At 64.8% G+C, this 57,671-nt stretch carries 41 protein-coding genes and 1 pseudogene (2 of these 42 only partly in view); 17 read left to right on the forward strand and 25 right to left on the reverse strand.

Going from position 1 to position 57,671, the window contains the following annotated elements:
- Together ACDK93_RS18040 and ACDK93_RS18045 are read left to right on the forward strand one after the other, a co-directional pair.
- Window positions 1-388, forward strand: partial view of a protease pro-enzyme activation domain-containing protein gene (locus ACDK93_RS18040; RefSeq protein WP_458070400.1) — the 3' end only. It extends 2,024 nt beyond the left edge of the window; the window shows 388 of its 2,412 coding nt (coding positions 2,025-2,412); its start codon lies off the left edge, out of view; the stop codon is at window positions 386-388.
- A 168-nt stretch (window positions 389-556) separates the two neighbouring features.
- The gene (locus ACDK93_RS18045; RefSeq protein WP_458070401.1) at window positions 557-1,975 is read left to right on the forward strand and encodes a M20/M25/M40 family metallo-hydrolase; all 1,419 of its coding nucleotides are present in this window, start codon (window positions 557-559) and stop codon (window positions 1,973-1,975) included.
- 63 nt (window positions 1,976-2,038) lie between these two features.
- Here the strand turns inward: ACDK93_RS18045 and ACDK93_RS18050 are convergent, their stop codons facing one another.
- From ACDK93_RS18050 to gspE, 13 genes are all read right to left on the reverse strand, one after another.
- Window positions 2,039-2,407 (reverse strand): DUF1161 domain-containing protein, encoded by a 369-nt coding sequence (locus tag ACDK93_RS18050; RefSeq protein ID WP_458070402.1) that lies wholly within the window; start codon window positions 2,405-2,407, stop codon window positions 2,039-2,041.
- A 155-nt stretch (window positions 2,408-2,562) separates the two neighbouring features.
- Window positions 2,563-5,139, reverse strand: coding sequence for an ATP-dependent helicase HrpB (gene hrpB, locus ACDK93_RS18055; protein ID WP_458070403.1), 2,577 nt, complete (start codon window positions 5,137-5,139; stop codon window positions 2,563-2,565).
- Between the two features lie 90 nt (window positions 5,140-5,229).
- Window positions 5,230-7,965, reverse strand: a complete 2,736-nt coding sequence (gene gspD / locus ACDK93_RS18060; protein WP_458070404.1) for a type II secretion system secretin GspD — start codon at window positions 7,963-7,965, stop codon at window positions 5,230-5,232.
- 14 nt (window positions 7,966-7,979) lie between these two features.
- Window positions 7,980-8,696 carry a hypothetical protein gene (locus ACDK93_RS18065; protein ID WP_458070405.1) on the reverse strand — a complete coding sequence of 239 codons (717 nt, stop codon included), beginning with the start codon at window positions 8,694-8,696 and terminating at the stop codon, window positions 7,980-7,982.
- Complete coding sequence (gspM, locus tag ACDK93_RS18070; RefSeq protein ID WP_458070406.1) at window positions 8,693-9,373, reverse strand: type II secretion system protein GspM; 681 nt, start codon at window positions 9,371-9,373, stop codon at window positions 8,693-8,695. Before gspM ends, ACDK93_RS18065 begins: the two co-directional genes overlap by 4 nt.
- Entirely contained in the window at window positions 9,370-10,536 is a 1,167-nt protein-coding gene (locus tag ACDK93_RS18075) for a PilN domain-containing protein (RefSeq protein WP_458070407.1), read from the reverse strand. The genes gspM and ACDK93_RS18075 overlap by 4 nt, the downstream gene beginning before the upstream one ends.
- The gene (locus tag ACDK93_RS18080; protein WP_458070408.1) at window positions 10,533-11,420 is read right to left on the reverse strand and encodes a general secretion pathway protein GspK; all 888 of its coding nucleotides are present in this window, start codon (window positions 11,418-11,420) and stop codon (window positions 10,533-10,535) included. The genes ACDK93_RS18075 and ACDK93_RS18080 overlap by 4 nt, the downstream gene beginning before the upstream one ends.
- Window positions 11,417-12,073 carry a prepilin-type N-terminal cleavage/methylation domain-containing protein gene (locus ACDK93_RS18085; RefSeq protein ID WP_458072525.1) on the reverse strand — a complete coding sequence of 219 codons (657 nt, stop codon included), beginning with the start codon at window positions 12,071-12,073 and terminating at the stop codon, window positions 11,417-11,419. The genes ACDK93_RS18080 and ACDK93_RS18085 overlap by 4 nt, the downstream gene beginning before the upstream one ends.
- A gap of 11 nt (window positions 12,074-12,084) precedes the next feature.
- Window positions 12,085-12,543 (reverse strand): type IV pilus modification PilV family protein, encoded by a 459-nt coding sequence (locus tag ACDK93_RS18090; protein WP_458070409.1) that lies wholly within the window; start codon window positions 12,541-12,543, stop codon window positions 12,085-12,087.
- On the reverse strand, window positions 12,540-13,043 hold the full coding sequence (locus ACDK93_RS18095) for a type II secretion system protein (protein ID WP_458070410.1): 504 nt from the start codon (window positions 13,041-13,043) through the stop codon (window positions 12,540-12,542). Before ACDK93_RS18095 ends, ACDK93_RS18090 begins: the two co-directional genes overlap by 4 nt.
- A 62-nt stretch (window positions 13,044-13,105) precedes the next feature.
- Complete coding sequence (gene gspG, locus ACDK93_RS18100; RefSeq protein WP_458072526.1) at window positions 13,106-13,570, reverse strand: type II secretion system major pseudopilin GspG; 465 nt, start codon at window positions 13,568-13,570, stop codon at window positions 13,106-13,108.
- Window positions 13,571-13,691: 121 nt separating this feature from the next.
- Window positions 13,692-14,909, reverse strand: coding sequence for a type II secretion system inner membrane protein GspF (gspF, locus tag ACDK93_RS18105; RefSeq protein ID WP_458070411.1), 1,218 nt, complete (start codon window positions 14,907-14,909; stop codon window positions 13,692-13,694).
- Between the two features lie 191 nt (window positions 14,910-15,100).
- Window positions 15,101-16,834 (reverse strand): type II secretion system ATPase GspE, encoded by a 1,734-nt coding sequence (gene gspE / locus ACDK93_RS18110; RefSeq protein ID WP_458070412.1) that lies wholly within the window; start codon window positions 16,832-16,834, stop codon window positions 15,101-15,103.
- A 446-nt stretch (window positions 16,835-17,280) separates the two neighbouring features.
- On the opposite strand from gspE, the gene ACDK93_RS18115 reads away from it, so the two are divergent.
- The gene (locus ACDK93_RS18115) at window positions 17,281-19,398 is read left to right on the forward strand and encodes a TonB-dependent receptor (protein ID WP_458070413.1); all 2,118 of its coding nucleotides are present in this window, start codon (window positions 17,281-17,283) and stop codon (window positions 19,396-19,398) included.
- Window positions 19,399-19,461: 63 nt separating this feature from the next.
- Window positions 19,462-20,250, forward strand: a complete 789-nt coding sequence (locus tag ACDK93_RS18120) for a TatD family hydrolase (RefSeq protein WP_458070414.1) — start codon at window positions 19,462-19,464, stop codon at window positions 20,248-20,250.
- Between the two features lie 51 nt (window positions 20,251-20,301).
- Here ACDK93_RS18120 and ACDK93_RS18125 read toward each other — a convergent pair whose 3' ends face one another.
- On the reverse strand, window positions 20,302-20,838 hold the full coding sequence (locus tag ACDK93_RS18125) for a pseudouridine synthase (protein ID WP_458070415.1): 537 nt from the start codon (window positions 20,836-20,838) through the stop codon (window positions 20,302-20,304).
- 23 nt (window positions 20,839-20,861) lie between these two features.
- On the reverse strand, window positions 20,862-21,782 hold the full coding sequence (locus ACDK93_RS18130) for a class I SAM-dependent methyltransferase (RefSeq protein WP_458070416.1): 921 nt from the start codon (window positions 21,780-21,782) through the stop codon (window positions 20,862-20,864).
- Window positions 21,783-22,113: 331 nt separating this feature from the next.
- Between ACDK93_RS18130 and ACDK93_RS18135 the strand changes: the two are divergent.
- Window positions 22,114-23,057, forward strand: a pseudogene (locus ACDK93_RS18135) (aldo/keto reductase).
- Window positions 23,058-23,088: 31 nt separating this feature from the next.
- Here the strand turns inward: ACDK93_RS18135 and ACDK93_RS18140 are convergent.
- The 9 genes from ACDK93_RS18140 to ACDK93_RS18180 all read right to left on the reverse strand — a co-directional run bounded on the left by ACDK93_RS18140 (window position 23,089) and on the right by ACDK93_RS18180 (window position 39,293).
- Complete coding sequence (locus tag ACDK93_RS18140) at window positions 23,089-24,192, reverse strand: TraB/GumN family protein (RefSeq protein WP_458070417.1); 1,104 nt, start codon at window positions 24,190-24,192, stop codon at window positions 23,089-23,091.
- A 20-nt stretch (window positions 24,193-24,212) separates the two neighbouring features.
- Window positions 24,213-25,316 carry a TraB/GumN family protein gene (locus tag ACDK93_RS18145; protein ID WP_458070418.1) on the reverse strand — a complete coding sequence of 368 codons (1,104 nt, stop codon included), beginning with the start codon at window positions 25,314-25,316 and terminating at the stop codon, window positions 24,213-24,215.
- A 104-nt stretch (window positions 25,317-25,420) separates the two neighbouring features.
- Window positions 25,421-27,199 carry a bifunctional isocitrate dehydrogenase kinase/phosphatase gene (gene aceK, locus ACDK93_RS18150; protein ID WP_458070419.1) on the reverse strand — a complete coding sequence of 593 codons (1,779 nt, stop codon included), beginning with the start codon at window positions 27,197-27,199 and terminating at the stop codon, window positions 25,421-25,423.
- A 42-nt stretch (window positions 27,200-27,241) separates the two neighbouring features.
- Window positions 27,242-28,711, reverse strand: coding sequence for a diguanylate cyclase (locus ACDK93_RS18155; protein ID WP_458070420.1), 1,470 nt, complete (start codon window positions 28,709-28,711; stop codon window positions 27,242-27,244).
- A gap of 148 nt (window positions 28,712-28,859) precedes the next feature.
- Entirely contained in the window at window positions 28,860-30,119 is a 1,260-nt protein-coding gene (gene icd / locus ACDK93_RS18160; RefSeq protein WP_458070421.1) for an NADP-dependent isocitrate dehydrogenase, read from the reverse strand.
- Between the two features lie 320 nt (window positions 30,120-30,439).
- On the reverse strand, window positions 30,440-30,712 hold the full coding sequence (locus ACDK93_RS18165) for a hypothetical protein (protein WP_458070422.1): 273 nt from the start codon (window positions 30,710-30,712) through the stop codon (window positions 30,440-30,442).
- A gap of 442 nt (window positions 30,713-31,154) precedes the next feature.
- On the reverse strand, window positions 31,155-34,286 hold the full coding sequence (locus ACDK93_RS18170; RefSeq protein ID WP_458070423.1) for an efflux RND transporter permease subunit: 3,132 nt from the start codon (window positions 34,284-34,286) through the stop codon (window positions 31,155-31,157).
- Between the two features lie 274 nt (window positions 34,287-34,560).
- Window positions 34,561-37,809, reverse strand: coding sequence for an efflux RND transporter permease subunit (locus tag ACDK93_RS18175; protein WP_458070424.1), 3,249 nt, complete (start codon window positions 37,807-37,809; stop codon window positions 34,561-34,563).
- A 230-nt stretch (window positions 37,810-38,039) separates the two neighbouring features.
- Entirely contained in the window at window positions 38,040-39,293 is a 1,254-nt protein-coding gene (locus ACDK93_RS18180; RefSeq protein WP_458070425.1) for an efflux RND transporter periplasmic adaptor subunit, read from the reverse strand.
- Between the two features lie 511 nt (window positions 39,294-39,804).
- Here ACDK93_RS18180 and ACDK93_RS18185 point away from each other — a divergent pair.
- From ACDK93_RS18185 to ACDK93_RS18235, 11 genes are all read left to right on the forward strand, one after another.
- Entirely contained in the window at window positions 39,805-40,326 is a 522-nt protein-coding gene (locus ACDK93_RS18185; RefSeq protein WP_458070426.1) for a c-type cytochrome, read from the forward strand.
- A 162-nt stretch (window positions 40,327-40,488) separates the two neighbouring features.
- Window positions 40,489-42,486, forward strand: coding sequence for a bifunctional 2',3'-cyclic-nucleotide 2'-phosphodiesterase/3'-nucleotidase (locus ACDK93_RS18190; protein WP_458070427.1), 1,998 nt, complete (start codon window positions 40,489-40,491; stop codon window positions 42,484-42,486).
- A 129-nt stretch (window positions 42,487-42,615) separates the two neighbouring features.
- Window positions 42,616-43,587 carry a hypothetical protein gene (locus ACDK93_RS18195; RefSeq protein ID WP_458070428.1) on the forward strand — a complete coding sequence of 324 codons (972 nt, stop codon included), beginning with the start codon at window positions 42,616-42,618 and terminating at the stop codon, window positions 43,585-43,587.
- Between the two features lie 289 nt (window positions 43,588-43,876).
- Window positions 43,877-44,554 carry a response regulator transcription factor gene (locus ACDK93_RS18200; RefSeq protein WP_458070429.1) on the forward strand — a complete coding sequence of 226 codons (678 nt, stop codon included), beginning with the start codon at window positions 43,877-43,879 and terminating at the stop codon, window positions 44,552-44,554.
- Entirely contained in the window at window positions 44,541-45,896 is a 1,356-nt protein-coding gene (locus ACDK93_RS18205; protein WP_458070430.1) for a sensor histidine kinase, read from the forward strand. Before ACDK93_RS18200 ends, ACDK93_RS18205 begins: the two co-directional genes overlap by 14 nt.
- A gap of 139 nt (window positions 45,897-46,035) precedes the next feature.
- On the forward strand, window positions 46,036-48,888 hold the full coding sequence (locus ACDK93_RS18210) for a TonB-dependent receptor (RefSeq protein ID WP_458070431.1): 2,853 nt from the start codon (window positions 46,036-46,038) through the stop codon (window positions 48,886-48,888).
- A 96-nt stretch (window positions 48,889-48,984) separates the two neighbouring features.
- Window positions 48,985-50,004 carry a YncE family protein gene (locus tag ACDK93_RS18215; RefSeq protein ID WP_458070432.1) on the forward strand — a complete coding sequence of 340 codons (1,020 nt, stop codon included), beginning with the start codon at window positions 48,985-48,987 and terminating at the stop codon, window positions 50,002-50,004.
- 56 nt (window positions 50,005-50,060) lie between these two features.
- Complete coding sequence (locus tag ACDK93_RS18220) at window positions 50,061-51,362, forward strand: histidine-type phosphatase (RefSeq protein WP_458070433.1); 1,302 nt, start codon at window positions 50,061-50,063, stop codon at window positions 51,360-51,362.
- A 188-nt stretch (window positions 51,363-51,550) separates the two neighbouring features.
- On the forward strand, window positions 51,551-53,869 hold the full coding sequence (locus tag ACDK93_RS18225; RefSeq protein WP_458070434.1) for a TonB-dependent receptor: 2,319 nt from the start codon (window positions 51,551-51,553) through the stop codon (window positions 53,867-53,869).
- Window positions 53,870-53,985: 116 nt separating this feature from the next.
- Entirely contained in the window at window positions 53,986-54,651 is a 666-nt protein-coding gene (locus tag ACDK93_RS18230; protein ID WP_458070435.1) for a response regulator, read from the forward strand.
- Window positions 54,648-56,048 (forward strand): sensor histidine kinase, encoded by a 1,401-nt coding sequence (locus ACDK93_RS18235; RefSeq protein WP_458070436.1) that lies wholly within the window; start codon window positions 54,648-54,650, stop codon window positions 56,046-56,048. The genes ACDK93_RS18230 and ACDK93_RS18235 overlap by 4 nt, the downstream gene beginning before the upstream one ends.
- 44 nt (window positions 56,049-56,092) lie before the next feature.
- On the opposite strand, the gene ACDK93_RS18240 is transcribed toward ACDK93_RS18235, so the two are convergent.
- The gene (locus tag ACDK93_RS18240) at window positions 56,093-57,130 is read right to left on the reverse strand and encodes a YncE family protein (RefSeq protein WP_458070437.1); all 1,038 of its coding nucleotides are present in this window, start codon (window positions 57,128-57,130) and stop codon (window positions 56,093-56,095) included.
- A gap of 196 nt (window positions 57,131-57,326) precedes the next feature.
- On the opposite strand from ACDK93_RS18240, the gene ACDK93_RS18245 reads away from it, so the two are divergent.
- On the forward strand, window positions 57,327-57,671 hold the 5' portion of the coding sequence (locus tag ACDK93_RS18245; protein ID WP_458070438.1) for a TolC family protein. It continues 1,044 nt past the right edge of the window; only the first 345 of its 1,389 coding nucleotides appear in the window; the start codon lies at window positions 57,327-57,329; its stop codon lies off the right edge, out of view.

A 57,671-nucleotide genomic window follows, 5' to 3' on the forward strand; every position in this document is an offset into this window, starting at 1 on the left:
CTGCTCGGGCGAAGTCGCCCACGGCGGCAGCTATTTCGTCTGGCTCGATGGCTACGGCACCAAGCACACCGACACGGCCTCGCAGACGGTCACCATCCCCAGCGGCAAGACCTCGGCCACGCTGTCGTACTACCTGCACATCGATACCGCGGAAACCGGATCGACGGCCTACGACAAGCTCACCGTGCAGGTGTTGAACAGCTCGGGCACCGTGCTCAAGACGCTCGCCACCTACTCGAACGTCAATGCAGCCACCGGCTACGCCGTGCACACGGCCAGCCTCGCGGCCTATGTCGGCCAGACGGTGACGATCAAGTTCACCGGCACGGAAGACTCGTCAAACCAGACCTCCTTCGTACTGGATGATGTGACACTGACCGTGCAGTAAGCCGCGCTGCAGGATGACGGTACGCTTTGGCCGTCATCCAAAGCGCGTAAGACGAAGGGCCCGGTCGCAAGACCGGGCTTTTTTTGCGATCAGCGCGACATCAAGAGCGCACCGTGCAGCGTGCACGCGTTGTATGGTTATCGCCTTCCCCGCTGCTGGATATCCACCATGCTTCGAAGCGCGCAGGCCGTTTTCCTTTTTGCCCTGATCAGTGCAACCGCCGGCAGCGCCGCGGTGGCTGACACGATGGCAGCCACCGAGCAACCCGCGCTGCACGCCTTGGCCGCCGCACCTAGCGAAGCCGAACTGCGCGCCACCATCACCAAACTGGTTGGCTTCGGCACGCGCCACACGATGTCCGACACCACCTCGAAGACGCGCGGCATCGGCGCGGCGCGTCAATGGGTGAAGTCGCGTTTCGAGGCCATCTCGCGCGACTGCGGCGGCTGCATCGAGGTAGTCACACCGGCGCAGACCTTCACCGGCAAGCGCCTGCCCACACCGACCCAAGTGATGGACGTGGTGGCGATCAAGCGCGGCAAGGGCGATCCCAACCGCGTGATCGTGATGACCGGCCACCTCGATTCCCGCGTGACCGACGTGATGAACAGCAAGAGCGATGCGCCCGGCGCCAACGACGATGCCTCCGGCGTCGCCGCCTTGATCGAGGCCTCGCGCCTGCTCTCCAAAAAGGACAATCAGGCCACCCTGGTGTTTGCCGCGCTGTCGGGCGAAGAGCAAGGCCTCTACGGCGGCAAGGTGCTGGCCGATTACGCGGTGGCGCAGGGCTGGCAGGTGGAGGCCGATCTCAACAACGACATCGTCGGCAACAGCCGCGGCCAGAACGGCGCCGTCGACAATACCTCGGTGCGCATATTCTCCGAAGGCACCAAGAGCAACGAAACGGCCGCGCAGGCAACGGCCCGAAGCTACCACGGCGGCGAGGTCGATTCGCCCTCGCGCAACATGGCGCGCTACATGGCCAGCCTTGCCGACACCTACATGCCCGATCTGCGCGTGCACATGATTTATCGCACCGACCGCTACAGCCGCGGCGGCGATCAGGTGCCGTTTCTTGAGGCAGGCTTTCCCGCCGTGCGCGTGACCGAATCGCACGAGGATTACACCCGGCAGCATCAGGATCTGCGCATCGGCAAGACCGACCAGGACAAGGGCATCCACTACGGCGACACCATCGACGGCATCGACTTCCACTATCTCGCTCGCGTCACCGCGCTCAATACGCTGACGATGGCATCGCTGAGCCGCGCACCGGCGCCGCCGACCGGTGTCACCATCGAAGGCGCACTGGCCACGGACACGACCGTGAAGTGGAACAAGGTCGCCGGCGCCGCCGGCTACCGTGTGCACTGGCGCGATACCACCGCCGCGCAATGGCAGCACCAGCAAAGCGTCGGCTACGAGGATCACGCCGTGCTGAAAGACGTGGTGATCGACGACTGGTTCTTCGGCGTATCGTCGGTATCGGCCGACGGCTACGAAAGTCCGGTCGTGTTCCCCGGCGACCCCGGCAGCTTCACGCGATCGCCTGCGCCCGCCGGCAGCAGTTCGGCTCCGGGCCACTGAGTGGATTTGGTCGAGAAAAAAGGCGCCCAAGGGCGCCTTTTTTTTATTGGCGAAGCGAACCGATCAACCGCCGCTGGAGGTAGCCGGCGCGGGCGCAGACGAGTTGTCGGCCGCTTTCTTCATATGATGATGATGCTTCGCCGGAGCGGGGGCGCTGCTGGCATCCGCGGGCGCCGAGCTGTCGGACGAGGAGCTGTCCGAGCCGCCGCCTTCGCCGCGGGTGTAGACGATTTTCTTGTCGCCTTCGCAGGTACCGACAACCTTGGCGTCCGCACCGGCGTTGTCACTGGAAACCACCTCAAGCTTGTAGTTGCTGACGCCGTTGGCCTTGATCTTCGCATCAATGCTTGACTTCACATCGTCACACGACGCGTGGGCCATGACCGGCAGGGCGAGAACCAGCAGGGCCATCAATCCAAAACGCTTGTTCATGGGTCTTCTCCTTGTAGGGTTAAAACGGGACGCACGGGCGCAGTCCGAATGAAACGCCTGCGACGATGAAAATCAGGTGCATGCGTCATTATCCCGATCGAACATGACCGGATATCACCGGCTGTACTTTGTACCCTGCAAACCTGTGGCTCGCGTCACGTGCCGCGTGGCTTGGCGCGATGCGTCGGTACCGCCGTCCACGGATCGTCCGGCCAGGGATGCCGCGGATAGCGGCCCTTCAATTCTTTTTTCACTTCGGGGTAGGTGCGCTCCCAGAAGCCTTTGAGATCCTGCGTGACCTGGATCGGCCGGCCCGCGGGTGACAGCAGGTGCAAGGTCACCGGAATGCGGCCGCCGCCAATGCGCGGCGTATCGGCCAGACCGAACAGCTCCTGCAGCTTGACGGCGAGCACGGGCGGCTCGTCCGGCGCGTAGTCGAGCCGGCGCTGCTGGCCGCTGGGCACGGTAATGCTCTCGGGCGCCTGCGCGTCGAGCGTTCGGCGCTGCTCGTAATCGAACAGCGAGGCCAGCGCCTGCGACAGTTCCTCCGTGCTCAACGCATCGAGCGCGCGCTTGCCGTTGAGATACGGCGCCAGCCAGCGGTCGACGGAATCGAGCAAGGCCTCGTCGGAAACGTCCGGCAGGCCGAGTTCGGGCATCCACGCGCGCAGTGCCTGCATGCGCGCACGCAGCCGTTTGGCGTGCTCGCCCCACGGCAACGACGCGATGCCCCTGGCGCGCACGACGGCCAGCAGCGCAGGCAGCGCATCTGCCGGGCGCACCGGCACGCTGCGGCGCTCCAGCACGATGGCACCGAAGCGATGCTCGTCGAAGGCCTCGACGAGCGCACGCGATTCGTTCCAGCGCAGCGTGCGCTCGCGCACGAACTGCGCGGGATAGTCGCGCTCCAACGCCGCCGGATCGAGCGGGGCGGCAGACAGAATCAGACTGTCGCGTGCCTCGTGCCGCAGATCCAGCACTACCAGCCACGGCTCACCGTGCAGCGCGGTATTGTCGTGCAGGCGCGCGCCGCGCCCGTTGGCGAGCGTGTAGCGCAGGGCATTGGACTCGTCACGGCGCGCCACGCGATCGGGAAACGCATGCAGCAGCAGATCGCCGACGGCGTGGCTGTCCGGCATACCGCTGGCCGGCGTTCGGACGTCCAGACGTCTGCGCCAGCCCTTGCCGATCTGCTCGATCGCTGACAGCGCGCCACTATCCACATCCATGGATGAACTGGAATTGCGCGACGGGCCGCGTCGATCGCGCCATGCGTGCAACGCCGTGACGCGCGTGCGGAAATCGTCGCTGCGCGCCGACCCGCCGCGCATGGGCGAGCGCGCCTCCATCAGCGCCAGCAGATCGCAGATCAGCGGCCGCAGAACCTCCGGCGCGCGCAACGCGGCCGCCGCCAGCCGTGGGCTGACGCCCAGATCCAGCATGGCGCGGCCCAGCGGGGTAATGCGCTTGGCATCATCCAGCGCGCCGAGGCTGATCAACAGTGCGCGTGCCTGGGCCAGCGCGCCGCTGGGCGGAACATCCAGCCACGGCAGCGCGTCGGTATTGGTGGTCGTCACGCCCCAGGCCGCCAGTTCCAGCGCCAGTGCGGACAGTTCGGCGTGGCTGATTTCCGCGCGCCGCGCCGATTCCAGCCGCTTGCTCTGCGGCCACAGCCGATACGCCGTGCCGGGCGCCACGCGACCCGCACGGCCCGCCCGCTGATCGGCGGAGGCCTGCGAAATAGGGACGACATCCAGCCGAATGAAGCCCGAGTTCGGATCGAAGCGCGGTTCGCGCGCGAGCCCCGCGTCGATCACCGCGCGAATGCCCGGCAGGGTGATGCTGGACTCCGCCACATTGGTGGCCAGCACTACACGCCTCATACCAGCTGGCCGCATACCGGATTCTCCCGGCGCCAGGGCGGCCTGCTGTTCGACCTGGGACAGCTCGCCGTGCAGCGCCAGCACTTCGACATTGTCGTGCGTGATCGTCTGGGCCAAAGCATTTTTTGCCCGAACGATCTCGCGCTGACCGGGCAGAAACGCGAGCACGTCGCCCTCGTTTTCGTCCAGCGCCTGCCGCGCAACGCGGGCGAGGTGGTGCTCGACCGTTTCCTGCGCGCGTGCCGGCGGATGCTCGATGCGCACGGGGAAACTGCGCCCGGGGCTGGTGATGCGCGGCGCGTCCAGCCACTGCGCGATGCGCTCGCCGTCCAGCGTGGCAGACATCACGATCAGCCGCAGATCCGGCCGCAGCGTGGCCTGCACGTCGAGCGCCAGCGCCGCGCCCAAGTCACCGGCAAGATGCCGCTCGTGAAATTCATCAAAGAGGATCGCGCCGATGCCGGCAAGCTCCGGATCGCTTTGAATCAGCCGCGTGAGAATGCCCTCGGTGACCACTTCAATGCGCGTCGCCGCGCTGACCTTCGACTCGAAGCGGATGCGGTAACCGACGGTTTGTCCAACCGCCTCGCCCAGCTGCTGCGCCATGAACTGCGCGGCAGCGCGGGCCGCGAGACGGCGCGGCTCCAGCACGATGATCTTGCTACCCGCCAGCCACGCCGCATCGCGCAGGGCCAGCGGCACCTGGGTGGTTTTGCCCGCGCCCGGCGGCGCCTCGAGCACCAGCCGCGGATGATTGGACAGCGACGCGCCGATTTCCGGCAGCAGCGGCGTGATCGGAAACGCGAAGACCGAAGAAGTGTTGCTCGGGGAAGGCGGCGATGCATTCATCGCCGCCAATGATAGCGGCTGCCGCGCGGCGCCTATGGAAGCACGTGCGACGAACCGTCCATGGTTCGTCTATCGACATGCCGCGATCAACTAGGGAGTCGCGGAGCCAGCCAGGCAGCTGTTTTGCTGCTTGCGCGCCGCATCGGCGCTGCCCAGCCGATTATTGTGCAGGCGTGCCTGCGCGATCACCGCCCAGTTTCGTTGGCACAGCGATCCGCGGTGAGAACCCTGCCGCCATGACTGCATGGCCAGATCCTGTGCGTTGGCAAAATCGGACTGGCGCAGCGCGTCTTCCGCGTGCTGCTGCAGCTGCTCGGGCCAGCTGGGGGCGGCAGGAGAGGACGATGTGGGCAGCGGCGTGACAACGGCCGACGTGCTGTCAGAAGAAACGCCTGCCTGCAGCGCCGTTTCAAGCGCCAGCGTCATGGGCGCGGTGCTGTTGCTGGCGCGGGGATTGGACGCGCGCAGTGGCTCAAGCGATTCAAACTTACTCTGGTAGTCGTCGGTGACCTGCTTGGCGTCCTCGCTGCCGCGAATCACTTTCGGCGTAATCAAGACGATCAGCTCCGTTCGATTGCGCGAGCGGCTGGTCGTGCCGAACAGCCGGCCCACGACGGGGATGTCGCTGAGAAACGGCACGCCGGTATTGGTTTTGTCATCATCCTGAGTAATCAGGCCGCCGAGCAAAACGGTCTGGCCGCTTTGCACGGCGACCTGCGTGGCGACGTCGCGCTGGGCAATCGTGAAGTTGCCCTGCGCGTTGGCGTTGCCTTGCGTCGCGCTGACCTGCTGATGCACGTTGAGGTACACCAGGCCACCCGGATTCACGCGCGGCTGCACGTCGAGAATCACCCCGGTGGGCAGGTAGGTGACGCTGCTGGCCGTGGTGTCGGTGGTGCCGGTGCCGCCAAGGCCAATCAATGACGTCTGATTGACCGGGATCTGATTGCCGACTTGGATATGCGCCAGCTGGTTGTTCATTACTACCATCGACGGCGCGGACAGCGTTTTGGTATTGCCGCTGGTTTCCATGGCGCTGACGGCAACTTGCGTATTGCTGTTGATGAAGGAGTAGAACAGCGTATCGCCGCTGGTCGGTACCGTACCACCGCCGCCGACGCCGATATTGCGATGGCGATAAGACTGGCCCGGGGTGATTGAACCATCGGCATTCGTCGTTGCTCCGGTGAGTCCGTCCAGGTAGTACTGCACGCCGAAGGCAAACTGATTTGTCAGCGTTACTTCCAGGATGCGCGTCTCGATCTGTACCTGCAGCGGCACGTTGTCGAGCTTCTTGATGGCCGCCTGCATTTCCTTCCACTGTGCGGGCCGCGCGCGCACCAGCAGCTGGTTGTTGCTGTCGACCGAGCCGATGTGCACGCTGCCGTCGCTGGAGCTGTACTGCTGATCGGACGATGCGCCGCCGTTGGTGCCGCTGCCGCCGGTCGTCGTGCTGCTGCCGCCGGCGCCACCGAGTCCACCGATACCCGAGGTCGAGCCACCCAGTCCGCCGCTGCTGCCGCCGATACCCGAAGAGCTCAATCCACCGCTGCTGCCCAGACCTCCACCCAGGCCGGAGGACATGCCGCCCGAACTTCCCAGCCCACCGATGCCGCCGGAGCCGGATGCGGACGAGCCGAAGCTGCCGGCCGTGCTGCCCATGCTTTGCGAACTGCTGTTGTTACCGCTGCCAAGCGTGCTTCCGGTCAGACCCGGACCGACTTTGCCATTGGCATCGCTCTGACTGCCGTTGCCACCACCGTTGGTATAGATCTGCGCCAGATACTTCGCCAGATCCGAGGCCTTCATGTTGCGCACGTCGTACACGAACAGCTGCGGCTCGTTGCCGCCGCCGGCGTCGATCTGGGCGATCCAGTCACCGACTTCCTGCAGGTACTGCGGCTGCGTGCTGATCACCACCATCGCATTGGTGCGCTCGATCGGAATGAAGCGCAGCATGCCGGCCAGCGGCGTGCTGCCGTGCTCGCCGAACAGGCCGTCCAGCTGCGGCATCAGTTCGGTGACCGTCGCGTGCTGCAGGCTGAATACGCCGATCGACGTACCGCGCAGCCAGTCGACGTCGAAGGTGCGCACCATGCTGGAGTAGTTGGCCAGTTCCTCTGGCGTACCGGACATCACGATCAGGTTGCGCGACGGATCGGCCAGCAGCACGGCGTCCTGCCGAGCGAACGGCTTGATCAGTTTCTGCATTTCGGTGGCGGAGATATAGCGCAGCGGAAACAGCCGCGACTGCAGGCCACCGGTGGGTGCGTTCGCACCCAGGCTTGGCACCATGTTGCCGGCCACGGCATCTTTTTCCGGCAGCACCACATAACCGCCGGCGCGCTTGACCAGCGCGTTGTGCGTCCAGGACAGCAGCGTTTCCAGGATCGGCAGCGCCTGGCTGCTGTCCACCGGTTCGGAGGTGGAGAACGAGATATTGCCCTGCACGCCCGGCACGATGGTGTAGTTCTGCTTGAGCAGGTCGCCGAGGATCGCCTTGACCACCGCCTGCACCGGCTGGTTTTCGAAGTTGAAGGTCACCGCACCGTCACCGGTCGCCGCCGCGCGCGGCGTGGCCAGTGCGGTGGGATGGATGAAGTTGCCGGTGCCCCGGGTGATATCTGTCTTTGGCGTTGCTTCGTTGCTGCCGCCGAGCTCGTTGGCCAGCGGCAGCGGCGCGGGCACCGGGTTCTGCGTGCCGGCCATCGCCTCGCGCTGCAGCGCGCCGTCATCGCGCACCGGTGAGTTGGCGCAACCGACCAGCGACACGGCTACCGCGATGGCGCCGACGTGCAGGATTTGCTGAGAAAGCTTGCGAAACATGAATCACCTACTCGTTAGTGAGAAGTCGCGCTGTGTTCGGCACGGCGTCTCTGATTGGCCTGTCTGATTCGGTCGATCAACGGTAACGGCTGTGGCGCGTCCTGCCCGTTCGGGGGACGGATGCCCGGTCGCCCGGCGCCGTGTGGTCCGATGCGGATCATCGCGTCGGCGGGCGCCGGTTGAACGTCCGTGTTGTTGCCGGCACTCGCATCCCCGTTGGCGATGCCCGGCACGCCGGCCTTGGGCTGGTCGATCGGCGCTCCCGCGGGCAGCTTCAGTTCGGTTCGACCGCCGGATGCATCGAAGAGTGCCGAGCGCGGGCGAACCTCGACCAGCTTGACGCTGCCGTCGGGCAGCGCTTCGCCCTCACGCAGGCGGATCTGGCGATCACCGTTTTTATCGTGCAAAAGCGCCATGTGCAGGTCGGCTGTGAGAATGATGCCGGTGAGCGAGAGATCACCCAGCGAAGTCCCGCCGTCGGCGACGCGGGCGATCGGTTTGCGATCGGGCGAAAACAGCGGCTTCTGCCAGACCAGCGCAAAACTCTCCAGCGGCAACGGCGTCGGCAGGTTGGCGGCATCGGAGGGAGGCGGCAGCACGGCCGGCGGCCGCGCCTTGTCCCAGTGAACCTTGCGGCCGAGTCCTCCCAGCAGGGCCACCAGCACGATGCCCAGCACCACGACGATGCCGGCAAGCACCGGCGTGAGGCGCCGTTGGCTGGCGGCGTTCATAGCGCAGTTCCTTGTGCAGGAACGCGCTGTCCGGCTGGAACCGGCGGTGCTGAAGCGGGCATCTGTGAAGGAGATGGCTGGCTGCCTGCCGGGCGCACGTAGCCCGACAGCGTGAACTGCACTTCCAGCGGCGCCGCCTGATTTTGCTGCGTGGCAATCGGGTTGCGGTAAATGCTGAGGTCGTCGATGAACACGTAAGGCGTGCCCTGCTCCAAGGCCTGCAGCACCTGCGCCAGCGATTCGATATCGCAGCTGAGGTTGATGCTGACGGCAGCCTTGCGATACGGCTCGCCCGGCGTCGCCGGCGGATTGGGAATGGGCACTTTCTGACTGACCGTGCAGCTGCCGCTCTGGGTGTGGCTGCCGACCACGTCGACCACGCGCTGCATGAGATCGGCCGCGGCGGTATTGGGATCGTCCTCGGCGAGAAACGCGCTGCTGGCCGCCTGCCCTGCGCCGAGCGCCGCAATGCGCTGCTGCAGCGCCGGCTTCTCGGCAATGGCCGCGGCGAAGCGGCTCTGCGTATCGCGCAGATCCACCATGTCACTGCGGATCTGCCGCAGCGGCGCGACGAACCACCAGTGCAGCAGCACGAAATAACCGATCACCACGGCGAGCAGCAGCAGGCCGATCGCCGCCACGCGACTGTCACGCGGACTCAGGGTCGGCGTCTTCATGGCGCACCTCCGCCGGCAGCCGGCGACGCCGATTTCCCCTTGCCCGCCGGCGGCTGACGCAGCTGCGCGGTGAGATAGAAACGCTCCTTGCCGGTGGCCGGGTCGGGCTGGATACTGCCCTGGAAACTGGCGTCGGTAATCAACGCGGAATCCTTCAGCGCATCGAGCAGCTTGGCCGCCTGCACGCTCTGTCCCTGCAGCCCGACCTGGCCGGAATTGTCGACGCTGAAACGCTCCAGCCACGCCGTATCGGGCAAACGTGCGGTGATGTCCTGCATCAGGCTCAGCATGCTGACGGTCTTCTTTTTGCGCTGGGCCAGAAAGCCGGCGGCACCGGCGTTGTCCTGCAGCTGCTGGCGCAGGGCGGAAACCTGCTGCGCCTCACTGCGCATGCTTTCGACGGTGTCCTGCATGGCGGCAAGCGCGGTCTGCCGGTTGTGCAGATACGTCGCCAGCGACGCCACCAGCAGCACAACGCAGGCCGCGCCCAGCGCGAGATTCAAGCGCAGGCGCGGCCGCACGCGGTGCGGCGTCTGCTGCGGCGGCAGCAGGTTGACGCCGAGGCGGTCGTTGCCTTCGACCACGTCCACCGCGTCGATCGAAATTTTCAGCGCCAGCAGACGCTCCAGCAGCGGATCGAGCGTGCCGCGCGTGACCGCCACTAGTTCGACATTGACGCGCCCGGGCGCGGCTGCCTGCGGCAGCTCACGCACGGCGTAATAAACCTGCGCTGCGCTGAAGGGCGTCTGGCGGTCGATCTCGAAACCAATCACCTGCTGCAGGTTGTCGCGCGCGGCCAGCGGCAGCGCCAGCGTGCGGCGCAGCACGGCGGTGGCGGGCAGCAGCAGGGCCAGGCGCAGATCTTCGCGATCGACGTGCTTCAGCGCGCTGCTCAGCGCCGTCTGCTGGATCAAGCTGTCGTCGCTGTCGTTCCACCGCGTCATCGGCAGGCTGTTGCCGGCGTGGCGCAGCGACCACTGGCTGCCATCGTGCTGCAGCAGGTACCAGTCATCACCGCCGCCGAACAGACTCTGCCAGCGCGCCGGCAGCAGCGCACGCAGCTCGCCACCCCACCAGCGGAAGAAATCCGGCAACGGCGAACCACGCCACGCGCGGCGCATGCGATCCAACAGTGGCCGCAGCGACTGCGAAGCCTTGCTCATTCTCCGTCCCCCTCCTGCCAGCGCAGCACCGCGTACGGCTGTGCGCCCTCTTGGTTGCCCTGTTGCAAACGCATCGTGGCGCGCAGCACCGCGCGCGTACCGTCGGCCAGGGTCGCCTCCGACCGGATACTATGCGTTACTCCGTTGTTGAGAACCATACTCGGATCGGACGCGCCCCTCTTGCGCGCCGCATACACGATCGCCTCCTGCTCCGGCGTCATGCCGGGAATCGCGGCCAGCGCCAGCGGCGGCGCGGTGTTCGGATCGGGCGCCGCGTTGCCCGACCAGATGGTGATGTCGGGCTCGATCACGCGATACAGGGCCGGCGTCATGCCCAGCACCATCTGCAGTTCCTCAATGCTGACGAAGGGGCCGTTGCGCGGACCGTAATCGTGTCCGGCCGCCAGGTATTGCGCGCGGCGCTTGTCCAGATCGCTGGCAATCAGCGGCGCGCTGCGCCAGTCCACCACGTTGGCGGCCAGCGATTTGGCATCCGCCGCCGACGCGCCGGCCGCCTGGAACAGTGCCTGCAGAACCTCGGGCGAAGCCGCATTGAGGTCCACCTTGCCGCTCTCGCCGATGGCCGACACTTTTACGGCGGCGTGGTCAAAGTCCATCGAGTAAACGCGCCCGTCGCCGATCCAGCGGTTCTTGTTGATGGGATCCTGCAGGCCGTAGAACGCGCGCATGATGCCGGCCTCGGCGGCGTAGTGCGCCTGCGTCTGGGCGAACTGATAGCGCGTCTGCAAACCTTCGGTGCGTGCCAGTGCGGCATACCCCCCGAGCAGAATGGCCAGCAGCGTGCACGCCCACAGCACCAGCAGCAGGGCGACGCCGCGCTGGCGCGAACGTGCTGGCGAAAGCGGCGCACGATGCGGCTTCATCGCGAGATCCCGTTCAACGGCTGCAGGCCGCTGGCCGTACCGCTGGCCAGCGGATTGACCCGCAGCGGAATCTCCATCAGCGGCCAGACGTAGTTGCCGCTCGGCTGCAGCTGAATACGCACCAGCAGCGGCAGCAGTCGCCCGTCCGGCCAGGTGGTCGACCACGGCACCGGCTTGCCCAGCGCATCGACGCCGCGATAGGTAAAGCCGCCGCTCTTGATGTGATCGAGCAGCACCTGCGGATCGCCCAGCGCCTTCGGCGGCGAGCCGTCCGGCGGCAGCACCGCCAGACTAAGCACCAGGCTGGCGCCGTGGCCATCGTCGACCAGCTTGAGGCTTTCCAGCTGCGGCCCGAGCTTGCCGAGGTAGCCGGGCATGGGCGCCACGAAGAGCATCTCGTGCGCGTCGCCCTGAAAATAGATGTACTCGCCGCGATCGTTCTTGCGGATCGGCTGGGCCATCGTCTGCGCCAGCTCGCGCTGCAAAAACTGCTGCGCCGAGCGGATCTGATCGATCCGCTCCACCGACGCCGTACCCGAGCGCACGCTGTGCGTGGCCGTGCGCAAACCCGAATACACGCCGATCAACAGCAGCGACAGCAGCACCAGCGAGGCCAGCACCTCGAGCAGGGTGAAACCGGCCATTGGCTTGATCGCAGCCGTATTCATGGCGCTGCCGGCGTCATATGGGCAACGTCCTGGCCGGCCAGCCGCAGCGTGCTGAAGTGCGCCGCGCGCGGATGGGTGGCTGGCCCCCACAGCACGTCCAGATCCAGCCGATACAGATGCAGCGGCGCTGCCGGCGGCTGCACGCCCGCATCGTTCCACGGCGTCACCGCGAGCTGCCAGCGAAAGCGGTTGTTGAACCGGCCCGCGCTGCTGCCGGTTTTTATCGGCGTGCCGACAAAGGCGCTGTCGAGCAGACCGCGCGCCCACAGCGACGCTTCGCTGTAGTCGGCCGCATTCTGGGTGAGGCTGATCGAACCGCCAGCGACTTTCATCAGGGCCGCGAACGCGATGGCCAGCAGCATGATCGCGGCGATCACTTCGAGCAGGCTGAAACCGCCCTGCGACCGCGGCGGCGAGATCGATGACAGCCGCTGCACTGGCGCCCGGCGAATCATCGCATCGCCACTGTCGTCGCCGTATCCACGACGCGCACTTCGCCGGTCAGCCACGACACGTTGATATGCCACTCGCGCTTGCCGCTGGTCAACGTAATGCGCCCGCCGGTGGAGCTGCCGTCGGGAAAAAAGCGGATGCGTCCGGTGTGATCGTTCGGCTGATCGTCCTTGGCGCTGGTGATGCTGAGCGTCAGGCCTTTCGGCAACGCCACCGGCTGCTTCTTCAAATTGAGGTAGGTATCGGTGTTCGTATCGACATCGAAATTCTGCTGCGCGCCCTTGACGATCGCCTGCGCGCGCGTAGCGCGCAGCGCCGCGGCCAGCTCGCTGCTGGCCGCGTTGATGCGCGCACTGGCCAGCCCCTGCGTGACCGAAACCGACACCGCCGCCGCCGCGATGCCGATGAGCAGAATGACCGCAAGCATTTCGAGCAGGGTGAAGCCTTGGGCGCGCTTTGCGCGCGCAGGGAACGGGGAACGGGAAACGGGGAACAAAGGCACGGGCGGCCCACCTGCCTGGCACCGGCGTTCCCTGTTACTCGTCCCCCGTTTCCTGAACATGCTCATTGCCAGTTGCCGACATCCTGGCTGTAGCCGTCGCCGCCGGGCTTGCCGTCCTGCCCGTAGAAAACCAGATCAAAGCTGCCGTGCTGACCGGGGTACTGGTAACCGAACTGATGACCCCAGGGATCCTTCAACTCGGACTCCTTGGCATACGGACCCTGCCAGTTGGTCGCGTTGGCCGGCTTGGTCATCAGGTCGTCCAGCTGCTGCGGCGGCGAGCCGTTGTCGAGCGCGTAGTTCTCGATCTTCTGGCTGAGCGTCATCAGCTGGGCCTTGCCCGCGCCGTACTTGCCCTTGTCCACGTTCTTGCCGACCTGAGTCACCACCACCGCGCCGATGATGCCGATCAGCACGATCACCGCGAGCATTTCGAGCAGGGTGAAGCCTGAGGCGCGCGATGCGCGAAGGAAACGGGAAACGGGGAACGGGGAACGGGCTGTTTGCCGCGAGCTTTCACCACGCACTTTGAAAACATTCACACCGGCGCACAGAGGTTGATCTGCCAACGTATTGCCGTGTTCCCGGTTTCCTACGACCTGTTCTTGTTTCATCGAATAAATCTTCATGTTCTCTCCGTTCAAATCTTTATTGAATATTGCTGGTCAGGCTCAGCAGCGGCAGCAGGATCGCGGCCATGATGATCGCCACCATTACCGTCATCACGATGGTCAGCGCCGGCACCAGGGCGGCCAGCAGGCGATCGATCGCGCGCTTGGATTCGAGCTCGAAGGTGTCGGCAACTTTCAGCAGCATGGTGTCGAGCTGGCCGGCTTCTTCGCCGACCTGGACCATCTGCATCGCCAGCCGTGGAAACAGCTTCGACTGGCCCAGCGCAAGACTGAGACCGGAGCCGCCCTTGACCTGCTCATGCGCCTGGATCAGCGCGGCATCCAGCGCCCGATTGCTGGTGACCTGGCGCGCGATGGTGAGCGAACTCAGCAGCGGCACGCCGTTTTTCAGCAGCGTGCCCAGCGTGCGGGCGATGCGCGCGGTTTCCACTTTCAGCAGCAGCGGGCCGACCAGCTTCATCGTCAGCATTTTTGTGTTCCAGGCCAGCCGCGCCTCGGGGTCGCGCAGGCGCGCGCGCCAGAAAAAGATGCCGCCGCCGATCAGAAGCAGGATCAACCACCACCACGACTGCAGCGTATTGCCCAACACCAGCACGGCCTGGGTGATCCACGGAATGGGTACCTGCATGTCGGCAAAGATCGGCACGAACTGCGGCACCACGTAGGCCAGCAGCAGCACCAGCGAGCCGAGCACGCCCACCATCAGAAACGCCGGATAGATCAGCGCATTGACGATGCTGCCGCGCAGCGCCTGCGCGCGCTCCAGATAATCCGCCAGACGGCGCAGCGTTTCTTCGAGCGAGCCGCCGGCCTCGCCCGCGCGCACCAGGCTGATGTAGAGCTTGGGAAACACGCCGAGCTCCTCGTCCATCGACTGCGACAGCGTGGTGCCGCCGCGCACGCGGTCGCGCACGCGTTCGACCATTTTCTTCGCGTGTTCGCCCTCCGGCAGATCCAGCAGGATGCTCAACGCGCGATCGAGCGGCTGGCCGGCGCTCAGCAACGTCGCCAGCTGATGCGTGAACTGTGCCAGCTGATCGCCGCTGAACGGTCCGCGCTTGAACAGTCCGGCCAGCCCGCTGCCGCCAGTCGCACCGTCGGCCGGTTGCGCCGCCAGCAGGGTGTGGCCCTGATCCTGCAGGCGGCCGATCACGTCCTCGACGCTGAGCGCCTCCATCTGGCCCTGCAGCATTTCGCCCGAATCGCTGACCGCCTTGTAGCTGAATTGCGCCACGTCAGTGCAGCCCTGGCTCCCTCTCCCCGCCGGGGAGAGGGTTGGGGTGAGGGGGCGAGGCCTGCGGGGAGGCAAGACCAGCGCCGCGCGCGCGCTGGTTCAACATGTTGGCGAGCACCCACCCCTCACCCCTGCCCTCTCCCCGGCGGGGAGAGGGGGTCAAGGTTTTGCCCGGTCTTGCGGTGGATTGATCAACCATCCTGCGTAACACGCATCACCTCCTCGAGCGTGGTGACGCCCGCCACGGCCTTGGCGATGCCGTCTTCATACATGGTGCGCATGCCTTCGCTGCGCGCCTGGCGCTCGATCTCGCCGGCGTCGGCGCGCTGCATCACCAGTCGGCGCAGCGGGTCGCTCATGGTGAGAAATTCCATGATGGCGCGGCGGCCGCGGTAGCCGGTGGGATTGGCCGCGCTGGTGCCCGGCTTCCACAGGCGAATCGGCCGCTCGTCGGTGTATTTTTCCAGCTCGAATTGTTCGATCACTTCGGGCAGCGCTTCGTACGAAATCGCCGTTTCCGGATCGAGCCGGCGCACCAGCCGCTGGGCCAGGATGCCGTTGATGGTGGAGCCGAGCAGATAGTCCTCCACGCCCATGTCGAGCAGGCGCGTGATGCCGCCCGCCGCGCTGTTGGTGTGCAGAGTCGACAACACCAGATGGCCGGTGAGCGCGGACTGGATCGCGATGCGGCAGGTTTCCAGATCGCGCATTTCGCCGATCATGATCACGTCCGGATCCTGGCGCATGATCGAGCGCAGCGCGCCGGAAAAATCCAGCCCGATCTGCGGCTTCACCTGAATCTGGTTGATGCCTTCGAGCTGGTACTCGACCGGGTCCTCGACCGTGATGATTTTCACGTCGGGGGTATTGATCTGCGACAGCGCGGTATACAGCGTGGTGGTTTTACCGGAACCGGTCGGGCCGGTGACCAGCAGGATGCCGTGCGGCCGATTGAGCACGTCGACGAAACGCTGCTGGAAGCTGTCGGTGAAACCCAGAGACGCAAAATCGAACACCACCGATTCGCGATCGAGAATACGCATGACCACCGACTCGCCGAAGCTGGTCGGCACGGTCGACACGCGCAGGTCGAGCTCCTTGCCCTGCACGCGCAGCTGGATGCGGCCGTCCTGCGGCAGGCGGCGCTCGGCAATGTTCAATCGCGCCATGATCTTCACGCGCGAAATCACCGCGGCGGTGGACGACGAGGGCGGCGCTTCCACTTCATGCAGCACGCCGTCGATGCGATAGCGCACTTTCAGGCGATTCTCGAACGGCTCGATGTGCACGTCCGACGCGCGCTGCTCCACCGCGCGCTGCAGGATCAGGTTGACCAGGCGGATGACCGGCGCCTCGGAGGCGAGGTCGCGCAGATGCTCGACGTCGTCCTCTTCGGCGGCGCTGCCATCGAGGTTTTCCACGATGGTGCCCATCGCCGAGCGGCCGGTACCGTAATAACGTTCGATCAGCCCGTCGATTTCCGAACGCAGGCCCACCCGCAGCGCCACCGGCCGGCCGGCGGCCAGCGTGACTGCCTGCAGCGGATACGGATCGGCGGGGTCGGACACGATAAGCGCCAGCCCGTCTTTTTCGTCCAGCACCGGCACCACGTGCTGCTGCTTCAGAAAGCGCAGGGAGATTTCCAGATCGGCGGGCGGCAGTTCGGGCGCATCGCGGGCGGCCAGCAGCGGCACCTGCAGCAGTTCGGCCCAGGCCTCGGCCAGGTCGCGCTCGGACACCAGCCCAAGGCGTGCCATCAGCGTGGTGAGCGTGCCTTCGGCCGACTCTTCGTGCAGGCGCCGCGCGCGGCCCAGGTCGCTGTCCTTCAAACGGCCACGCGCCACCAGCCAGGCGCAGACTTCCGCTTCGCGATCGTCTGCGGCCATACCGGCCCCGCTTGCCGCCGGCTTGATGACTGCCGACATCATTCCACCCCGCTCAATACCCGTGAGAGCCGTCAACGCTGGTTTTCGCAAACCACCAGCGCCGACGAAATAGCCGCCATAACTAGCACAACTTGGTTATCCAGATGTGGCCGCCGACGAATGCACCGACCGCCGTCACATCCTGTCGCCTGCGATGAGATGTGCGCTGCCTGCCCACGCGCATCGCACACAAAACACCCACCATTGTGACGTCTCCACCCGTCCAGCGGCGCATGCCGATCTTAGGAAAATTTCCTGCATCCCTCCTCGGTTCAAGGGCGTATGTAAGTCTGACCTGAGCGCCGACGGTTAGTTCGAACGGCCGATCAAGGAATCTTCGGCAGAGGCCGATACGATGAATGGTGTTTGAGCCGGGGAATACGTTGATCACAGCGCGCAAGGGCTTTGCCCGCATGAAAATGCCGTCGGTCCGGTGTGCAGGCCTGATGCTTTTCATGACCGTCTGCGCGCATGCCCAGCCTGTCGACACCCCGGCCGTCGACAGCGCGCCGGCGAGCGCGTCCTCTTCGGCGAAAAATCTTGCCCCGGTCAAAGTCGAAGGCCACTACGACAACGGCATCGGCACGTCGGATGCCGCATCGCAGGGCGTCATCCTCGGTTCGCTGCTGCAGGATATACCGCTGCTGCGTCCGGGCGAGGTGCTCGAAGCCATCCCCGGTATGGTGGTGACCCAGCATTCGGGCGACGGCAAGGCCAACCAGTATTTTCTGCGCGGTTATAACCTCGATCACGGCACCGACTTCGCCACCAGCGTCGACGGCGTGCCGGTGAACATGCCGACCAACGCCCACGGCCAGGGCTACTCCGACCTCAACTTTCTGATTTCGGAGCTGGTCCAGCAGATCGACTACCGCAAGGGCACGTATTACGCCGAGAACGGCGACTTTTCCGCCGCCGGCTCGGCCGACATCCTCTATCGCAAGGACCTGCCGGCGCCGATCCTCAATCTCACACTGGGAAGCTTCGACTATCGACGCGTGCTGCTGGCCGGATCGACACCGGTAGCTTGGCCGGCCTGGACCGGCGCCGGCAACGCCAGCGCCGCCGGCCCGACCCTGCTCGGCGCGGTCGAGCTGATGAGCGAAAACGGCCCCTGGCGCCTGCCCGAGGACATGCACAAGTTCAACGGCCTGGTCCGCCTGAGCGATGGCGACGACGCGCGCGGATGGTCGATCGACCTGAATGCCTACGACGCGCACTGGGACTCCACCGACCAGGTGCCGCTGTCGCTGATCCAGTCCGGCGCGCTGTGCCGGTTCTGTGCGCTCGATACCAGCGACGGCGGCTACAGTGGCCGGGACATTCTCTCCGGCGAATGGCACAGCCAGAACGCCAGCGGCTACACCCGGGTCTCGGCCCATGCCGAACACTACCGGCTGCAGCTGTTCTCCGACTTCACCTATTTCGAACTGCGCCCGGATACCGGCGATCAGTTCGAGCAGGCCGAATCGCGCAACCTGCTCGGCACCAAGATCGCCCAGGGCTGGACCGACAGCCTCTTCGGCCACGATTCGACCACCGAAGCGGGCTTTCAGCTGCGTCACGACCATATCGACGTCGGCCTGTTCAACACCAAAGATCGCCTACCGTTCCAGACCGTCAACGACAACCGCGTCAATGAAACCGAAGCGGCGGTGTATTTGGAAAACACCACGATCTGGAACGACTGGTTCCGCAGCCAGATCGGCATCCGCCAGGACAACATCCACCTGGGCCTGACCGAGCTGAACATTCCGCAGAACACCGGCACCGGCTCGGGCAACCGCACCTCGCCCAAGCTCGCCCTGGTGTTCGGCCCGTGGGACAAGACCGAGTTTTTCCTCGATGCCGGCAACGGCTTCCACAGCAACGACGCGCGCGGGGTGATTTACCGCGTCGACCCGACCACCGGCGGGCCATCGACACCCGTTCCGGCGCTGGTGGGCGCTTTTGGTCAAGAGGTGGGTGTGCGCACCGAGATCGTTCCCGGGCTGCAGAGCTCGCTGTCGTTATGGCGGCTCAACAGCGAGTCGGAGCTGGTGTTCGACGCCGATTCGGCCGTCGGCAGCACCACGCCCAACGGCGCCAGCCGGCGATACGGCGTCGAGTGGAGCAATCACTATGTGCTGAACGACTGGCTGCTGGCCGATGCGGATCTGGCGTACACGCACGCGCGCTTCGCCAACAACAACGACAACGGCGAGCCGGGCAACCACATTCCCAACGCGGTACCGAAGGTCGGCTCGATCGGCCTGACCATGCACGATGTCGATGACTGGTCGGGCGACATCAAGCTGCGTTACATCGGCAAGTATCCGCTGTCGCAGGACAACACCCTGGTTGGCTCGTCGGCCATCGTCACCAATCTCCGCCTGGCGCGCGCGCTCACACCGTCGATATCGCTATCGCTGGACGTGCTGAACCTGTTCGACCGCAGGTACTACGACATCGAATACGAACAGGACTATCGCGCCTCGCTAGCCAGCGCTCCGGTTCCCAACGGCATCACCGTGCACCCGGGCGAGCCGCGCGAAGTGCGGCTAAGCCTCGATCTGAAGCTCTGACCGATTCGCTTGTCGCCGCACCAATGTCTGGGACAATGGCGCTTTGCCCGAAACGGTTAAGCCATGCAGTTGCTCGATATCGGCGTCAATCTCGGCCACGAGTCGTTTCAGCCTGATCTGGACGCGGTGCTGCAGCGCGCCGCCGGGCAAGGCGTGGCCCGGATGATCGTGACCGGCGCCTCGCGCGAGGGCAGCTTGCATGCTCTCGCGCTGGCCAAGGCGCATCCCGGCCGGCTGTTTGCGACGGCAGGCGTGCATCCTCACCACGCGATCGACTACGACGATGCAACCGATGCGCGGCTGCGCGAACTGGCGCGCGATCCCGTCGTGCGCGCCATCGGCGAAACCGGGCTGGACTACAACCGCAATTATTCGCCGCGCGAGGTGCAGCTGCAGGTATTCGAGCGGCAGCTGCAGATTGCCGTGGACCTGCAGCTGCCGCTGTTTCTGCACCAGCGCGACGCGCATCAGGATTTTCTCGCCGTCCTGCGGCGCTATCGCGACAAGGTGCCGGCCGCAGTCGTGCACTGCTTTACCGATACCGCCGAAGCGCTGCGCGATTATCTGGCGCTGGACTGCCATATCGGCATCACCGGCTGGATCTGCGACGAACGCCGCGGCAGCCATCTGCGCGAACTGGTGCGCGCGATTCCTGCCGACCGCCTGATGATCGAAACCGACGCACCGTATCTGCTGCCGCGCACGATACGCCCGCAGCCCAAACACCGCCGAAATGAGCCGATGTACCTGCGGCACATCTGCGAGGAAATCGCGCGCGATCGGGGTGAATCGGTTGACGTCACCGCGGCCAACAGCACGGCGACGGCCGAGGCCTTTTTCCGGCTGTCGTGATCGGCGATGGCGACGCGGCGCAATGCCCGCGGGCTGCTTTGGTGTGACTGTTTACCGTGACAACACGCGCGTCTCGCCCGGTCCCAGACCATCCAGCGCATGCTCGCCGATCTGCACGCGTATCAAGCGCAGCGTGGGAAAACCCACCGCCGCCGTCATGCGTCGCACCTGCCGGTTGCGGCCTTCGCGTATGGTCATGCTGAGCCAGCTGGTCGGTAGATGCTTGCGGTAGCGCACCGGTGGATCGCGCGGCCATAGCCAGTCCGGCTCATCGACGCGCTTCGCATCGGCCGGAAGCGTCGGACCATCGTTCAACGACACGCCACGTCTCAATGCAAGCAGGGCCGCGTCGCCGATCTCGCCGTCGACCTGGACCAGATACGTTTTCGGCTGCTTGTGCCGCGGGTCGGTGAGCCGATGCGCCAGCGCGCCATCGTCGGTCAGCAGCAGCAGGCCCTCGCTGTCCTGATCCAGCCGTCCAGCCGCATAGACGTCCTTTTGCTTCACGAAGTCGGCCAGGGTGCGGCGGCCGTTCTCATCGGTGAACTGGCAGAGCACACCGTAAGGCTTGTTCAACGCGATCAACATGACGCCATGCTGCCTAGCCTAGCTCAGTGGGTCGAGCTGACAGCAGCCGGGGTCACCGGCTTGATAAAGCGCAGCGTCATGCGGTCCGATTCGCCGATCGCTTGATACTTGGCCTTGTCGGTATCGCCCAGCGCGTACGTCGGGGGCAGCGTCCACACGCCCTTCGGATAATTCTTCGTGTCCTTCGGATTGGCATTGATCTCGCTGCTGTCTTCCAGCACGAAGCCGGCGTCGGTCGCCATCTTCACCACATATTTGGTTGGCAGGTAGCCGCTCTTTTTCACCGCGTCCAGCACTGCGCTATCGTCGGCGCGATGGTCGACCACGCCGAGCACGCCGCCCGGCCGCAGCACGGTGTAGAACGCCTTGAACATCGCCGGCGTGGTGTCCGCCATGACCCAGTTGTGCACGTTGCGAAAGGTCAGCACCAGGTCCGCTGAGCCCGGCGCGCCGAACACCGGCGCCTTCGGATCGAAGGTGACGAACTTCGCGTTGCCGTAATGCATCAGGTCGGAGGCAAACTTGCGATGCAGCGCATCCTGATCCTTGCGTGCCTCGTCACTGCTGTCGGGTTTTTCCACGGCAGCCACGTAATGGCCGTTGTCATGCAGCAGCGGCGCCAGAATCTCGCTGTACCAGCCGCCGCCGGGCGTTATCTCGATCACTCTCTGATCCGGACGGATGCCGAAAAACTGCAGCGTCGCCTTGGGATGACGATAGACATCGCGGGCGCGGTTGTTGGGCGAACGCCAGTCGCCGGCCAGGGCGGCATCGAGCTGCTGGCCCGTGAAATCACTGGCGCTGGTGGGAGGCACCAGCGCATCGGTCGGCTGATCGGGGGCCGTCGAGGCGGATGCCACGGCCTGCGCAGCCGCCATGGGCGGCAAGCCGACGCATGCGGCCAGCAAACATGCAGCAAGCGCACGCGAAAATTTGATGTTCATGGTGCCAGCCCCTGACCCTTGATTCATTGATGATCGGCTCATTGATGGTCGATGCAGCCCGTGTTCGGTCGACGTCTTTCCACGATAGCTTGTGCGCGGGCGTCCACGCGTGAAGAGATTCTACGTCAGCCGACACGTGCCGGTGCCGCCGCACCACCTGCAGGGAACCGATGGCAAGACGACCGGCAGGTGCTGGCCAGCCATTGACCGCCCAGCCACGCGAACGACGTGGACGTGCGGCATGAACGCATTTTCACGCCTCCGCAGCAGCGCAAGGCGCATGCTCGGCCGTCATCGAACACTTGCTTCCAACGCTTACTGGAGACTCATCATGGCTTTGCGTCAACTCGGCAATTCCGCGCTTTCCGTCGCTCCGCTCGCATTTGGCGGCAACGTCTTCGGCTGGAGCGCGGATGAGAAGCGCTCGTTCGAACTGCTGGATGCGTTCGTCGACGCCGGCTTCAATCTGGTCGACACGGCGGACGTCTATTCGGCCTGGGTCCCGGGGAACAGCGGCGGCGACTCGGAAACCATCATCGGCAAGTGGTTCAAGCAAGGCGGCAAGCGCGACAAGGTGGTCATCGCGACCAAGGTGGCCAAATGGGACAAGCAGCCGGGCCTCTCGCCGATCAATATTGCGCAGGCGGTGGAAGGTTCGCTGAAGCGCCTGCAGACCGATCATATCGCCTGTACCAGGCGCACGAGGACGACGCCAGCGTACCGCTAGAAGAAACGCTCGATGCCTTCGGCCGGCTGATCGCGGCGGGCAAGGTGCGCGTCATCGGCGCGTCCAACTACACCGCGGACAGGCTCGCCGAGGCCTTGAAGGTTTCGCGCGAAAACAACCTGCCTCGCTATGAAACCCTGCAGCCGGACTACAACCTGATCGATCGTGCGGGCTATGAAAAGGAGCTTGAGCCGCTGATCCGCAAGGAAAACATCGGCGTCATCAGTTACTTTTCGCTGGCCAGCGGCTTTCTAAGCGGCAAATACCGCAGTGAAGCCGATCTGGCCAAAAGCAGCGCGCGCGGCGGCGCGGTGAAGAAGTATCTCAATCCGCGCGGCATGCAGATTCTGGCCGCGCTGGACGACGTCGCCGCGTCGCACCACGCGAAGCCGGCGCAGGTCGCGCTCGCCTGGCTGATGGCGCGTCCGGGCATCAGCGCACCGATCGCCAGCGCCACCAGCGTGGAGCAGCTGCATGAACTGGTCGGCGCGGCCAGGCTCAGCCTGACTGACCAGGACGTGGCCCAACTCAATATCGCAAGCGAGTGACCGCTCCGAGCTGTGGGATAAAGGACGGCGCTCAGCGGCGCGGGGCATCGTCCGCTTTCGCCGGCGCCGGCGGAACGCTGGTCGCTGCGTCGCTCAACCCGTCCGGCAGGACCACCGCGTACCCCTTCGCCTGCAGCGCGGCCATGTAGCTGTGATCGCCGAGCAGGCGCTCCATCGGCAGCTGGGCGAACGTCACGCGATTCGTCTCCAGAGCCTTGATCGCGGCGGCCAGCCAGGTGGCTTCGACCCGGGCCTCGATATCGGTCAACCCCAGCTGGTGAGCGAGGCCCGATGCGTTGACCGCCGCCAGGCACACCTGCAGCTGATCGCTCAGCGGCAGCCGGCGCAGCGTGTCCAGATCGCCGGTGGCCCACGAGTTGGCGCGAGCGCGCATCAGTGCGACGTCGCTGTCGAGATGATCGAGCGTCTTGGCGAAGCAGTCGCGGTCGTCCATCGGGGTTTTCTTGAAATCCTTCACCACGGCCTTGGGCTGATCCACGACAACGGTGTAGGTGACCGGAGTCAGCTTGAGGTCGTGCTGCGCCGCCGCCTTTTTGATCAGCGGATCGAGCATGTCGTTGCTCAGGTCGGCCTGCTTGATCGCGGCGATGAACAGCGCCGCCGCGGCGAAGATCGGCCGCTGCTTTTCGACGCCGTTGTCCCAGCCGAGATACCTTTTCTTCAGCACCAGCCAGCGCGCGTACTGATCCGGCGGCACCACGTCAACCAGCCGCTTGCCGTCGGGGTTGTTGCGCACGCCGATCAGGCTGGGCAGCAGGCCGAGCGTGCCGAAAAACCCGAGCTTGGCATCCACCTTGACCTGCGGCCTGTCGAGCACCTGCTGCGAGTCGGCGATGGCCGCCTGCACGTCGCGCGCCTGCCAGTCCATATGCTTGGGCAACAGATCGAGCGTGCCCAGTACCCACAGCACGTGATCGCCCTTGCTGACCTTCCACAGGCCCGGCCCCGGCTGCACCCCGCTGACGCTGACGCCCTGCAGCTCGGTGACCTTATTTGTGGGCGGCGGCGAGATCGAGGACGCAGGCGCCGGTACATCGACGGCCGCGGCCACCGAAACAAGGCCGGCCAGGCACACAGCAAACAGTCGTTGCGCGAAAGGTCGGGAGACCGGCACGCGCGGCGCGTTCCGCACGTTCAATGACGCGTTGACGATGTGGCCGGCGCCGACGCGCCCGATGCCGGATTCGCCGCAACCGAGCTGGCCGCGGCGGGATCACTGTCATCGCTGCCGTCGTCCGGCGCTTCGACCTGGTAGCCCTCGGCTCTGAGCCGAGCCAGATAACCGTCGGGCGAGAGCAGTTCCTTGATCGGCAGCATGGCGAACGTCTGCGTGTTTTTTGCCAGCGCGCCGCGCGCGATGGTCAACCAGTTGGCCTCCATCTTTGCCGGCACGTCCGACAGGCCGAGCTTGTGGGCAAAGTCGGCGTCGGTGACGGCGGTGATGCAGGTGCCGCGACGGTCACTGTCGGGCAGCTTGCGCAGTGCCTCCAGATCACCGGTGGCCCAGGCGTTGGCACGCAGGGTCATGGCCGGCATGTCCTGTTCGACCGCATCGAGCGTGCGGCCGAAGCAGGCGATATCGTCGAGGCCCGAAGCCTTGAACGCCTTGATCGCATCGTGCGGGTGCTCGATCACCAGCGGGTACTCGGTGGAGGTTTCCGGCACGCTGTACTTTTTCGCCAGCGCGTCGATGCTTGCCTGGACGCCGCCGGACTTGCTCAGCTGGTTCGCCTTCAACGCCTTCTTATAGAGCTCCTGCGAGGCGAAGATCGGCTTCCAGCGCTCTATGCTGTTGTCCTTGCCGATGTACTTGAGCTTGAGCGTTTCCCAGCGCGCATAAAGCGGCGCCGGCAGCACCTGCTGCAGGGTGGCGCCGTGATCGTTCTTGCGCGCGCTGTAGGCGGAAGGCAGCAGAAAGAGTTTGCCAAAGAAACTCACATCGACCTTCAGCTTCACATCCGGCAGCTGCAGCACCTGCTGCGAGCCGGAGATCGCCGTTTCGACGTCGGCCGAGCGCCACTGCATGAGCTGCGGCAGCGGCGAGATTACGCCCAGCAGCAGCATCGTGTGGCCGCCCTTGCTCACCTTCCACAGGCCAGGTCCGGGCTGCACGCCGCTGACCGCGACGGCCGCAAGGTTGGTCACGCTCGACGGGGAGGCAGGCAGCGTCGCCGGCGCCGTCTGCGCTGCGACACCGAGCGATAGAGCTAGCAGGCAAAATGCCGATACCGCGCGCATGGCGTGTCCTTGGGGGTCCGATCGTCGGGCTGCAGTATTGACCGCCATTTCGACCGAAGGTGCATGACCGCGCGCGGGAGTACATCCGGCATTCACGCTCGCGCTCATCGCAACGCGCCTGGCGGATCGGCCGACGCCACGGGATGGGCCAGGCGCGCTTCCGGCGGATAGGGTGGCACGTCCACATAATCCCCTGCGCGCAGCCGATCCTGCAGGCTGCGCCACCATGCGGGGTCGAAGATCTCGCCGTGCGCTTCGATCAGCGCGTCGCGCAGTGCGTTGGGTACACCGAGAAAATTGACGAACAGCTCGGGAAACACATCGTCCGGCGCCGCATAGACCGAATCCTGCAGCGACTGCATCTCGTCGTCCTCGTGCTGCTTGGGCAGCGCGCGGAAATGGCATTCGCCCAGCGTGCACAGCTCGTCGTAGTCGTAGAACACGGCGCGACCGTTGCGCGAGATGCCGAAGTTCTTCAGCAGCAGGTCGCCGGGGAAAATATTGCTGCCAGCCAGATCCTTGATCGCCTGGCCGTAGTCGCACATCGCGCGCACCGCTTCGGCCGGCTCGACCTCGCGCACGTACAGGTCCATCGGACGCATGCGGTGCTCGACGTAGCAGTGACCGATGACCAGATCGTCGCCGTCGACGCGCACGCTTTGCGCACATTCGTCCAGCAGCTCGCGCAGCAGCTTTTCGTCGAACTGGCGCAGCGGAAAGCGCAGCTGGCCGAACTCCTGCGCATCGATCAGGCGGCCCACGCGGTCGTGGTGAAAGACCAGCCGGTATTTTTCCTCGACCTGCTTGCGCACCATGTCCTTCGGCCAGGCGAAACGGTCGCGTATCAGCTTGAACACCACCGGCAGGTCGCGCAGGGTGAACACGGCCATCACCATGCCGCGCTTGCCGTCGGCGTGCACGAGCTTTTCCTGCGGATGGATGGCCAGATGGCTGAACACGCGGCGGTAGCGCTCGGTCTTGCCCTGCTTGGCGCGGCCCAGCACGGCGTACAGTTCCTCCAGCGGCTTGTGCGGCAGCAGCGCCCGCACGAAGGCCACCACCGCGCCGACGTTGCCGATGTCGGCGTGGAAATAGCTGCGCGCATAGCCGAACAAAATCGAGATCTGCTCGCGCACGGTCAACAGGGCATCCACGCGCACGCCGTCGTCCGCGTGCGTCAGCGCGATGACCAGCGGATGGCGCCGGTGGCCGACGCGCAGGCGCCCGACGAGGTAAGCGCGGCGATCGCGATAGAACACCGCTTCCAGAAGATCGATCACTTCCACCATCGACAGGCCGGCCGCGTGAAGACGCGCGTCCAGCGTCCGCGCCAGCGCCGCCGCGCAGCCGGATCGATCGGCGTAGGCAAAGCCGGCATCGTCGAGCATCCGCGCGCATGCCGAAGGCAGATCACCTTGCACGTCATAGTGCCGATGCGGCGCGGCATCGCTGCCTTCGGTATCGGGCTCGCGCTCCAGCGCCTCGAATTCAATCTCCGAGGCGAAGCCGCGCGTATGGAAGTGACGGCGCGACAGCGAGTTGAACCAAGTCTTGTAGAACTCCCGATCGGTCAGCCCGGCGAGCTGCTGCTCGAATGCACAGCGCATGGCCGCCCACAGCGGACGGGAGCGCACGCGATCGTCGAGCAGGCCGTCCAGCCGTCCCTGGGTTTCGCGGATGCAGACGTCGTAAAGGTCGATGCGCTGGCGTGCATCCAGCGCGCTGCCATGCCAGTCGCGCCGTTCGAATCGCCGGCGCGCCCGGCGCGTGATATCGGCAAAGCGCGCGTTGTAGTCGGCAAACGCGTCGACCAGCAGCGCCGCCGCTGCACTCGCCTGCGGCATGACGACAGGATGGGCGGACGGCTCGCGCGGCGAATTCATCGGCCTAGTCTAGCGCTGGCAACGCATGGATTGGCTGGCGTCTCAGACAGCCTGCTCGACGCGGTTGCGGCCCTTACGCTTGGCCTCGTAAAGCGCGCGATCGGCAAGGGCAATCAGGCTCTCGGCCGTGCCGCCGTTTACCGAGGACGAGCAGGCGACGCCCGCGCTCACCGTCACCTGTCCGAAGGAGCTGGCAACATGCCGCAGGGCGAGCTGCTTGATGTGCTCGCACAAACGGTCGGTCACGGCGCCTGCAGCCGCCAGCGTCGCGCCGGGCAAAATCACCACGAACTCCTCGCCACCGTAACGGGCCAGCGTGTCCGCGGGACGCAGCAGCGACTTTCGCAAGGCGTCCGCGACAAGCCTGAGACAGGCATCGCCGGCAGGATGGCCGTAGCTGTCGTTGTACTGCTTGAAAAGGTCGATATCGATCAAAACCAGCGAAATCACCTGATCGCCCCGCTGCACGACGCGCCATTCGCGCTCGATCGCCTCGTCGAAGGCACGCCGGTTCAGCAGGCCGGTCAGCGCGTCATGCATGGCCAGTTCCGCCAGCGTACTGCGATCGTGCCGCAGCAGATCTTCGGTCTCGATGTGCCGGACCTGGCTCAGGATGCTGCGCAAACCATAACCGAGCACGGCGACGACCACGCCGGCAATGCCCAGATTGGTGTGCTGGCGCTGATAGAGCAGCAGCAGCGACAGCGTCAGTACCGACAGCGACAGCAGCAGCGGGCTGCCGCTGCGCACGAAGTGGACGAACAGCGAACTCTTGCGAACCGGCGCCACGCGGGACGACGGCGACCAGGCCACGATGGCAAAAAGCAGAAACGGCGCATCGATCACGATGTCGTAATAGCTGCCGATATCCGGCGCGACGCCGAGCGCGACGTGGTGGTTGTAGTAGGCCGCGCAAACGAAGTACAGCCACGCATAGCTTGCCAGCGTGCGGAACAGATGCCGGTCGGCCGACGTTTCCGATGCCACGTAGCGGATCAGGGTCGTGACCGCCAGAAAGGCATTCTCGACATCGAAGGTATACACGATCACGCTGGCGGACTGATGGCTGAGCTCGCCATGCAGCGTGGTCCACGAAAACGTCAGCACGAAATAGAGATAGCCCAGCACGATGGCGAGCAGAGCGTCGATGCTGCGCTGGACGCCGTTGCTGCGGTCCAGACCGATGGTGGCGACGGCATAGGTGATCGGCACGCCGTAGAGGATGTAGAGCAGCATGCTGCCGCCCGGGACCTGGCTCGGATCGGACAGCGCAAGATCGGCGTCCAGGCTGCTGATCATGCCCAGCGTCCACAGCAGCAGACTGATCGCCGCCAGACTCCAGCCCCGCGCCGGAGCGAAGCCCTCGATCCGGCATCGACGAAACGCAATCGCCGCACCCAACAGCGGCGCGGCGATCAGGAAAGCATAGGACGCGAACATCGCGTGCGCCGACCAAAACGCGATGGCGGCCACGTGCAGCAGGACAAACGCGATAGCCAGCACCCACTTCATCGTGCGCCAACCACCTCCAGTCTGTTCGCCCCAAACGATCGTCGTCGTTACCTTAGTACAAATCAAAACGACCCGCGTGGATCGCGCCAACAAAAAAGGGGCCGCAACCGCGACCCCTTTTCGTCAACTCAACGGCCGTAAGGCTGGATCACAGCGCCGCGATCAGCGCATCGCCGAACTCGGAGCACTTCACTTCCTTGGCGCCGTCCATCATGCGGGCAAAATCGTACGTCACCGTCTTGGCGGCGATCACCTTGTCCATCGCCTCGATGATCTTGTCGGCCGCCTCGTTCCAGCCCAGGTGACGCAGCAGCAGCTCGCCGGACAGAATCACCGAACCCGGGTTGACCTTGTCCTGGCCGGCATACTTCGGCGCGGTGCCGTGAGTTGCCTCGAACACGGCGTGGCCGGTGACGTAGTTGATGTTGCCGCCCGGCGCGATGCCGATGCCGCCGACTTCCGCCGCCAGCGCGTCGGAGATGTAGTCACCGTTGAGGTTCAAGGTGGCGACCACGTCGTACTCGGCCGCGCGGGTCATGATCTGCTGCAGGAACGCATCGGCGATCACGTCCTTGACCACGATCTCCTTGCCGTTGTTCGGATTCTTGAAGCTCATCCACGGGCCACCGTCCAGCTCGACCGCGCCGAACTCGTTCTTCGCCAGGGCATAGCCCCAGTCGCGGAACGCGCCTTCGGTGAACTTCATGATGTTGCCCTTGTGCACCAGGGTCACCGACTTGCGGTCGTTGTCGATGGCGTACTTGAAGGCCGCGCGCACCAGGCGCTCGGTGCCTTCCTTCGATACCGGCTTGATGCCGATGCCGGACGTGGTCGGGAAACGGATCTTCTTGAAGCGGTCGGGGAAGTTGTCCTGCAGCAGCTGCAGAAACTTTTTCGCGTCGTCGGTGCCTTCCTGGAATTCGATGCCGGCATAGATGTCTTCGCAGTTCTCGCGGAAGATCACCATGTCCACCGCCTCGGGCTTTTTCACCGGCGAGGGCACGCCCTTGAACCAGCGCACCGGGCGCAGGCAGGTGTAGAGATCCAACTGCTGGCGCAGCGCCACGTTGAGTGAGCGGATGCCGCCGCCGACCGGCGTGGTCAGCGGACCCTTGATCGAAACGAGATACTCGCGGCAGGCTTCGACGGTTTCGTCGGGCAGCCAGCTGCCGGTTTCGTTGAAGGCCTTTTCGCCGGCCAGCACTTCCATCCAGTGAATCTTGCGCTCGCCGTTATAGGCCTTGGCTACGGCCGCGTCGAGCACGCGCACCGAAGCGCGCCAGATATCGGGACCGATGCCGTCGCCTTCGATGAAGGGCACGATCGGCTGATTCGGCACATGCAGCGTGCCGTCGGTAATGGTGATCTTGCTGCCGCCGCTCGGTGGCGTGGGCTTGTTGTCAGACATGGAAATCTCCGGCTGGTGAATCAGGACCTGCAAAAACGTCAGGACGGACATGGCGCCGCCCCGGACAAACACAAGACGCCCATTTTCGCCCGAAAGGAACGCGCTGACCATGCCGGCCGTGCGGACTGTTCATAGGTCTACCGCGCAAGAGGGCGCCATCGCCGCGGAGTGGGCGGATGACGATCTCTCGCCGGAACGTATCGGCGACGGGACGCCCAATAAAAAAGAGCGCGGATAACCGCGCTCTTTTTGTGTTGCTTGCGAGTGGCTTGTCCGGGCCGTTGCCGGCCATGGAACAAGCGCTCTGCCGCGTAGACGGATTAGTGTCCGGCGGTGGAGGTGCTGGCCGGGGCAGCCGCCGTGCTGGCCGGAGCCATCGCCGCGGTGGAAGCCGGCGCCATGGCGGCGGTCGAAGCCGGAGCCATCGCCGCGGTGGAAGCCGGCGTCGGCGTGGCGGCCGGAGCGGCGGTCGCAGCAGCAGGCGGGGTCGAGTCAGCCGGTGCCGACGAAGAATCGTCGCTCTTGCCGCAGGCGCTCAGCGACAGGACGGCGGCCAGCGAGGCAGCGCAGATCAGGGTGCGGGTCATCTTCATACGTACATCTCCAGTATCTAAGGGTTGGAAGGAAATTTTTTACATCTGACCGGGTCTGATCCGATCGGGGTCTATAAGCTGATCACGACGGGCATCAAAAGCGGCTTCCATGCATCGGCGCTGCCGTCAAACTACCAGGCAACCGCGTACAGGCTATCACCTGTCGCTACTGTTGTAGAAGATAGCCTGCTTGCGGGTGAATCAACAGCCGCCCCGTTCAGGGGCGGTACGAGCACACGTCACGGGTCGAACCGACGGACGAACCACTCAACATCCCGACACTGAAAAGAACAGGCCCTACGCCCACTCGTCACGCGTTTCCTGGACCTTTCGCGTCGCCCACGCATACCCGGTCGCCGGTTAACCGCCTGTGAGCATCGGCGACGCAGCCGCCGCGCCGATCGGCAGCCCTCCACATGAGGCGCGGCGTTTCCGGCCGGGCTCAGCGTCTGGCGCCGAGCAACCGGCGCGACCGCACACGCTCGCGCCACCGAGCCCGCCAGCCTTTCGAGTGCGCGGCCAGGCAGGAGAAAATTACGTACAGCGCCGGCGTGCTGAGCAGGGTCAGGCTCTGCGAGATCAGCAGGCCGCCGATCATGGCGATGCCCAGCGGACGACGCAGTTCGGAACCCTCGCCCAGACCGATGGCGATCGGCAGGGCCGCCAGGATGGCCACCATCGTCGTCATCATGATCGGCCGGAACCGCACCAGGCACGCCTCGCGCACCGCCTCCAGTGGCGATTTGTGATGTTCGCGCTCCGCCACCAGGGCGAAGTCGATCATCATGATGGCGTTTTTCTTGACGATACCTATCAACAGCACCAGCGCGATCTGTGCGATCACCGACAGCTCGGTGTCGGTGATCCACAGCGCCAGCAGCGCGCCGGCGCCGGCAGCTGGCAAGGTGGAAAGAATCGTCACCGGATGGATCAGACTCTCGTACAGCATGCCCAGCACGATGTAGACGGTAATGATGGCGGCGGCGACCAGCCAGAGCATGCCGCTCTGCGACTGCTGGAAGCGGCGGAAATCGCTGCCGATGTTGAGCTTCATGTCACCGGGCATGCGCATGTTGCCGGCGGTCGCCTGGATGATCTGCAGCGCCTCGCCCTGACTGATGCCCGGCGCCAGGTTGAAGCTGAGATCCATCGTCGTCTGCTGGTCCTCGTGCGTGACCTGGGTTGGCGCCAGCCCCGCCTGCTGATGCGCGAACGCCGTCAACGGAATCATCTGGCCGCTGGACGATTTGACGTAGGTCTTGTCCAGCGACGCCGGCGATGCGGTCTGACCGGGCAAGGCGTTGATCACCACCTTGTACTGGTTGAGATCGGAATAAATCGTCGACACCTGGCGCTGGCCGAACGCATCGTAGAGGGCACCATCGATCGTGCCCATCGACAAGCCCAGCCGTGATGCCTTGTCGCGATCGACGATGATGTCCTGCTCCAGGCCGGCGTCATCGACGTCGCTGCCGACATCCTTCAGCTTCGGATTCTTGCGCAGTTCGGTCACGAGCCTGGGCAGCCACAGCTGCAGCTGGGCCAGGTCGTCGCCCTGCAGCGACACCTGATATTGCGCACCCTGATTGCTGCCGCCTCCGCCGAAGCTGGGCAGGTCCTGGATCGGGCGCAGACGTACGTTGAGGTCGGGATAGCGCGCGGCCTTGGCGCTCAGCCGCGCCAGCGCCGCGAAGGTGTCGTCGGTGCGACCGTCGGCGTGACTTTTCAGCTGGATATCGAAAAACCCGCTGGCGCCCTGCCGACCGCTGCCCAGGCGCGAGCCTACGGTGGCCACATCCTTGTCCTTCAGCAGCATGTCGATCAGCCGCTGCTGGCGATTGACCGAATCCTGAAAGGACACCGTCGCACCTGACGTGGCGCGACCCCGGATCAGCCCGGTGTCCTGCGGCGGGAACAGGCTGGCCTTGACCTGGGTGAACATGAATACGGTAAATACGATCAGCAGCAGCGGCGTCAGCGCGAGCATCAACGCATGGCGCAGTGAAAAGTCCAGCGCACGCGTGTAGACCGCGAGCATCCTGTCCTGCATCGACTCCAGCGCGCGGCCAAGACGCGAGGGCTTTTCCGGCTCGCTGTGACCTTTCAGGAACAGCCCGCACAGCGAGGGCGTCAGCGTCAGCGACACGACGGCCGAAATCACGATCGCCGCCACCAGCGTCATCGTGAACTCCTTGAAGAACAGGCCGGTGATGCCGCCCATGAACAGCAGGGGGATGAACACCGCCACCAGCGAGCCGGTAATCGACACGATGGTGAATCCGATCTCGCGCGCGCCGGCCAGCGCCGCCTCTTTCCGCGTCATGCCCTGATCGATATGCCGCACGACGTTTTCGATCACCACGATCGCGTCATCGACCACGAAGCCGATGGAGATCACCAGCGCCAGCAGCGTCAGGTTATTGAGCGTGTAGCCAAGGATGTACATGACCGTCGCCGCACCGGCCAGCGAGAGCGGCACGGCCAGCGCGGCGATCATCGTCGGCGCCAGGCGGCGCAGGAACATCGCCATCACCAGCACGACCATGGCCAGGCTGATCAGCAGCGTCGCCTGCACCTCGTGCAGCGAGGCGCGGATGGTCGGCGTGCCGTCGAAATAGGGCGTAAGTGTGGTGCCCGGCTGCAGGAAGCCGCGCAGCTCCGGTATGGCGGCCTTGACGCGATCGACCGTGCCGATGATGTTGGCGTCGGACTGCTTGTAGACATACATCAGCACCGCCGGCTTGCCCTGGAACCAGGCCGCCTGATACGCGTCCTGCTGGCCATCGTAGACCTTTGCCACGTCCGATAGCCGCACGGGTGTGCCGCCCTGATTGGAAATGATCAGGCTGGAAAAATCATCGGCAACGTGCAGCGCATCGTTGGCAGTCACCGCCATGGTGGTCCTGCCATCGGACAGAAAGCCCTGCGGCGAGGTGACATTGGCCGCCGTCAGCGCATTGCGCAGATCATCCGGCGACAGGCCCTTGGCGTTGAGCGAGCGCAGATTGACGTCGACGCGCACGGCCGGCGTCGACGCGCCGGCAATATCCACCGAGGCGACGCCTTCGAGCTGACGCAGGCGCTGGGCGAGCAGCGAATCGGCCACATCGTAGAGATCGCGCGAGGACTGCGTGTCCGACGTCAGCGCGAACGCGATGACGGGGTCGTCGTTGGGGTTGGCTTTCTCGTAGCTCGGAGGGTTGTTGAGACCGGAAGGGAGATCGGACTGGGCCGCGTTGATCGCGGCCTGCACGTCGCGCGCGGCGGCGTCGAGATTGCGGCTCCCGTCGAAAATCATGAACACCTGCGTGCTGCCCAGCGAGCTGGACGAACGCAGGGTGTCGATGCCAGGTACCTGCCCCAGATGCCGTTCCAGCGGCGCGGCCACCGTGGACGCCATGGTACCCGCGCTGGCGCCGGCCTGGCTGGCCTCCACAAAGATCACCGGCACCTGGATGTCCGGCAGGGCGGCCACGCCGAGCAACGCATAGCAGATCACGCCGACCACAAAAAGTCCGATGGCCAGCAGCGAGGTGCCTATGGGACGACGGATGAAAGGACCGGAGATGTTCATGCTGCGTGGCGAAGCGCGAGAGCGGCGCGCGGCCAAAGAACGTTAACGCCGCCATCAGCGGCTGCGTAGAAGAGAGAGTGAACCTGAAAAACGCTTTGCACAGAACATCCGAAATCGAAAAGTGGGGCAGCAAAAAGTGGCGTCTTCCGCCCGGTCATGACACCGCATGCCAGCGCACCGCCATCAAGACGAAAGGGGCGACCGGCTCCCGCCGCGCCCCTTTCCTTTCGTGCCGTCCGCTCATGACCGGACGGTCGCCATCGAACCGCTGGAATCACGTCACGCTCCGCACCTGGCGGCGTCCTTGCGCATGGGCCAGCGCGCGCCTCTCGCGGCGCGCTTCCATCCAGTCCGAGAAACGCTCCATATGCAGGTAGATCACCGGCGTGGTGTACAACGTCACCAGCTGCGACAGCAGCAGGCCGCCGACGATCGACACGCCGAGCGGGCGGCGCAGCTCCGAACCAATGCCGTTGCCCAGCGCCAGCGGCAGCGCGCCGAGCATCGCCGCCGCGGTGGTCATCATGATCGGTCGGAAACGCAGCAGGCAGGCGCGACGGATCGCCTCGCGTGCGTTCAGCCCGGTGCGCTTCGCCTCGATCGCGAAGTCGATCATCATGATCGCGTTTTTCTTAACGATACCGATCAGCAGCACGATGCCGACGATACCGTCCACCGACAGGCTCATGCCGCAGAGGATCAGCGCCAGCAGCGCACCCACGCCGGCCGGCGGCAGCGTCGAGATGATCGTCAGCGGATGGATGTAGCTCTCGTACAGCACGCCCAGCACGATGTAGATCACGATGATGGCGGCCAGCAGCAGCAGGACTTCATCGCCCAGGCTGTTGGAGAACTCGGCCGCCTTGCCGATGAACTGGCCGCGCACCTGGGCCGGGAATTTCAGCTGCCGTTCCACCTCGTGAATCGCGTCGACGCCCTGCGACAGCGAATAGCCCGGCGCCAGGTTGAACGACACCGTCACTGCCGGCAGCTGCTGCGAGTGGCTCACAACCAGCGGCGCCGTAGTGACCTGTGCCGTCGCCAGCGAGGCGATCGGAATGATGCTGCCGGTGCCGACGATCACGCCGGTATTGGCCACGGCAATACCGGTGCTGGTCGACGAATTGCTCGATGCCGCCTGGCCAAAGCTGGTGGCATTGCTGCCGGTCAGCGCGCCGTTGCCGTTGCTCTTCACCGCCAGCTGGTTCAGCAGCGACGTGCTGTTGCGGAACTGCGGCGCCACCTCCAGCACCACGCGATACTGGTTGAGCTGGGTGAAGATGGTGGAGATCTGGCGCTGGCCGAATGAGTCGTAAAGGGTGTCGTCGATGGTCTGCACCGGCACGCCGAGGCGGCTGGCCTTGTCGCGATCGATGGTGAGTTTGAGCGCCGTGCCCTGGTCGGCGAGGTTGTTGTCGACATCGGCCAGTTCCGGACGCTTGCGCAGCGCCTGGGTCATCTGGTTCGCATAGCCGGACAGTTCGGTCGAGTTCACGTCGGACATCGAGTACTGGTACTCGGTGGCCGATACCTGGCTGTCCAGGGTCACGTCCTGCACGGGTTTCAGATACAGCGCCACGCCGGGAATATTGGTCGCGGCGTTCTGCAGGGCGGCGACGACGGTGTCGAGATTGGCGCGATCGCCGCGATCTTTCAGCACGATGCTGAGCTGACCCTGATTCAAGGTCGGGTTGACCGAACCGGCGCCGATGAATGCCGCCACGCCGGCTACCCCGTCGACCTTGCGCAGCGCGTTGGCGACCGCCTGCGTGCGCTGCTCCATCTGCGGAAACGCCACGTTCTGATCGGCCTGCACCACGCCGGTGATCATGCCGGTGTCCTGCTCGGGCAGCAGGCCCTTGGGGATGATGATGTACAAAATGATGGTGATGACGACCGTGATACCGGCCACCACCGTCGTCAGCCGCTGGTGGTCGAGCACCCAGTCGAGCGAGCGCTCGTAGCCGCCGACGATGCGCGTCCACAGGTTCTTCGTGCCGGCCGCCGCATGACGCTCGTGCACGTCGTCGCTGTCGGGCAGCTCGTCGGCCTTCAGCAGGTACGCGCACATCATCGGCGTCAGGGTCAGCGACACCAGCATCGAGATGACCACCGCGATGGTCAGCACCCAGGCGAACTCGTGGAACAGGCGGCCGGTGACGCCGGGCATCAGCAGCAGCGGCAGGAACACCGCCACCAGCGACACCGTCAGCGACAGCACGGTGAAGCCGATTTCCCGGGCGCCGACCTCGGCCGCCTCCTTGCCGTCCATGCCCTGTTCGATATAGCGCACGATGTTCTCGATCATCACGATCGCATCGTCCACCACGAAGCCGGTTGCGACCGCCAGCGCCATCAGGGAAAGATTGTCCAGCGACATGCCGGTGAACGACATCACCGCGAACGTGCCCAGCAACGACAGCGGCACGGCCACCGACGGAATCACCGTCGCCCACAGCCGGCGCAGGAAGACGAAGATCACCGCCACCACCAGGGCGATGGTGATCAGCAGCGTCATCTCCACGTCGTGCACCGAGGCGCGGATGGTCACGGTGCGGTCGGCGAACACGTCCAGATGCACGTCGGCCGGCAGCACGGCCTGCAGCTGCGGCAGGATCTGCCGGATCGACTGCACCGTCTGCACGATGTTGGCGCCCGGCTGACGGCGGATGTCGAGCAGCACCGCCGGCTTGCCGTTGGCCCAGGCGGCGAGCTGGTCGTTCTCGACGCCGTCGACCACGCCAGCCACATCGGACAGCCGCACCGGCGCATTGTTGCTGTAGCTGATGATGGTGTTCTTGTAATCCTCGGCGGTGGCCAGCTGGTCGTTGGTGCCGATGCTGTAGCTCTGCGTGGCGCCGTTGAGCGTGCCCTTGGGCGCGTTGACGTTGGCCTGGGTCAGCGAGTTGCGCACGTCCTCCATGGTCAGGCCCAGGTTGGCCAGTTGCGCCGGGTTTACCTGCACGCGCACGGCAGGGCGCACGTTGCCGGCAATCGAGACCAGGCCCACGCCCTGCACCTGCGACAGCTTCTGCGCCAGGATCGAGTCGGCGTAGTTGTTGACGTCGCGCAGCGGCAGCGTGTCCGAGGTAAGCTGCAGGGTGAGGATAGGCGCGTCGGCCGGATTGACGCGGTTGTACACCGGCGGATACGGCAAGGTGCTGGGCAGCGTGCCGCGCGCCTGGTTGAGCGCGGACTGCACGTCCTGCGCCGCGATGTCGATATCGCGGTCCATGTTGAACTGCAGCACGATGGTCGACAGGCCGGCCGACGAGTCGGACGTCATCATCGACAGGCCGGAGATCTGCCCGAGGTTGCGCTCCAGCGGCGTGGTCACCAGCGAGGCCATGGTCGCCGCGCTGGCGCCCGGATACTGCGTGGTCACGACCAAGCTGGGCGCCTCGATCTCGGGCAGCGCCGACACCGGCAGCTCGCGGTAGCCGAGGATGCCGAGCAGCAGCACCGCCACCATCAGCAGCGAGGTGGCGATCGGTCGGCGGATGAAGAGGGTGGAGAATCCCATGAGGCGGCGCCGGTTAAAAGCGGGGAACGGGGACGCGCGCAGCGCGAACGCCGCAGGCGGCCCGAAGGGCGAGCAGCGAAGCTGCGAGTAACGGGGAATGGGGAACGTCGCGTTTCACGAAAACCTGCAGTGACCGCAGAGAAGAGGGTTGAAAGATACGGGCAACGATCCGGTTACCGCACGCTACCGTTCCCCGTTCCCCATTCCCCGTTCCCGCTCTCAATTCACAATCACCCACGACGACCACCGCCCTTCTGACCGTCCCGCTTGGCCTTGAGCATGTCCGCCTCGCTAGGGGCGGCGGGCACTTCGCCGGGCTTGAGCGCCTGCACCTTGCTGCCGGGCTTCAGGCGGAACTGGCCTTCGGTGACCACCTGATCGCCAACCGCCAGACCCTTGCTGATCATCACGTTGCTGACGCCCACCTCGTTGGCCACGGTGACCGGCTGCATCTTGACCGTCTTGTCGGCCTGCAGCTGATACACGTAGTCGCCGTCCGGGCCGCGCTGTACCGCCTGCGCGGGAATCACCAGGCCATTGGCCGTGGTGCTCACCTTCAGCTGCACATTGACGAACTGGCCGGGCCACAGGTTGCTGTCCAGGTTCGGGAACTGCGCGCGCAGCTTGAACGTGCCGGTGGTGGTGTTGATCTGGTTGTCGATCACCTGCAGCACGCCGCCGCTGGCCAGCGGGTGCGCGTCGGTCTTGTCGAGCGCCGCGACCGACAGCTGGGCGCCACCCTTGACCGCATTGCGCACGGTTTCCAAGTTCTGCTCCGGCAGATAGAAGATCACGTAGATCGGATGGATCTGGGTCAGCGTGACGATGGCGCTGGTGGTGGTGACCACGTTGCCCGGATCGACGCTGCGGATGCCGGTGACGCAGTCACAGGGCGAAATGATCTTGGTGTAGTCGAGCTGCACCTTGGCCGACTTGATCGCGGCCGCGTCGGACGCGACGGTGCCTGCGTTCTGCGCCACGTTGTTGCGATAGGTGTCCATGTCCAGCGCCGCCACATAGCCCTGCGACACCAGCGCCTCGTTGCGCTTGAGCGTGCTCTGCGCCGTGGCCAGCAGCGCCTGATCCTGCTTCTGCTTCGCCACGGCCTGGTCGTAGTTGGCCTGATAGGTGCGTGGATCGATCTGCGCCAGCAGATCCCCCTTCTTCACCGACTGACCTTCGGTGAAGTTGAGCGTCATCATCTCGCCGGCGACCTGCGGGTTGATCGTGACGGTGTTGAGCGCCTGCACGGTACCCAGGCCGGTGAGATAGATCGGCACGGACTGGCTCACGACCGGCTGCACGGTGACCGGCACGGGCGCCGCATCCTTGTCGCCCTGGGTGTCCTGGCCCTTCGCCGAGGCGTTCTTGCCCGCACCCGGAGCACCGGTCGTGGCGGACGGCTTGTGCAGCAGCCGCAAGCCCACTAACGCCACCACGATCACTGCTATGACGATCAGGGTGATCTTCCAAAAACGCGACATGTGAAACTCCTGGACTTGAAACAGCGCGGCAACGTGATCCACAAGGCTGAGGGCCATGCACCGACTGGTGTGCATGGCGTATGGGTTGGAGCTGGTCGGGTTTCCCCTGCCGACACGACGACCGGCGGCTCCGCTGGGATGAAATGATAGGTGCAGTGGAGCGGGCTTGAACAATGCCAGTTGACAGGGGTCGGCCATGACCGATGGCAGGGGCAGCTCCATGCAGACCGCTTTTTCGCGGCATGGTTCGCGCGCCGCGCTACGGCGCGGGGCATCGCTTCCTCGATCCGATGCGCCTGGAGCGGGCTTCGCTTATAACGGGCTTCGTCTATAATCCTGCGCTGGTTGCCTTTGAGCGAGCATGGCAACCGCGCGCAACAGCCAGCGCTGCAGCTGCCTCAGTGCAGGTCTGGCCACCACCGGTGCAACAGAACAGCCATCAGGTAAGCCGGAACAGCCGCACTGGCTCACCGCCCTGCCTACTGAAAGGAGTACGTGCGTGAGCTGTCCCATGAGCAATTCCGACAAGGCCACCATCCGCCAGTTGATCATCATGGTGGGCGGCCTGGTTGTGCTGACCCTGGTCCTGATGTTCGCGGGCTACGAGATCTACGACCACGCGCCGAAGGAAACCAACCCCAACGCGTCCGTCGCCGTGGCCGACCGCATCGCGCCCGCTGGCGCCGTGTATGCCGGCAACACCGGCCGCGCCGCGATGCAGGCCGCGGCGGACGCGGCGGCCAAGGCCGCGGCGTCGCAGGTGGCCTACGGCGGCACCACCGACGGCAAAACCATCTTCAACAACCTGTGCACCAGCTGCCATACCGCCGGTGTCGCCGGCGCGCCCAAGGTCGGCAACAAGGCCATGTGGGCGCCGCGCATCGCCGAGGGCCTGGACACGCTGGTCAAGCACGCCATCGAGGGCTATCACGGCCCCGACGGCAACTACATGCCGGCCAAAGGCGGCAATCCCGCGCTGACCGATGCGCAGGTCAAGGCCGCGGTCACCTGGATCGTCGATCAGGCCAAGTAAGCCACCTTGCATCGAACGCATGCAACGCCGCCTCCGGGCGGCGTTGTTGTTTCAGCCTTGCGACGCTGCATCCGCCTGCGTCGCGAAAACCGTCATTTCCATCTGCTAGCGTCCGTGCCCGGCTTCGGCCGCACGCATTGCCACCGTTTACTGGAATCCCGCATGTCGTTACGTCTCATCACCCTCGCCGTTCTTGGCCTACTCGCCGGTTGCGCCAGTCAAACCACCAGGCTGCCGGACGGCACGCAGGCCAGGGTGGCGATTCTGGAAACCACCGACGTGCATTCGAACGTGCTGAGCTACGACTATTACAAGCTCAAGCCGGACAGCACGCTGGGCTACGAGCGCACCGCCACGCTGATCCGCCGCGCCCGCGCCGAGTTTCCCAACACCTTCCTGTTCGACAGCGGCGACACCATCCAGGGCAGCGTGCTGGCGGACTATCAGGCGCTGGTCAAACCGATCGCCTGCGACCAGGAGCTGGCGATCTATCGCGCGATGGACGCGATCGGCTACGACGGCGGCACGGCCGGCAACCACGAGTTCAATTATGGGTTGGGCTTTCTCTCGCAGGCCACCGGCACGCCGATGAACGTCGACGGCGGCCGCAGCGATCGCTGCGCCGGGCCGCACTTTCCGCTGCTGCTGGCCAACGTCGACAGCGTGCGCGACGGCCGGCCGATCTTCAAACCGTGGACGATGGTGACGAAAACCATCGAAGCGACTACGCCCGACGGCCACACGGTCAGCGTGCCGCTGAAGATCGGCATCATTGGCTTCACGCCGCCGCCGATCATGCAGTGGGACAAGCAGAACCTCACCGGCAAGGTCACGGTCACCGGCGTGGTCGAGGCGGCACAAAAATATCTGCCCCAGCTGCAGGCGGAGCATCCGGACCTGATCGTGGCAATTCTGCACGGCGGCCTCGACGCCGCGCCGTACACGCCGGCTATGGAAAACGGCGGCTGGTACCTGGCCGGCGTGCCGGGCATCGACGTGCTGCTGCTCGGCCACGCGCACACCGAATTCCCCGGCCCGCACTACGCCGGCATGAAGGATGTCGACGCGCAGCGCGGCTTCGTGCGCGGCGTGCCGGCGGTGATGGGCGGCTTCTTCGGCAAGGACCTGGGCGTGATCGCGCTGGCGCTCGATCGGCAGCAGGGCCGCTGGGTGATCGATCGCAGCGGCTCGCACAGCGAAGTGCGGCCGATCTGCGCTGCCGCCCCCGGTGCCAGCAAGTCGGCCAAGCCCGAGTGCGTGCCGGCCGATCCGCAGATCGCGACGCTGCTCGATCAGACCCAGGCCGCGGCCATCGCCTACGTCAACACGCCGATCGGCGACAGCCGCGTGCGCCTGAGCAGCTACTTTGCCGACGAAGGCAATATGACCGCGCTGGCCGTGGTCAACGCGGCGCAGGCCGACTACGTGCGGCGCGAGCTGCCGCGCACGCATCCCGAACTGCGCGATGTGCCGGTGCTGTCCAGCGCCGCCGCCTTCCGCACCGGCTTTGGCGGACCCGACGATTACACCGACGTCGCCGCCGGCCCGCTGACGCTGCGCAGCGCGGCTGATCTGTACTTCTACCCCAACACGCTGGCTGCCGTGAAAACCGACGGCGCCGGCCTCAAGGCGTGGCTGGAGAAATCGGCCGAGCGCTTCAACCGGATCGATCCGACCAAGACCGGCGAACAGCCGCTGATCAACGAGGCCTACCCCGGCTTCAACGTCGACCAGATCCAGGGCGGCATCCACTACGTCATCGACGTGTCCAAGCCCGTCGACCAGCGCATCACCGCGCTGACCTATCACGGCAAGCCGGTAACGCCCGAGCAACCCTTCGTGGTGGTCACCAACAACTACCGCGCCAGCGGCGGCGGCCACTTTCCCGGCCTCGACGGCAGCAGCATCGTGCTGGCCGCGCCGGACGGCACGCGCGAAATTCTGGCCGACTGGTTGAAGCAGAAAAAGCAGATCGGCGCGAACGATCTCGAACCGACATCGTGGACGTTTGCACCGCTGAAAACCCGCGGCCCGATCGTCTTCACCGGCGCCAGCGGCAGGCAGGACGTGGCGAACGCCGCCGGGCTGACCAACATTCGCCCATCGAAAGACCACGGCGACGGCACGGCCACCTACACGATCGACTTGTCCAAACAGTGATCGACGGATAGCGTGGTCGACGTCCCGCTTGCGCTTGCCCGGCATGGATGTCGTTGACCGCCGCGGCGTCGGTCGCCTGCGCTAAAGGTAGCGCAGCCGCTTCCATCAACCACGACGACAAGGCAGCCGATGATCGCGTTGGAAATCCAGGCCCTTTCGCAGCGACGGGAAAATCTGCTGATCGAGATCGGTCGCGTCGTCCTCGCGCATGGGTTCACCCTGCAGCGCCAGCGCCTGGCCGATGACCCGCACGGCGTGCTGCTGACGATGGTGGTACGTGGGCCGGAGCGCAGGCAGCGCGCGCTGGCCGCGGCGATGGATGCGCAGGAGCGCATCATCAGCTATCAGATCTCGGCGTTCGAAGAGGGTGTGCAGAAGCCGCATTTCGCCGCATCGCGCCGCATCGCGTATCAGCCCGGCGCCCCGGCTACCGAGTCGCCTGTCGAACCTGCGGCTGTCGAAGCGCCCGCGCCCGCGCCTGCTGTGGAGACGCTCGACGCAGCCGAAGAGTCCGAAGTCCTCACCGCCCTCGAGCTATCGACCGAACCGGACTATGCGCAGGCGATAGCCGCCGATATCCCGCTTGCTGTTGTACCGGCGCCAGCACCAGCGCCGACCGCACCTCCGATCGAACCCTTCGTCGAACTGATTCCACTCGGCCCCGATATCGGGGCCGTCGACAACATGCTGCCCAAGTTGCTCAGCGATTACCCGGACATTTTCCCCCGTCTGCGGAAGCTGGAAGATTCGGTCGCCGACGCCGCCCGCGCGTCCTCGCTGCAGCTGGCAGGCCAGCGCCTGGGCGCGTCGGTATTCGAACGCGACCATGGTCCTAACCGCGGACTCGAACTGCTTGAGGCGATCGAGTGCGTCGGCATGCCGTCGCTCGGCCTGCTAGTTCAAGTGGATCAACAGGCCGAGCAGCTTCATATCCACGACAGCCCCATCTGCGGCGACGGCGGACAATCGGGCTGCGTGTTTTTCAGCGGCTTTCTGCAAGGTCTGCTTGAGCCCGCCGTGCAATCAAACCAGGTCTCGATATTTTCCGTCTGCTGCCGCAGCTTCGGCGCAGGCGAGTGCATTCTGGCGATCTCGGATTGATCCGAGTCTCACTGGGACTGGCGACACTTGCGCGGACATCCGCACCGCACAAGGGTTCACTAAGGCAGCGCTAAGAAAACGGTCGATCTGCGACACGGTGCTGCCGCCAAACCGTCATATGCGCGGCTCAGGCTAATTCAGTGGCTCTAGCGGCACGGCGTTGCCCACGCCGGCCGAGCACTGCGAAACATCCAGTAGCCAGCCGGACATGGCTGGCGCGCGGGCTCAAGGCATCAGCATTTTCGTTGATCGTCGCAACTAGCGAGTGCCGCAAGCGCAGGTTCTGCCGATGAAAATTCTTGTCGTAGAGGACGATCCCGGCACCGGCGCGCATATCGCATCGGTCCTCTCGATCGGCAATCAGGTCGTCGATCGCGCGATGGACGGTCGTAGCGGGCTGTCGATGGCGACGGCCGCGCATTATGACCTGATCATCGTGGATCGCATGCTGCCGCATCTGGACGGCATGTCGCTGGTGCGCACGATCCGTCGTCAGGGCAGTCAGACGCCGGTGCTGATGCTGTCGGCGCTGGGCGAAGTCGATCATCGGGTCGAAGGCCTCGATGCCGGTGCCGACGACTATCTGGCCAAGCCCTTTGCGCAATCCGAACTGAAGGCGCGCGTGAGCGCGCTGGCGCGTCGCGCACCGCTGTCAGCGGAACGTTCAAGGCTGCACGTCGATGATCTTGAGCTCGATACGATACGCCGCGAAGCACATCGCGCCGGCCGACCGATCGAACTGCAGCCGCGCGAATTTCGCCTGCTCGAATACCTGATGACGCATGCAGGCAAGGTCGTGACGCGCTCGATGCTGCTGGAGCAGGTGTGGGAGTTTTATTTCGATCCGGGCACCAGCCTGGTCGAGACGCACATCAGCCGACTGCGCGCCAAGATCGATCGGGGCTTCAAGTCGCCGCTGCTGATCACGGTACGCGGCGCGGGATACAGCCTTCGTGCACCCGACTAGTTTTCTGCGCACGGTGACGTTTCGCATCGTGCTGCTGCAGGCGGCGCTGTTCACCATCGTGGTCGCCCTACTCTTCAGCCTGGTCTGGCGCGAGCTGCACAGCTACGTCGAATATCAGGCCCGCACCGACGTACAGAAAGAGCTGATTACGCTGCGCGAGGCCGAGCACGACGGCACGCTGGCGGCGCAAATCCACCAGCGCATGAGCGCCGCACCGACGGGCGCCGACTACTACCTGCTGTCCGATCGACGGGGCAACAGGATCGAAGGCAACCTGGTCTATCGACCGCGTATGGCCGGCTGGCAATCCGTGCCGCTGACCGGCGCCAGAGGCCGGCATAAAGATCACGCGCTCGATGTGGAGCTACTGGTGACCCAACTCGCGGACGGCAACTGGCTGACCGTCGGACGCGATCGGCGCGAGATCGGCGAGCTCGATGAAGATCTGTCGCGCTACTTTCGCAACTGCATCGCGGTGATGGTGATGTTTGCCCTGCTCTCGGGAGCCGTTGCCGGACATCTGTTCGTCAAACGGGTGGACAGCCTCAGCGGCGAGGCCGAACAGATCGTAATGGGCGAACGCGCCGGCCCGCTGAGGCTGCGGCGCCGCGGCGCCGAGTTCGACAGGTTGGCGGGCCGGCTCAATCGCATGCTGGAGCGCATCCGCATCCTGATGGAAAACATGCGCCAGGTATCGAACGATATTGCCCACGATCTGCGCACGCCGCTGACGCGGCTGCGCCAGCGATTGGAGACGGCGCAGCTGGGGCCGAATGATCCGGCGCTGCTGCGCGAAGCCATCGAGCACTCGCTGGCCGAAGTCGACGACGTGCTGGCCACCTTCGGCGCGCTGCTGCGCATTTCGCGCGTGGAGGCGCGAGAACGCCAGGCGGGGTTTATGGCGCTCAATCTTTCGGAGTTGTTCGCGTCGATGGTCGAAGCCTATGCGCCGGTGGCCGAGGATCACGGCAAGCGCGTGCGGGGCGATATTGCGCCGGGCATTCAATCGCGCGGCGATCGCGCGCTGCTGGCACAGATGCTGTCCAACCTGATCGAAAACGCGATTCACCACACGCCGGCCGGCACGCATATCGCCGTGACGCTTCGGCCGGAAGCAGGTGGTTACACCGGCAGCGTCGAGGACGACGGGCCAGGCATTCCCTCGCAGCATCACGGTGAAGTTTTCCGGCGCTTTTTTCGCCTCGACAGCAGCCGCTCGTCCATCGGCTGCGGCCTGGGACTGGCGCTGGTCAGCGCAGTCGCCGATCTGCATCGCATTGTCATCGACCTGCGCGATCGGGCGCCCGGCCTGGCGGTGCGCATGCGTTTCCCGGCGGTGTGAACCCGTGCGGTCGCCCAACCTTACCGATCGGTATGCTGGCTGCATCGCCGCTGTCACACGTCAACTCTAGGTTGGGCGAATGGTCGAGCTGCGTCAGGTCGCGCTCCCCACGGTCATTTCCCAACCTAATGGACGTCTCATGCTGCTCACACGTGCGTTGCGACTGGCCCTCGGGCTGTCGATGTTCTCTCTGGTGATCGCGCCCGCCAGCGCGGAACACCATCACGAACCCAGCCTCAGCGGCCACGTGCAGTCCGGCACGGGACACACGCCGGTCGTCGGCGCCAGGGTCGAGCTGCGCGAACTGCATCGCTCGGCCGTCACCGATCATCATGGCGAATATGCGTTCACCGATCTGGCGCCGGGTGAATACACCCTGGTCGTCACCGCGAAGGATCAGGCACCGGTAGAGCAGCGCGTCACCGTCGATAGCCATGGCAGCGAACAGGACATTCTGGTCGACACGCACGCCAAGGCGCTGGACGAGGTCGACGTGATGGGGCGTTCGGTCGTCGACCCGGTGATCGACGCGCGCCAGACCCAGCAGCAGGCGCCCAACCTGATCCTGGTGCAGTCGGCCGCACAAATTCAGCAGCTGCCCGACGTCAACGCGGGCGAAGCGGTGCGCCGCCTGCCGGGCATCTCGCTGGAAACCGATAGCGGCGAGGGCCGCTTCGTCAATATCCGCGGCCTGGACTCGGACCTCAACAGCACCACCTTCGATGGTGTGCAGCTGCTGCCGACCAACCCGGCCAGCTCGCAGGGCGGCGCGCGCGCCGTGGCGTTCGACGCCATTCCCGCGGGGCTGATCGGCACCATCACGGTGACCAACACCAACCTGCCCGAGCAGGACGCCGAGGCGCTCGGCGGTACCATCGACATCAAGCCCAAGCAGATTCCTGCCGGCAAGGATTATTTTCTCGATAGCGAGCTCGGCTATGGCGACGAAAGCCTGCGCAGCAGCAAGGTGAAGGATTTTCAGCTCTCCGGCGGCGTGCGCTTTGGTCTGGACAACAGCGCCTACAAGCCCTTCAGCTTTGTCGGCACGGTGTCGTACTACGACGACAAGCGCGGCATCGACGACGTGGAAGCCGCGTACGTCGATCAGCAGTCGCAGGGCGTGCCGGACAAGGCTTTTGCCGGGCTGGAGCAGCGCTATTACAACTACAACCGGCGGCGACACGGCTACGGCGGCGAGCTCGCCTTTCAACCGGACAATGACAACCGCTGGTACGCGCGCTTTTTCGACACCGGCTACACCGAGCACAAGTACAACCAGGCGCTGGCTTACAACTTCTACAACGACCCCACCCTGCTGGCGGCCGACCCGGGCAACCCCAACGGCTTCATCGATTCGGGCGTGAACTTCGACCGCAAGCTGACCGACGAAGAGGAAAAGCTCGACTCCCGCGTGGCCACCATCGGCGGCGAAAACAATCTGCAAAGCTTCGAGCTGGATTACCACGTGGCATTTACCAAGGGCTCGTACAACCAGCTCTACAACTACGGCGCGGATTTTTCCAACCCCGATCCGAACAACGCGAATCTGCCACCCTACGCCGTGGTGCAGTACGACAACAGCACCGATCCGCGCTACCCGCGAACGACGGTGCTGAGCGGCTTGAATCCCCTCGATCCGAGCCAGTACGCGCTGCATAAACTATCCAACGGCACGGAACACTCGCACGATCAGGAGTGGTCCGGCGCGCTGAATGTCACGGTGCCAACGCAGTTTTTCGCCGGTGACGATGAAAACCTTAAGTTCGGCGTCAGTGGGCGGCTGCGCGATCGGCATGTCGACGTCGGCAGCTACAGCTATACCGTGCCCGACCTGCTGCTGAGCAACGCGATCACCGGTCAGTTCATCACCTTCTACAACAACCACTATCAGAACGGCTATGCGATCAACCCGGCGGTGATTCGCGCAATTACCCAGGGCGGCGCAGCGACCGAAGACATGCTGGGCGACCAGGGCGCTTATAACGCCGACAAGGAAGACGTATACGCCGGCTACGCGCAGTATCAGTTCAAGCCGGTCGACAAGCTGGACATCGTTGCCGGCGTGCGCTGGGAGCAGACCAATGCGTCCTACGCGGCGAATCAGGAGTTGACGGATGCCAATGGCAACGTCACGGTGACGCCGAACACGCAGCACAGCAACTACAGCGATTTTTTCCCGACCGTGCAGGCGCGCTACGAATTCGCGCCGGACCTGATCGGCCGCGCGGTCTACTCGCAGACCATTGCGCGACCGGGCTTCAACCAGATCACCGCCTCGGTGCTGGCGGACGCCACGCTGGGCACCATCAATATCGGCAATCCGCAGCTGAAGCCGATCAAGAGCGATAACTTCGACTTCGACCTCGAGTACTACCTGCCCCAGGGCGGCATCGTATCGGCAGGCCTGTTTCGCAAGGACCTGTCCAACTACATCGTCCAGACCGGCTCGACCGAGGTGAACCCCACCACCGGCCCGCTGGCCGGCTACAACGGCATCGTCACGACGACGGACTGGAAGAACATCAGCAGCGCCACAGCCACCGGCCTGCAGCTCAACTACGTGCAGCGCTTCAGCATGCTGCCGGGCTGGCTCGGCGGATTCGGCGTCAACACCAACTACACCTACGTGGACTCGCGCCTGCAGATACGCCCGGGCAACGACACGCCGCTGCCGTCGACCTCGCGCAATACGGCCAACTTCGCCATCACCTATGACTACGGCAACCTGACCCTCAACCTCGGCTCGTACTACACCAGCAAGAACATCTTCACCGTCGGCGGTTCCAGCGCGACGGACGTGTGGAGCCAGGGTCGGTTCTCGGTGGACTTCGGCGCGAGCTACGCCATCAACGACGACGTGTCGATTTTCTTGAGCGCGAAAAATCTCACCGACACGCCGCTGAAGTTTACCGAGGGCCCGGGCGCAAACCGACCGATCCAGCGCGAGTTCTACGGCCAGACCTATCTGACCGGCGTGCGCTTTCATCTCTGACCGGAACGTACGGCCCGCGCCGCGCGCGCGTCGATCACGCATATCAACGTTGACGGACCGCCACCTCGTGGCGTCCGCATTTCATGGAGCATGGCAATGAAACACCGCACTTTCAAACAGCTCGCGCTCACTACGCTCACCCTGGCCCTGGCGCCCATCGCGATGCAGGCCGCTGCCTCAGCGAGCGGCTACAAGGTGCAGGCGCAATACGCGCTGGGCGGCGGCGGCAAATGGGACTATCTGACACTCGACGCCGCCGCGCGTCGCCTGTACATCGCGCGGCTCGACCGCGTGATGGTGATGGACGTCGACAAGGGCACGCTGATCGGCGAAGTGCCCGGCGCCATCGGCGCGCACGGCGTGGCGCTGGTGCCCGCGCTGCATCGTGGTTATGTCAGCAACGGCCATGGCGACAGCCTCACGCCGTTCGATCTGGACACGCTGAAGCCGCTGGCCGTGATTCCCGTGTCCGGCAAGGACCCCGATGCGCTGCTGTTCGATCAGGCCACCTCCCACCTGTGGGCGTTCAACGGGCACAGCAACAGCGCCAGCGTGATTGATCCGGCCGCCGGCAAGGAAATCGGCCGCGTGGCATTTGCCGGCAATCCGGAGTTTGCGGTTTCCGACGAGCAGGGCCATATCTACGTCAATATCGAAGACAAGGGTCAGCTCGCACAGATCGACTCACGCAGCCTGAAAGTGCTGGCCACCTGGTCGCTCGGCACGTGTGAGGGGCCGACCGGTCTTGCACTGGACGTTACGCACCATCGGCTATTTTCCGTGTGCGCCAATCATCAGATGGCGATCACCGACGCGGTCGATGGCCACCATGTCGCCACGCTGCCGATCGGCGATCATCCCGATGCGGCCGGCTTCGATCCGTCGACGCAGATGGCCTTCAGCTCCAACGGCGACGGCACGCTGACGGTTGTCCATCAGGATGATGCCGATCACTACACCGTGGTCACCAACGTGGCGACCGCCAAAGGCGCGCGGACCATGGCCATCGATGAAACCACGCACAAGATTTTTCTCGCGGCGCCTGCGGTGACGCCACCCAGTCAGGCGCCAGGCACATCGGGTTCGTTCGGCGTTCTTGTGGTTGGCACCAACTGATTCAAATCCTCAGGCCTCGTTGCTCGGCACGAGGCCTAGCAACCGGAACCATGGTCATGACTCAGCTTCGCGTCGCTGTTCTTGCCGCCTTTGGCCTTCTCTTCTCCTGTGCTGCGCTGAATGCCGTGGCGGCCCAGGCTGCGCCCAAGGACGACCCACCCGAATTCGTCGTTATCCTGAGCCGCCATGGCGTGCGTTCGCCCACGGCCGAGCCGGCGGCACTGGACGCGTTTTCCGACAAACCGTGGCCGCGCTGGAGCGTGCCGCCGGGCTACCTGACGCCACACGGCAAGCAGCTGATGGCGCTGATGGGCGGGTGGTATCGCGCTCACTACAGCGATGCCGGCCTCGTGTCCGCGAATGGGTGTGCGGAGGCGCCATCGATCTATGTGGTGGCGGACGACGAGGAGCGCACGATCGAATCGGCTCACGGGCTGGTCGACGGTTTCGCGCCGGGCTGCCAGGTGACGGTCCATACCTCGACCGAACTGCCCGGCGACGGGCTTTTCGATCACCGCTTTGGCGATACCTTCGATCAGGATCGCGCCCTGGCATCCGCTGCCGTGCTGGGTCGCATTGGCGGCCAGCCCGAAAATCTTGTCGCCACGCATGCCGCCGCCATCGCAATGATGCAGGCGATCCTTCTGGGCTGTGATCAGGCGGGCTGCACACCGGCGCAGAAGGCCGGCAAGCAGCTGTTGCTCGACCAGCCGAGCGCTGTCGGCAAGGGCAAGGAGGACGCGCTGGTCGGCATCAAGTCACCACTGCACACGGCTTCGACCTTCGCAGAAAACGTTGCGCTCGAGTACACCGAAGGCTTGCCGATGTCGCAGGTCGCCTGGGGCCGCCTGTCTCCTCTGCAGCTCGGCCAGCTTTTGCAGCTGCATTCGGATTACAGCGATGTCGCGCTGCGCACGTCGCCGATAGCGCGCGATTACGCGCGCCACCTGGCGACCACCATTCTGGCCACGCTGCAGCAGGCTGACTCGCACAAAAAGACCGCCGGCGCGCTCGGTGACCCCGCCACGCGCGTGGCCTTTCTGGTCGGACACGACACCAATATCAGCACGCTGGCCGGCATGCTCGGCCTGCACTGGATGCTCGACGAGCAGCCGACCGATCCGACCTCCACCGGCGGTGCGCTGGTGTTCGAACTGCGGCGCGACAAAGAAAGCGGCAGCGCCAAAGTCCGCGTCTATTACGTCAGCCAGTCGATGGAGCAGATGCGGGAAAGCCGCAAGCTGACGCGCGACGCGCCGCCACTCGTCGCGCCCATCTTCGTAACCGGCTGCAGCGAGCCAGCGCCAGGCTATGGCTGCCCTCTGGATCGCTTCGCTCGACTCATCGAGCCACGTTAGGTGAATGTGCGTCAGCGGCAACCGCGTGGCTGGGGGCGGCATGGCGCTGGCGGCGACCTTTGCGAAAGATTCTACTTTTACTAAGACAGCACTAAGGGAAACGTATTTTCACCACATATGGCTGAAGCAGAACTGTCATGTAGCTACCTCACGCTAATGGGATAACCCAACTATCCCGCAGGTTTGTTATGCCAGGTCGATTCAGCGTCACGCAGCACCGTCAGCAAGGACTTGCGCTGCACCCATTGATCCACGGCCTGCGTCAGAGCATGGCGTCTGTGGGCTGGGTGGTTGTGACCGGCCTGTCGTTGAGCGGCAACGTATTTGCCACGGACGCCGCGCCAAGCGCGGCGCCGTCCGCTGAGGTCACCACGCCGCTGCCGGTCACACCGCCCAAGCAGCTCGAGGAAGTGGAAGTGCGCGGCAACACCGTCACCTCCGCGCTGACCCAGGCGCCCACGCAGGCGGATCTGACCATCACACAGCCGCAGTCGATCATCGGCCTGGACTGGATCAGCAACCACGTTTCGCCGACCGCCGACTACGCCACCATTGCCGCCATCGCGCCGGGCGTGACCAACGTCAGCCCGGCCGGCCCGGGCCTGGGCGAGTCAAAGCAGATGACCCTGCGCGGCTTCAACGACAACAGCTACAACGTGACCTACGACGGCATTCCGTTCGGCGACACCAACGACTTCAGCCATCACACCAGCAGCTATTTCCCGGCCAAAATGATCGGTCAGGTGCTGATCGATCGCGGCCCCGGCAACGCCAGCACGATCGGCGAGGCGACGTTCGGCGGCACGGTGGCGTTGAGCTCGAAGGATGCACGCGATGATTTCTCGTTCATTCCCTCACAGACCTACGGCAGCTACGGCACCTCGCTGACCCATCTGGAGCTCAACTCGGGCAAGTTCGACAACGGCGGCAAGCTGATCGCCAGCGCGCAGTACCTCACCACCGACACGGCCAAGACGGACGGCCAATCCTCGCGCAAGACCGGCTACGTAAAGTACGTACAGCCGATCGGCGACAGCACCGAGATCACCTTTCTCAGCAACTACAACTACATCCGCTTCAACAACCCCGACCTCAGCTCGCTGACCCTGCAACAGATCGCCACGCTCGGCCGCAACTTTGGTTTGAACAACGACCGCACCAGCACCAACTGCGCCTGCTACAACTACCAGACCAAGGAAACCGATCTGGAATACATCGGCGTGCACAGCCAGCTGCCCAGAGGCTGGGAGCTGGATGACAAGGTCTATACCTACGCCTATAGCAACGTCAGCCACGAAAGCCCGTACGTCGGCACCAAGACCTCCCCGACGGATATCGGCGGCTATATCAAGATCAACAAATACCGCGCTTTCGGCGATACGTTCGAGCTGACCCATACCGACGACTACGGCCAGTTCCGCACCGGCGGCTGGTACGAGTTCACCAGCAACGATCGCAGCAGCATCGCGATCGACTACAACCGCGGCGGCGCCATCGACGTCAAGCCGGGTCAGCCGATCTACGGCTCGTTCAACGCCAAGGGCGTGTATAGCGGACCGTTCAAATACACCATGAACGATCGCATGCGCACGACCCAGCTCTACGCCGAGTACGAGTGGCATGCCGCCGACAAACTCACCATTACGCCGGGTGTGAAGAACGTCGACTTTAAGCGATACATCGACTCGCCGATCAATCAGACCACCAAAACGCCGCTGTACTACGACCAGACCTCGCGCAAGACGCTGGGCTTTCTCACCGCCAATTATCTGCTGCGCGATGACTGGAGTATTTACGGCACAGCAGCGCAGGGCTATCTCGCGCCGAACCTCAACGAGTTCTACGTGCCGGATCCGACCAAAAACAAGATCAGCCCCGAGCAAACCAAGAACTACCAGTTCGGCACGGTGTACAAGACCGACCGCTTCAACGCCGATGCGGACGTCTATTTCATCAACTTCCAGGACTACGCGTTCTCCACCACCATTCCCGGCACCACCGACGCGGTTTACTACCAGGCGAAAGGCGCGTACATCAAGGGCATTGAAACGGAAGCCACGTATTTTCTCGGCGCCGGCACGAGTGCGTTCGTCAACGGTTCAATCCAAGACGCCACGTTCAAAGGCTCAAAGCTCGATGTGCCCAACGTGCCCAACCGCACCGCGGCGATTGGACTGCTGTACGAAAACCAGGGCTTTTTCGCCTCGGCCTACGACAAGTTTTCCGGTCGCCAGACCGCCTACAACAGCAGCTTCAACCCGGACGTGGCCAGCACAGCAAAGTACACCCTCCACACCGGCGGCTTCTGGCAGGCGGCGGCCAGCATCGGCTACGGCCAGAATCTCAATGGTCCGGTGTTCAAGAGCTACAAGCTGCGGCTGGAGGTGGACAACCTGTTCGCCAGCCAGAATCTGGTGATCAACTCGGTCGACAGCAAAAGCGGCGCTGGCTCGTACTACGTCTTGCCAGGACGCAGCTGGTTTGCGTCCGTGTCGCTCGGGCTCTGATCGGGAAGTGACGCCGCATTGCCTCTAAGTCGTTTGAAAGCGATAAACGTAATACTGTGCGCTTGTCCCCTGCCGCTCCGACAATCCATGCGGAGCGACAATCGGAGGAGCGCACGTTGCACATTATTCTGGTGGAAGACGACGCACCGCTGGGCGCCGCGATTCAACGCGCGCTGGAGCGTTTGTCCTATACGGTGACCTGGCTGCACGAAGGCCGGGCTGCGCTGGCCGCGCTGCGCGACGAAACCGCGGACCTGATGCTGCTGGACCTCGGCCTGCCGGGCAAGGATGGTCTGGACGTGCTGATCGAAGCCCGGCGCAACAACATCAAGACGCCAGTGCTGGTGATGACCGCGCGCGATACGCTGGAGGCGCGCGTCGCCGGACTCGACGCCGGCGCCGACGATTATCTGGTCAAACCCTTCCATCTCGACGAGCTGGGCGCGCGCATCCGTTCGCTGACCCGGCGCGTGCAGGGTCTGGCCGCCAACCGCATCGAGGCGGGCGCACTCAGCCTCGACCTGGGCACTTCAGAGGTGACGTTTCGCGGTGAGCGCGTCGAGCTCACCCGGCGCGAGTTTTCGCTGCTGCAGACGCTGATGGAACGCGCCGGTCGACTGGTGCGGCGCGAAAGCCTTGAAAACTCGCTGTACGGACTCGACAACGCGGTCGGCAGCAGCGCACTGGAAGTGCTGGTGCATGCGCTGCGGCGCAAGCTGAGTTTCGAGACGATTCAGAACGTGCGCGGCTTTGGCTACATGATTCCGCGAGAACCGCAATGACATCGCCCAGCCTGCGCGCGCGGCTGCGCTGGTTGATCGTGATCGTGCTGATCGTGGTGCTGGTGCCGCTGGGCGTGCTGAGTTTTCAGCGCACGATCCGGGAGGTCGATGAGCTGATGGATGGCCGGCTGGCCGAGTCGGCACGCACGCTGGAAGTGTTGATCGAGCACGCCGGCATCGACTCGCTGCGCGGCGGCGACGGCCAGAGCAACCTGGTGCCGGTACCGAACGAGGCGGCGATCAAGCTGGCCCGCCACAGGCACGCATACACCTACGAGGCCGAGGTCGGCTTTCAGGTGTTCGATCGACTGGGGCATCCCACACTGGCCACCGCCAACGTGGTCAGCCTGCCCGCGCCAAGGCCGAACGACGCCGACTTTCAGGATCTGCGCATCGGTGATTACCGCTGGCGCGTCTACACGCTGCGCGATGCCGGCGAAGGCGTGGTGATACGCACCGCCGAACGCTACGACAGCCGCAACGGCATTCTTCACGCGCTCTGGATTGATCACGGCGTGCCGCTCCTGCTGGGGTTGCCGCTGCTCGCCCTGCTGGTTGGCTGGGCGGTGACGCGCGGCCTGCGTCCGCTCGCTGCCCTGGCGCAGGCGCTGTCGGCACGCGAACCGGGCAGCCGCCAGCCGATTCGCCTGGACCAGGCGCCGCAGGAACTGCAGCCCGTACTGGATGCGCTCAACGCCCAGCTCGAGCGCCAGGAAGATGCGCTCGAGCGCGAGCGGCGCTTCAGCGCGGACGTGGCGCACGAGCTGCGCACGCCGCTGGCCTCGATCATGATCAATCTGGAAAGCGCGCTGGCCACCAACGATTTGAAGGAGGCGCAGGACAGCCTCGGCGGCGCCCAGCACAGCGTCGTCGCGCTGGCGCGGCGCATCGAACAGCTGCTCGCCCTGGCGCGGCTCGAAGCCGGCGCGGCATCACGTCAGCGCACAACGATCGATCTGGTCGAGGTCGCCAGCGAAGTGATCGAGGAGCTGACCACCATCATCGCCGAAAGCGGCGTGCAGCTCGATTTCGTGAGGCGCAATCCGCACGTCATCGTGCAAGGTTACGAGGCCGCGCTGGCCGCGCTGCTGCGCAACCTCATCGAAAACGCGCTGCGCCACGTGCCGCAAGGCGGCCAGGTGCAGCTGATCATCGAGCAGGCGGGAATCGAAGCCACGATCGACGTGATCGACGATGGCCCCGGCATTCCGGTCGAACAGCGCGCCGCCGTATTCGCGCGTTTTCATCGCGAAAAATCCAGCCGCGGCGAAGGCTACGGACTGGGGCTTTCCATCGTGCAGCGCGCGGCTGAGCTGCATAACGCGACGATCGAACTGCTCGATTCGCCATTCGGCTCCGGCCTGCGCGTACGGGTGGCTATTCCCCTGGCCGGATAGCGGGACAGCGCTCAAACGCTGCCCCGCTGGGTCGATCGGTCGACTTAACGCTTGCCGACAACCAGCACCGTAAAGCTGCCCGGCACGACCGATGGACGTCCATTCGCCTGCTTGGTAGCGCCGAACTTCGCCGCCGACAGATACAGCCGATGCGATGACGGATCGAGCGCCAGCGTGCGTGCGCTGACCTGGGTCGCGATGGTCTCCTTTACTGTGTAATGGTCCGCATCGTCCTCATGGATCGCGGTGATCGTGCCGCTCTCGCCGTTGGAGCTGTAGACCATCGAGGCCGCATCGTCGAATACCACCGCATCGGGGCCGTCGCCGATTGGCAGCGTGGCGACGAGGTGCCCGTTGTCCGCATCGACCACGGCCATTTTCTGGTTGTCGCACACCGAGAACAGCCGATGGTGCTGGCGATCGAGCGCCAGACCGCTGGGTGATTCGCACGGCGCCAGCGGCCAGGTGTTCAGCACGGTGTTTTTGGCCGAATCGATCTGGACCAGTTCGGACTTGTCCTCAATGTTCACGTACACGTGGCCGGCGCCATCGGACACCGCAAACTCCGGCTTGCCCGGCAGCGCGATGGTGGCGATCACGGCATTCGTGGCCGGATCGATCACGCTGGCGCTGCTGCTTTTGCCGTTGAGGGTCAGCACGTGATGCGAGGCGGTGTCGTAGACGATGGCGTCGGGGTTGAGGCCGGTGCCCTTGATCACCGCGACCGTCTTCAGCGTATCCAGATCGAAGGCGGTGACGGTGGCCGCCTTGCCGTCGCTGGTGAAGCCACGCTTGATATCCTGCGCAAGGGCGATGCCGTGCACGCCCTGCGTATCGGCAATGGTTCCAATCTGCTTGTCGTGCGCGACGTCGATAACCAGCACGCGATCACCGCGGCTGACGAATAGGTGATGGTGTGCCGCGTCGAAGCTGAGGTAATCCCAGCCGCCGTCGCCGCCGAGATTCATGCGTGAGATCACCTGGTAGCCGCTGCCGGCATGACCGGCGTCGGCGGCGATGGACGGCGCGGCGAGTGCCAGGGCGAGCGCCGCAGGCAGTAAATGACGGAAAAGTTTGTGCATGAGACGGTCCTGGCGGATGGCGGGAAGATTGATCGCGTATCAGCATGAAACCACCCGCTTACTGCCACCTTAGTGACGGCGCGCAAGATCCTGCCTGCTGCCCTTCCCGCCTTCAGTCAAAGTGTCACGCCCCACAAAGTTCCTACTAAGCCGCGCCCGTTAACGTAGGCACCTTCAGCATGACCGGGAGCGCGACTTGTCGCGATCAGTAGCAACACAGACCGATGACACGCTGCCGATCGTTTCGGCGGCGCGCTCGCGCGCCCTGATCGTCGGCCTGTGCTGGATCGGCAGCGCGGTGATCGGCGGATGCGCCACTTATCGCCCCGCACCGCTGCCGACAGCCGTCGAACTGCCGCACGACATAGCCCATCTTCAGGGCGCGCCGACCGACGGACGCGCGCTCGACCTGCCGACGATCGAGCGCCTGGTCCTGCTCAACAATCCCGACCTGCGCTCGGCCCGCGCCCAGCACGATGCGGCCCAGGCGCAAATGCTGCAGGCCGGACTGCTGCCCAATCCGGCGATCAACGGCAGCATC

The organism is Rhodanobacter sp. BL-MT-08 (assembly GCF_054161255.1).

Bases quoted from the DNA above. Each gene is read 5' to 3' on its own strand.
- gspE (WP_458070412.1), bottom strand. From the start codon at position 16,834: ATGTCGGCAGTCATCAAGCCGGCGGCAAGCGGGGCCGGTATGGCCGCA.
- ACDK93_RS18235 (WP_458070436.1), top strand. From the start codon at position 54,648: ATGACATCGCCCAGCCTGCGCGCGCGGCTGCGCTGGTTGATCGTGATC.
- ACDK93_RS18175 (WP_458070424.1), bottom strand. From the start codon at position 37,809: ATGGGATTCTCCACCCTCTTCATCCGCCGACCGATCGCCACCTCGCTG.
- ACDK93_RS18115 (WP_458070413.1), top strand. From the start codon at position 17,281: ATGCTTTTCATGACCGTCTGCGCGCATGCCCAGCCTGTCGACACCCCG.
- ACDK93_RS18155 (WP_458070420.1), bottom strand. From the start codon at position 28,711: ATGAAGTGGGTGCTGGCTATCGCGTTTGTCCTGCTGCACGTGGCCGCC.
- ACDK93_RS18145 (WP_458070418.1), bottom strand. From the start codon at position 25,316: ATGCGCGCGGTATCGGCATTTTGCCTGCTAGCTCTATCGCTCGGTGTC.
- ACDK93_RS18240 (WP_458070437.1), bottom strand. From the start codon at position 57,130: ATGCACAAACTTTTCCGTCATTTACTGCCTGCGGCGCTCGCCCTGGCA.
- ACDK93_RS18185 (WP_458070426.1), top strand. From the start codon at position 39,805: ATGAGCAATTCCGACAAGGCCACCATCCGCCAGTTGATCATCATGGTG.
- icd (WP_458070421.1), bottom strand. From the start codon at position 30,119: ATGTCTGACAACAAGCCCACGCCACCGAGCGGCGGCAGCAAGATCACC.
- ACDK93_RS18090 (WP_458070409.1), bottom strand. From the start codon at position 12,543: ATGATTCGCCGGGCGCCAGTGCAGCGGCTGTCATCGATCTCGCCGCCG.
- ACDK93_RS18120 (WP_458070414.1), top strand. From the start codon at position 19,462: ATGCAGTTGCTCGATATCGGCGTCAATCTCGGCCACGAGTCGTTTCAG.
- ACDK93_RS18065 (WP_458070405.1), bottom strand. From the start codon at position 8,696: ATGAACGCCGCCAGCCAACGGCGCCTCACGCCGGTGCTTGCCGGCATC.
- aceK (WP_458070419.1), bottom strand. From the start codon at position 27,199: ATGAATTCGCCGCGCGAGCCGTCCGCCCATCCTGTCGTCATGCCGCAG.
- ACDK93_RS18125 (WP_458070415.1), bottom strand. From the start codon at position 20,838: ATGTTGATCGCGTTGAACAAGCCTTACGGTGTGCTCTGCCAGTTCACC.
- ACDK93_RS18195 (WP_458070428.1), top strand. From the start codon at position 42,616: ATGATCGCGTTGGAAATCCAGGCCCTTTCGCAGCGACGGGAAAATCTG.
- ACDK93_RS18050 (WP_458070402.1), bottom strand. From the start codon at position 2,407: ATGAACAAGCGTTTTGGATTGATGGCCCTGCTGGTTCTCGCCCTGCCG.
- ACDK93_RS18215 (WP_458070432.1), top strand. From the start codon at position 48,985: ATGAAACACCGCACTTTCAAACAGCTCGCGCTCACTACGCTCACCCTG.
- gspM (WP_458070406.1), bottom strand. From the start codon at position 9,373: ATGAAGACGCCGACCCTGAGTCCGCGTGACAGTCGCGTGGCGGCGATC.
- ACDK93_RS18210 (WP_458070431.1), top strand. From the start codon at position 46,036: ATGCTGCTCACACGTGCGTTGCGACTGGCCCTCGGGCTGTCGATGTTC.
- ACDK93_RS18200 (WP_458070429.1), top strand. From the start codon at position 43,877: ATGAAAATTCTTGTCGTAGAGGACGATCCCGGCACCGGCGCGCATATC.
- ACDK93_RS18130 (WP_458070416.1), bottom strand. From the start codon at position 21,782: ATGAACATCAAATTTTCGCGTGCGCTTGCTGCATGTTTGCTGGCCGCA.
- ACDK93_RS18180 (WP_458070425.1), bottom strand. From the start codon at position 39,293: ATGTCGCGTTTTTGGAAGATCACCCTGATCGTCATAGCAGTGATCGTG.
- hrpB (WP_458070403.1), bottom strand. From the start codon at position 5,139: ATGAATGCATCGCCGCCTTCCCCGAGCAACACTTCTTCGGTCTTCGCG.
- gspD (WP_458070404.1), bottom strand. From the start codon at position 7,965: ATGTTTCGCAAGCTTTCTCAGCAAATCCTGCACGTCGGCGCCATCGCG.
- ACDK93_RS18170 (WP_458070423.1), bottom strand. From the start codon at position 34,286: ATGAACATCTCCGGTCCTTTCATCCGTCGTCCCATAGGCACCTCGCTG.
- ACDK93_RS18225 (WP_458070434.1), top strand. From the start codon at position 51,551: ATGCCAGGTCGATTCAGCGTCACGCAGCACCGTCAGCAAGGACTTGCG.
- ACDK93_RS18075 (WP_458070407.1), bottom strand. From the start codon at position 10,536: ATGAGCAAGGCTTCGCAGTCGCTGCGGCCACTGTTGGATCGCATGCGC.
- ACDK93_RS18045 (WP_458070401.1), top strand. From the start codon at position 557: ATGCTTCGAAGCGCGCAGGCCGTTTTCCTTTTTGCCCTGATCAGTGCA.
- ACDK93_RS18190 (WP_458070427.1), top strand. From the start codon at position 40,489: ATGTCGTTACGTCTCATCACCCTCGCCGTTCTTGGCCTACTCGCCGGT.
- ACDK93_RS18220 (WP_458070433.1), top strand. From the start codon at position 50,061: ATGACTCAGCTTCGCGTCGCTGTTCTTGCCGCCTTTGGCCTTCTCTTC.
- ACDK93_RS18080 (WP_458070408.1), bottom strand. From the start codon at position 11,420: ATGAAGCCGCATCGTGCGCCGCTTTCGCCAGCACGTTCGCGCCAGCGC.
- ACDK93_RS18165 (WP_458070422.1), bottom strand. From the start codon at position 30,712: ATGAAGATGACCCGCACCCTGATCTGCGCTGCCTCGCTGGCCGCCGTC.